Raw genomic sequence first — 50,126 nt, 5'->3', positions numbered from 1 at the left:
CAACATTGCCGCGGCAATGGGTGGCGTGCCGGGCTTCATCGTCGAACGCCAGCTCGCCCACTTCAAGCTCGTCCATCCCGACTATGAAGCCGGGGTGCGCAAGGCATTGAAGGACGCCCATGGCTATGAAGCCAACACGATTGCCACAAACGAAGAGGCGACTGCGGCCGAATAAGCTGTTTTCATCAGCTGGAAAGAAAGCCGGAGCGGCACGCTCCGGCTTTTTGTTTTGATTTGCCGATTGCCTTTTCCCTGCAAGGAAGGCTATGCCCGAGCAGGTATTCGAGAAGGAGACACAATGCGGCTTGGCGGACGCCTGCAGGCGGCTATCGAGGTTCTGGGCGAGATTGAAGCGGGCACGCGCCCGGCTTCCGATGTGTTGAAGGATTGGGGCGCGTCCCATCGTTTCGCAGGCGCGGGTGATCGCGCCGTGATCGGCAACATCGTCTATGATGCGCTGCGCCGCAAACTGTCGATCGCCTGGCGAATGGACGCCGATGACGCACGTGCTCTGGCTTTCGGCGCTCTTCTGGCTGATGGCGGTATGGATATTGCCACTATCGATACGGTGCTTGACGGTGACAAGTTTGCACCGCAACCGCTGGAAGAAATACGCCGCAACGCCTGGGAAAGCCGGAATATCGCTGACGCACCCGGTTACATTCAGGCGGATGTACCGCAGTGGTGCGTCGCATCGCTGGAAGAGCTTTTCGGTGCATGTTGGGTGGATGAGGGCAGGGCGTTGGCTACGCGGCCTCCCGTCGATCTGCGCGTGAACAGTTTGAAGGCAAAGCCTGAACAAACGCTCGCAGCTCTTGAAAAGGCCGGTGCGGCACCAGCCCCATTTTTGGCGCAGGCACTGCGCGTCCCGCCGATCGAAGCGCTGGGACGTCATCCAAATCTGCAAGGCGAGCAGGCTTTCCTTGATGGCTGGTTCGAGGTGCAGGATCTGGGCTCGCAGCTTGCTGCGCTTTTTGCTGGTGCGAAGCCCGGCCAGCAGGTGCTTGATTATTGCGCCGGAGCGGGCGGCAAGACATTGGCGCTGGCTGCTGCGATGCAGAACAGCGGCCAGATTCACGCTTATGATGCCGAGCGCGCCCGATTGTCGCCGATGCACGAGCGATTGCAGCGCGCAGGCGTGCGCAACACGCAGGTACATGGAAATCTCGATGCGCTCGCCCCTCTCACGGGGCAGATGGACCTTGTACTCACCGATGCGCCCTGTACGGGCTCCGGGACTTGGCGACGCCGCCCGGATGCAAAATGGCGGCTGAGCGAACAGCAGCTTGAGCGCCGCGTTCAGGATCAGCGGGAAGTTCTGGAGTCCGCCAAGCATTATGTGAAGCCAGGCGGGCGGCTTGCCTATGTTACCTGCTCGCTCTTTGCCGAAGAGAATACGCAGCAAGTGGCACGTTTTCTTGCGGAAAATGTTGATTTCACCGAAGTTGCGCCGCAGGCATTGTGGGATGCAGTGGTGGCGGATACCGGCGATATGAGACCGGTATTTCCTTCTCAAGGCACTGTGTTTTCGCCATTGTCCACCGGTACTGACGGGTTTTATGTAAGCACTCTACAAAGGTCGAAATAGGACGGGGGACCCGATGCCAGCCCAGCGCGTAGCGGAACCGGATTTCAAGGAGCGCGTCGAGGAAAGTTTCGGGCGGCAGGCCGCCATGAAACTGATTGGCGCCGAACTGACGCGTTGCGAGCCCGGCATCGTGGAAGTCGAAATGCCGTTTCGGGAGGAATTGACGCAACAGCACGGCATTTTGCATGCAGGGATGATTTCCGCCGCGCTCGATTCCGCCTGCGGCTATGCTGCGCTTACCTTGATGCCTCCTGACGCCGCTGTACTGACTATCGAATTCAAGGTGAACCTGTTGGCCCCCGGCAAGGGCGAGCGTTTTCTGTTTCGCGGCGAAGTCACCAAGCCGGGACGCACCATCATGGTGAGCGACGGTCAGGCCTTTGCCGTTACCGATACGGATGTGCGTCTCATCGCCACGATGACCGGCACCATGATGGTGGTGCAGGACAGAAAGGGCTTGCAGGGATGATGAAAACCGTTGCTGGCAAGCGCCTGCTCTACGTTATGGCGGCAGATGCTGAATATGGGCGCCATTTGGCGAAACTGTTCACGCCGCTGATGGTTGGTGTTGGACCGGTTGAAGCTGCGGCCAACCTTTCCTATGCCCTTGCAGATATGACGCAAAGCGGCGAAAAGCCTGACCTCGTGATTTCGCTGGGCTCGGCCGGGTCGGCCAGGTTACAGCAAGCGCAGGTGTTTCAGGTATCCTGCGTATCCTACCGTGATATGGACGCTTCGCCACTTGGTTTTGAGAAGGGGGCAACGCCGTTTCTCGACCTCCCCAAGGTCATCGATCTTCCGGTTTTCCTCCCCGGTATCCCTGGCGCATCGCTTTCAACGGGTGCGAATATCGTTTCCGGCGGGGCATATGACACTATCGACGCGGATATGGTCGATATGGAAACCTATGCGTGCCTGCGTGCATGCCAGCTTTCCGGCGTGCCGCTTTTCGGCCTTCGCGGCATTTCCGACGGGGCCAGTGAATTGCAGCATGTAGGAGACTGGACTCAATATCTGCATATTATCGATGAGAAACTGGCCGATGCGGTCGAGCGATTGGAGTCCGCAATCGCGGCGGGGCTTCTGTCTGCTCCTGACAATAGTATGTCAGTATAGGTCGCTTTTTGACAACGCACTTGTTGAGCATGCAGCCTATACCCCATATAGGCATTGCATCCCGGTCACTTTTTAAATAGATGCTGCACATGAGCACCACGGCACATCCCGATACAATCCTAATCATCGACTTTGGCAGCCAGGTCACGCAGCTGATTGCGCGGCGCGTGCGCGAGGCCAATGTCTATTGTGAAATTGTCCCCTTCCAGTCTGCGGAAGAGGCTTTCAAGCGGCTGAAGCCGAAAGGCGTTATCCTTTCGGGCAGCCCGCATTCCACGACCGATATAGGGTCGCCGCGCGCGCCGCAGGCCGTTTTTGAAGAAGGTATTCCCGTTCTCGGCATCTGCTATGGCGAGCAGACCATGTGCGCCCAGCTGGGCGGCAAGGTGGAAAGCGGCCATGATCGTGAGTTCGGGCGCGCGTTCCTGGATGTGCAGGAAGACAGCCCGCTCTTTGCCGGCATCTGGGCCAAGGGGACCCGTCATCAGGTCTGGATGAGCCATGGCGATCGTGTCACCTCGCTGCCGGATGGCTTCACCATTATCGGCACGTCGCCAAATGCGCCCTTTGCAGCGATTGCTGACGAGAAGCGCAAATATTACGGCGTGCAGTTTCATCCGGAAGTCGTGCACACGCCGGACGGTGCGAAGCTGTTGCAGAATTTTGTCCATCGCATCGTTGGCGTGCAGCCGGGCTGGACGATGGGCGCTTATCGCGAACAGGCTGTCGAAACGATCCGCAAACAGGTCGGTAGCGGCAAGGTTATCTGCGCGCTTTCGGGCGGTGTGGATTCTTCGGTGGCGGCGCTTCTGGCACATGAGGCCGTGGGCGACCAACTTACATGCATTCTTGTCGATCATGGGCTGATGCGCAAAAACGAAGCGCAGCAGGTCGTGGAAATGTTCCGTGAACATTACAACCTGCCGCTGATCCTCGTGGATGCTTCGGACCGCTTTATCGGTGCGCTCGAAGGTGAAAGCGATCCGGAAAAGAAGCGAAAGACGATTGGCCGTCTGTTCATCGAAGTATTCGAAGAAGAAGCCAAGAAGCTTGGCGGCGCCGATTTCCTCGTGCAGGGCACGCTCTATCCGGACGTCATCGAAAGTGTTTCATTTACCGGCGGTCCTTCGGTCACGATCAAGTCGCACCACAATGTCGGCGGCCTGCCGGAACGCATGAAGATGCAGCTTGTGGAACCTCTGCGGGAACTGTTCAAAGACGAAGTTCGCCTGCTCGGCAAGGAACTTGGCCTTCCGGACAGCTTTATTGGTCGTCATCCGTTCCCCGGTCCAGGACTTGCAATCCGTTGTCCGGGCGGCATTACGCGTGAAAAGCTGGAAATCCTGCGTGAGGCAGATGCGATCTATCTCGATGAAATCCGCAAGGCTGGCCTCTATGACGCGATTTGGCAGGCTTTTGCGGTTCTGCTTCCCGTCCAGACCGTGGGCGTGATGGGCGATGGTCGCACCTACGAATTTGTCTGTGCGCTGCGCGCCGTGACGTCTGTGGACGGCATGACGGCTGACTTCTACCACTACGATATGAACTTCCTTGGCAATGCGGCTACCCGCATCATCAACGAAGTCCGCGGGATCAACCGCGTCGTCTACGATGTGACCTCCAAGCCGCCCGGCACGATCGAGTGGGAATGATCCCACGTCCGGCATAGACCGGCACCAAATAGCACGAAAGCACCTCTAAGCCCGCGTAACTGCGGGCTTTTTCTATTCTGGGCCCGGCACTGTCTGGCAAATTTTCGCATCGCCAAGCACGGCGTTTGTATGGCATGGTAGGTGGTACTATCTGAACCTGATGCCATGTTTGGTGCTTGATACCATGTTGCCTCCGACAGGACTGGCATGGTATTAAATTTATATAACGCATTGATCTATAAGGAAATTTAAGGTGAAATGCGAGCGTTTCTGAGCATGGTATTTTGACGTGGAGAATCGCACACACCATGCTGACCGATACCAAGCTGCGCAACCTCAAGCCGAAGGACAAGCTCTACAAAGTGAATGACCGTGACGGCCTCTATGTGGCCGTCACCTCTGCGGGTTCAATCTCGTTCCGCTACAACTACTCAATCCACGGCAGGCAAGAGACCATCACCTTCGGTCGCTACGGTGTCGGCGGCATTACCCTCGCGGAAGCGCGCGAGCGGTTGGGCGAGGCCAAGAAGATGATCGCCGCTGGGAAGTCGCCGGCCAAGGAGAAGGCGCGAGAAAAGGCCCGTGTCAAGGACGCTGAAACGTTCGGGGCCTGGGCAGAAAAGTGGCTGCGGGGCTACCAGATGGCGGACTCCACCCGCGATATGCGCCGTTCGGTCTTCGAGCGTGAGTTGAAGCCGAAATTCGGCAATCAGAAGCTGATCGAGATTACCCACGAGGACTTGAGGGCACTGACCGATGCCATTGTCGAGCGAGGTGCACCAGCAACCGCGGTGCATTCCCGTGAGATCGTGTTGCAGGTCTATCGTTGGGCCATTGAGCGTGGCCAGAAGGTAGAGAACCCGGCAGAACTGGTTCGACCGACGACCATCGCCAAATTCGAGCCGCGTGACCGTGCGCTGACACCCGATGAAATCGGCTTGATGTACCAGTACATGGAGCGGATCGGCACGACACCATCCATCCGGGCAGCCGCCAAGCTGTTGCTTCTAACGATGGTGCGCAAAAGCGAGTTGACCAACGCGACCTGGAGCGAGCTCAATTTCAGCGAGGCGCTTTGGACAATCCCGAAGGAGCGGATGAAGCGACGCAATCCGCACTTGGTTTTCCTGTCACGGCAGGCGCTGGACATCTTCATTGCCCTCAAGACTTTCGCCGGCGGATCGGACTATGTGCTTCCGTCGCGATATGACTCGGACCTACCCATGAGCAGCGCCACACTCAACCAAGTGCTGACGTTGACATACCGACTGGCGCAGAAGGAGGGGAAATCGCTAGCCAAGTTCGGGCCGCATGACTTGCGTCGTACGGCCAGCACGCTGCTGCATGAGGCCGGCTACAACACTGACTGGATCGAGAAGTGCCTGGCGCACGAGCAGAGAGGCGTCAGGGCCGTCTACAACAAAGCCGAATACCGCGAGCAGCGGACGGCGATGCTACAGGATTGGGCGGACATGATTGACGAATGGACGCTCAGGAAGCTAGGTCGGAACGAATGAGAGCATGGAGCACTTTCCTGCCTCACGCGATTTTAGCCGCTAAAAAAAAACAAAAAACGGCATGACCTTCGGCGGACAGCCTCGGCATGACGGCCAAGTTCCACCCGCCTCGCAGAGCAGGATTCCCGTTGAGCACCGCCAGGTGCGAATAAGGGACAGTGAAGGGAGATAACCGGCTCGCCGGTTAGCTAACTTCACCTATCCTGCCCGGCTGACGCCGTTGGATACACCAAGGACAATCCACATCGATCCCTGTGTAAAGCTCTGCAATTGGCTCTGCGTACGGCGCGCATTGACGATCCTTGTGTTTTCATTGGATTTCGCCGGATTTCCCTCGAATTTTCCATGAGAAATACAGAGATTTCCTGCGCTTTCACCAATGCGAACCCAAGGGCTACCGAGCGGTGTTCACCGCCCAGAGCGCTTCGGCTGTTTCAGGTGAAAGCTATTGGGGATAGAAGCAATTGCCTTGGACACTGCTTGGCGCGTCAGTGGCCGCTGGCCCTTGCCTAGAAGCTGTTCTGCGATTTCCGACTGATTGAGGCCAGAACGCTGGAGCATCAGTATTCTCTTCTTGGTGTCTGACAGCTTGGAGTCCACCATCAGTCGCGCCAGGTTGCGCAGCTCAGCTATGTCGGCAGGCTGTAAGGTCTGACCTAGCATGTAGTGAAAAAAGTAGTCGTCAACCAGCGGGTCACCGGATGCTGCCGCACGGGGCGTGGACCGCTTTGCGCATTGCCGGTTAAGCCTTGCCAATTCGAGATCGAACTGTGCGACTGATCGCTTCGCTTGCCGGTAGGCTGGGTTCCAGGCGCCACTCGGAAATCTGGGTCGATGATCCAGGCAGTATTGGCTGCTCAGCCGAAGCTCTTCCTCTAGATCGTTGGCCTTCGGGGTGTCGCTCCCGTCAGCGTACAAAGTGAGTTCGGTAAGTGATCCGCAGAACCGGCAAAAACCCTGGCGACGCTCGCCATTCAGACGCGTGGTGCGCACTCGGGACTTTGCTGGCCGTTTGCAGGCGCAGTCCTCCACCAGCTCAATCAGCGTTTCCAGCGTCGCCACAAACCGCTGATCCCTAGCGGATTGTCTGTCCGCAGTTCTGACGAACTGGCGCAGCAACTGCCGCTGCACACGAACCATCGCGTCAAGCCCCACCAACCGAATGATTCCGCTGAGGCTCACCCCTGTTCCTGCGCCAGGGACGTGACTCAAGTAGCGTTGTGGCAGCGTCGTCGTGTACGCGGCCACGGCGGGATCGATCAGCTCCTGTATCAGCCGAACGATGGGATAGCGCTTCGAATACTTGGAGTACGGGTGCCAGCGATCCTGTAGCTGGCCGATGGCTTCCGAGACAGTGGGATCGCATCCGTCCCAAATTGTTATGGTCGACTTATTTTTCATGTCAACCATTTTAGCCAATCATTAGGTCGATGCAATTCCGCATTGCGAGGCATGATCAGGCACATATTCGAAAGTGCCTGATGGAGGTCAATGCATGCAAGCAACGACAAACAGAACGCTCATCAATAAGAAAAAGCTACTCGCCATGATCCCGCTGTGCGAGCGCACGATTTACAACTTGGAGCAGCGGGGAGAATTCCCGCGCCGCATTGCGCTAACCAGCCGAAATGTCGTGTGGGACTTGGCTGACGTTGAGGAGTGGATCGAGGCCCGCAAGTTGTCGGGTATCCAAGCTCGCCGCCCTGGATTGGGGGCTTGATCGTGGCCATTGATTTAAGGGCCGCGTTCGACAACGAGCCGCCTTTACTGGACATTGTATGGCCAGGTTTTCTCGCGGGAACCGTCGGAGCGCTAGTAGCCCCAGGAGCTACGGGCAAGAGCTTCTGGGCATTGGAAGCTGCAATGTCCATCGCGTGCGCCGTCGCCGGTGGGGACCTGGTAGGGATCACCCCTGAGCGCGCTGGACGCGTGGTCTATTTCGCAGGGGAAGACCCGGAAGTCGCGTTGGTACGGCGAATTCATGCGATAGGCCTGCACCTGAATCAGCAGGCACGCGAAGCTATCGCGCAGAACCTCACCCTTGAGCCAATCATGGGCAAGCGCCTGAACGTGATGGACGATCGGCACCTTGCCCGTGTCATTGAATTTTGCGCGGGTGCTCGGTTGATCGTACTGGATACCCTGAGCCGAATTCACGACAAGGACGAGAACAGCAACGGTGACATGGCGAGGCTTGTCGCCACGCTTGAGCACGTCGCGGCCAGCACCGGCGCATCGGTTCTGTACTTACACCATGTGAGCAAGGGCAGCGCCCGCGAAGGGCAAACCGATCAGCAGCAGGCTGCGCGAGGCGCATCCGCTCTAATCGACAATGCCCGCTGGTGTGGCTTCGTCGCCAAGATGAGTGAAGACGAGGCGAAGCGTTTGAGCGACCGCGACTATGACCGACGCCCCATCGGCAACGACCGGCGCGGCTTCTTTGTCCGGTTTGGTGTCAGCAAGCAGAACTATGACGCGACTGCACTCGACCGATGGTACCAACGCCACGATGGCGGCGTCCTTGTGCCGGTGCAACTGGTGGAGGTGAAGAAGGAGAAAGTCCTGCATGTCGTAAACGGGAGTGACGATGAGCGGTGGTAATGCCGTGACACCCACTAGTACCAGCGCGCAGGCGCGAGTAATGCTCTATCAACCTAGCCAGCGACCGCGCTTGCGCGAAGGCGACTGGATGGAAACCTCTTTTGGTCGCTGTCGCGTGACCGGCAGGTTAGGTCAGCGGCACGCCGATATTGTCGAGGCAGTTTTGTACTGCGCCGAACGTCGGCGCGATGTTTCTGATGGTGGTGTCGAGCTGCTGGTAGACCCGGCCCGCGTGCGAAAAACGCTTTCCGATAGCCGGTACAGCTTTACTCAGATAGAAAAGCTGTTGACCGAGCTAAGAGCCGCGACGATCACAATCGAGATGCCGCAGTTCGACCGCTCAATCATCGGCGGATTGATTGACCACGTTATCCCTTCTCCCATGACACGCCATGATCCTCTGACGGGCGGGGAGCGGAATTTGTGGAAGGTACGCCTTGGATTTGCGCTTGTGACGCTGCTCGAACATGACCTGAGCTTGTACTATGACCCGGCCCCCATTGCTCGCTTGCAGCATGGAATCAGCCAGGCCGTCGCAAGGCACGTCTTGAGCCACAAGATAGAGCCGACAGGAGGATGGTTCCTCGATACCGTCATTGTGGCAGTCGCCGGGCAAGCATCAAGCCAAGCCATGCGCGATGCGCGGCGAAGGCTGAAGGACGAGGCAGAAGAATTACGGCAAATTGGGCTTATGCTCGACGGCGATCGCATCAAGAAAAACGGTGTGTGCAGCCCCTAAAGCGTGGCGCAGCCGCCCGATGGCGTGGCACATGCGCCCGAAAGCGTGGCACAGCCGCCCGGAATGTGGCACACCCGCCCGGAGTTAGCAGGATATTCAGGATATTCAGATCCTGCGCGGCGCAGCCCGCGCTTGAGGCGCGACCTGGCCTTGCCAGTCGGCCGTGGGCCGACGGTTGAACACCAAGGAGAGTGCAGGTGGTCGTCAGACCGCCTACAACGACCGCTATGGCCGTCTAGGGCTTCCCCTGACCCTCTGTGAGGCGCCGAATCGCTCTTACAACGCCGCTACGGCCGCTTCAGGCCTTCTGGGGCCACTCCGCCGCAGCCGTTCCCCCATTCTTGGCGTCCAACCAGGCCGCAGGCCGATACTTGCTTTTGCAATCGCCAGAGAAAGAATGCAGGCGAATTGGGCCAACAGCCCTTTAGTCGGTAAGAATAATAATATTCTTATTATCACTGCATAGCCCTTGCTGCCAAACGTCTGCGGCTTCGTGAACATGAGCGCGGTTCGATCAGTGTGGAACCCCTAGTGGCCGCGATCAGAATTTCAGTGGCTAAATTTGCCGCCCCTCAAGTGTCAAAGAACGCAATACAAACCAGGAACATGTGACCGATAAAACCGGGGAAACCGGGCGTTCTGCGTTCGGGTCTGATCGTTCTTTGACAGATGCGGCGGCCCCGCTGTGCGCGACGGTCAAATGTTTGCAATCTCCTGTATTTGCCTGTTTTTAATCGGTGCAACGTTGGTAAATGGCGGGTCTATCGCTACGAAAACGCGGCCTTTCGCTGTGTTCAGTCGATTGCGGTCATTTCCATGCAATACACCGACTTATACAGAAGGGACTGCATGATTTTCCTCAGAGTTTGCAGGTGCGTGAGCGGGGCAGGATAGGTGAAGTAGGCCCACCCGCTAGCGGGTGTTCCTTCTTCACTGTCCCTTATTCGCACCTGGCGGTGCTCAACGGGAATCCTGCTCTGCGAGGCTAGCGGGCTACCGCCGGCTAACCAAGTTGAGCGATGGAACGAGACGAGACAGACACGACCCGCTTGCCCAACAGGTGATTTTTGTGATGTCAACCGTTTTGTACAATCATTAGGTCGATCATATTCCGCATTGCAAGGCATGATCAGGCACACATTCGAAACGTGACTGATGGAGGTAGATGCAATGCAAGCAAAGACGTACGGCGCCCTAATCAACAATCGAAAGCTGACCGTGAAGCCGAAAAATTTAGCGGCTAAAATCGCTCTTTCCATCGCCGCGACCTTTGGCGTCGCCACAATGCCAGCGCAAGCGGGCATTCCGGTCCTCGACGGTACCAACCTATCGCAAACCACTGTCACCGCGATTCAGCAGGTTGCGCAGGTCCAGAAGCAAATCGATCAATACCGGACCCAATTGCAGCAGTATGAGAACATGCTGCAAAACACGGTCGCGCCGGCGGCCTACATCTGGGATCAGGCACAGTCCACCATCAACGGGCTGATGCAGTCCATTGACACCCTGAACAACCTCACCAATCAGGCCGGTAGCCTGGATGCCTACCTGGGCAAGTTCCAGGACGTTTCCTATTACAAGTCGTCGCCGTGCTTCACCTCGGCCGGTTGCTCTGACACCGAACGCGCAGCGTTGGAGAAAACGCGCGCCCTGGCATCGCAGTCGCAAAAGGCGGCGAACGATGCGCTGTTCAAGGGCATCAAGGATCAACAGGAAAACCTCAAGTCGGACGCGCGCCAGCTCGAACGGCTGCAATCGAAGGCGCAGGGCGCACAAGGGCAGATGGAAACCCTCGGCTACGCCAACCAGCTCGCCAGCCAGCAGGCTAACCAGCTCCTGCAAATCCGGGGGCTGTTGATCGCGCAACAAAACGCGATAGCGGCGCAATCGGCCGCCGAGTTGGATGAGAAAGCGCGCGGCCAAGCTCGGGCTACACAGTTGCGTACCTGGCAATACAAGGCCAGCTCGGCCGACGACTTCTAAGAGGGGCGTATATGCGGATTTTCCCTTTGATTGTGGTGGTCACTGTCGCGGCCGGCCTTGCCGGCTGCGACGATGTACCGGAGCCGACCGCAGCTACGTGCGCCCCTGACCTACTCGAAAAATCGCTGTCGGAGATTCATAGCGAGACGAAGCGCCAAGCCTTCATGGATGGCTGCAAGTCGTTCCAGAAAGCGAAGGCAATGCGGCAGTGGGAATACAAGCCCAGCCCGGCCGACGACTTCTAATCCCAAGAGGGCAAGAACATGAAAATCACCTACTGGAAAGGGGCGACAATCGTTGCAGTGTTGACGCTCTTGCTAGTCGAGCCAGTGCTAGCCCAAAGCACCGGCGGTCAACTGAGTAGCGGCGGCATCATGAACGATGTGCTGCGCCGATTCAATGAAGCTGCGAGCACCTGGGGAACGATCATCGAGGCCGCCGCCTCGCGGCTATTTTGGGCGCTCACGACCATTAGCATGGTTTGGACCTTCGGCATGATGGTGGTCCGAAAAGCGGATATTGGTGAGTTCTTCGCCGAGCTTTCGCGCTTCATAATCGTCACAGGCTTTTTCTGGTGGCTGCTGACGAACGCCGTCACCGGCATGAACATTGCCGGCACGATCATTACCTCAATGCAGAAGCTGGGCGCAGAGGCGGGCGGCCTTAGCACGTCCAATCTTGGACCTTCGAGCATTGTCGATCTTGGGTTCGATCTCTATAACCGAACAATCCAGGCCACCTCGGAATTGAGCTGGCGCGAAATGGGCACGGCAATAGTTATGGAGCTACAAGCTCTGGCTGTTCTGTTGGTCCTGGCGCTTGTGTCGATCAATATGCTTCTGACGCTCGCATCGGCCTGGATCGTGCTTTACTCCGGCATTATTGTCCTGGGGTTCGGTGGCTCCCGATGGACAACGGATATAGCCATCAACTACTACAAGACGATCCTCGGAATTGCCTTGCAGCTCTTGGCGATGGTTCTCATCGTCTCCATCGGCAAATCGTTCCTGACACACTATTTCGCCCAGCTAAGCAACACCCTGGCTACCCAGGAACTCGCCGTCATGCTGGTTGTTGCCATCATTTTGCTTGTCCTGGTCAACAAGGTGCCACCCCTCATCGCCGGCATCATCACCGGCGCAAGTGCAGGCGGCGGTGGAATCGGAAGTTTCGGCGCGGGAACCCTGTTCGGCGCCGGCATGACGGCGGCAGGACTCGCTACTCAAGCGGGTGCGGCCATTGCATCCGGCGGTGCCTCCTTGGCCGCATCTGCCGCCGGTGGCGCTGCGGCTGTAGCAGCGGCCGCGTCGAAGGCCAACGATAACGTCTCTGCGGGGACTGACATTCTGTCGACCATGATGGGTGGCGGTGGCGGTGGTGGTGGCAGCGCCGGTACCAGCAGCACCAGCGGCGACGCCGGCGGTGGTAGTGGTGGCGTCTCTGGCAGTGGTGAAACGCCGTTGGCAGCGGCAGCAGGCCACAACAGCACCGGCGCACGCGGCGGCAATTCGGGCGGTGGCTTGGGTGGTGGCCGCTCGTCCGGCGGTATCGGGGCCACTGCGGCCAAGGGCGGCCGGATCGCGGCCGATACCGTCGCTAACCTCGCCAAAGGCATCGGCTCGATGGCATCCACGAAGGCCGGCAGCATGGCCGACGCGGCAAAGAGCCGGATTGCAGAGACGACCGGCGGCAAACTCGCCGCGACGATCAAGGCGACCCATGGAAACAAAAGCGCTGGCACATTCGACGGAAATAACCTGGCCGGCACGAACGACAGCACGGCGGCCGGGGCAAATGACGAGGTGGCCGCGTTCGTGAACCGACCGCAGCCGACCTAAGCGCGCCGGCCGGCGCATCAACGCCGGCCGACACTTCCACTAACCACCTGTGAGAGAGGTGAAAAATGGCAACTCTACATCCTAACGAATTTTCCCAGGCAGTTCAGCACGCGGCAGCGGAATTGAACGCTATCGACTGGCTGGACCAGGACGCCGCGCACGAGCTGGGGCCGCTGGCCGAGGCAACGGCTAACCTGTTCATGGTGCTGTTCTACCAGGCTGAAACGGGCCTCGCGACGCGCGAGGACTTTTCGCAGGCTAGGGCGCAGCTTCAGCATGCCCTGGCCACCCGACACGTTCGCTTTCAATAAATCGGAGGCTTTATGGACTTCTTTCCCCCTCAATCGTTTTCCGACTTCCTGCTTGTCATGGGGGTGTTGTTCCTGGTGTTCGTGCCGGGCTTCTATCTGCTCGGCCAGCTCATTTGGGCGTTGGGTTTCGGCCCCCAGGCATCGGCGATCGCGGACAAGATGGAACGCATACAGCAGACCGTCATGCGGCCGACCGGGCAACGGCTGATCGGAACGGCTGACCAGCTCTCAAAACTGCGGGTCCGGCCATTTAGCGGCCGCCAGCGCTGACCCTTCTGCCCCGCGCTACGCGGGGCAGCTTCGTTTAATCATCGCCTTTAGTGGCTCATGCTAGCCGTTTATGATGAATTGCTCCGCGTCTTCCAGTGACGGAAAGACCTTACCCCCGTCTCGAAACTCCGGGCCATAGCGGTACGCTTTCCAGGCTCCGCAGTCCAATGGATGAGCCTCACCTAAAAACTGGCCGCTATCGGACTGGATGAGACGGGCCTTGAGCGGCTTTTCACGGACCGCCTTGACCTGGTTGATGAACTTGTTCGCGTTCTTCGCCTGGCGTTCCGTGATCTCCCCGGCCGCGAGCGCCTCTGCCACCGCTCCTAAATCCAGCCCTAGTTTGAGTTCATCCATACCACGCCGATTGGCGGGCTTTCTTGTTTCGCTCATACACACTCCACTTAGCTGCTAAATAGCTGTTACTGATTTCGCCGGCGCGCCAGCTCGGCGCGCGCCCATTCGATGGCCTGGCTCATGTCCTGGCGTAGCGCCTCGATCTCCGCCGGCGTGAGCGGGCGAGGGGAGGCCGCCATTGCCAGTTGCCGGCGAACGATAGCCAGCTCGGCCGGATCGTCGTCCGCCTCGACGGCGGCCAGCACGGCGGCCGCCAGCTCCGGGTCGTTGCGGTAGACCTCGGCCATTGCGTCGTCATGGTGCCGGTCCTTCATGCCTGTTCCTCCTGGTGTCCATCGTCGGCGGCCGCCAGGGCGTCGGCTTCGCTCAAGGCGTCCTCCTGGAAGGCTCCCATATGTTCCGCCTCGGCCTGGCTGACCTCTGCCCATATCCGTTTGACCTGGGCGGGGCTGTAGCCGGCCAGCTCGGCAGTCCTGGTGATGCTATGACCGGATCGGCGCAAGGCGATGACCTGGGCGCGGCGCTTCGGATCGGCCCGCCGGCCCCGGTACTTGCCCGCATCCTTCGCCAGCTCGATGCCTTGGCGCTGCCGCTCGCGGCGGTCCTCGTAGTCGTCGCGGGCCATCTGTAGGGCCAGCTTCAAAAGCATGTCCTGGATCGATTCCAGCACGATCTTGGCGACGCCCTGCGCCTCGGCCGCCAGCTCGGACAGGTCTACAACGCCAGGGACGGCCAGGCGTGCGCCCTTGGCCCGGATCGCGGCAACCAGGCGCTCGGCTTCGGCCAGCGGCAAGCGGCTGATGCGGTCGATCTTCTCCGCAATGACCACCTCGCCGGGCTGTAGGTCCGCGACCATGCGCAGCAGCTCGGGCCGGTCGGGCCGAGCGCCGGATGCCTTCTCGCGGTAGACGCCGGCGACGTAGTAGCCGGCCGCCCGCGCGCCCTCGATGATGCTTTCCTGGCGTTCCAGGTCCTGCGCGTCGGTGCTGACGCGCAAATAGACGCGGGCGACCTTGAGGGCTGGGGCGTCGTCAAACCTCATCGGCTCGGCCGGCGTCTTGTCGCGGAGCTGGTCGATGGCCTCGGCTTCGGCTTCGGTCAGGCCGCCTGCCTCGCGTGCGATCCCGGCCAGCATCGAACCGACGCGCCGGTCCTTCCTTGTCCTCATGCTGCCTCCTTCACCTGGTCCCACTGGTCGCCGTCCTCGATGCTCACGTCCGCCGGCAGCAAAGCCCTTGCAGCCGCCAGAGCGGCATCCCGGCTATCGTGGCGGCTGCGTTCCTCTGGCACACCATCACGCCAGGTCAGAACAACCCAGCTCGTTGGCGGGTATTCAGCGTCGAAAAGGGCCATCTCTACCGCGTACGCAACGGATTCAGGTTGTCGGCCGACGCGACCCTGGGGGATTGATTTCATGCGTTCGGCTCCTTTAGGTATAGGCTAATGCGCCCATCGTAGCCGACACGGCTCAATTCTGAAATACCGATTTATATACGCCTAGCGCATTTCTCCGGCCCTAATGAGCTTTCAAGACAGTTTCAGCACGGCCTCCTCGAGGGTGGACGGCAGGGCAGGAGCGAGCTATAGTACTAAGAGGTATTACCTTTTGCTACGGAGGCCACATGGCAACGGCAACATCCATCAAGCTCGACGACGAGCTGAAAGGGCGCGTCCAGCACCTGGCCGAAGCCCGCCGGCGCACATCGCACTGGATCATGCGAGAAGCCATCGCGCAGTACGTCGAGCGCGAGGAAAAGCGGGAGGCGTTCAAACAGGATGCGCTCCGCGCCTGGGAAGAGTATCAGCGCACCGGCCTGCATCTGACACTTGAGGAAGCCGACGCTTGGCTGGCGAAGCTAGAAGCCGGCGAGGATGCGGAGCTGCCTAAGTGCCACGTCTGATCTGGACGCCGCCGGCGCTGGCTGATGTGCAGCGGCTCTATCGCTTCCTCGCGCCCAAGGATGCCGACGCCGCGCAACGCGCGGTGAAGGCGATCCGGGCCGGAGTCAAGATTCTGGCCCATCAGCCGCGCATCGGCCGCCCGGTCGAGGACATGGAACCGGAGTTTCGGGAATGGCTGATCGACTTCGGGAACAGCGGCTATGTCGCCCTCTATCGCTTCGACGGGGAGAACATCGCCATTCTTGCCGTTCGGCACCAGAAAGAAGCGGGGTATTGAATGGCACGCCTTTCGGTGACGGTTGATGCGGACTTGAAGCGGGATTTTCTCGCGGCCGCGAGTGAGTATGGGTCCAGCGGCGAGGCCTTGGTGCGCGCGTTCATGCGATCGGTCGTAGACGGCGGCCGCGATTTGGATGGCCTGCGCGACCAGGTGCGCGCGGACCTGGAACACCCTGCACCGGCGCGAACGCCGGCGGCCGCGTTGCAGCTCGTGCGCCGGATCACCCTCGACATACTGACCGCGCCGGCGAGCCACTGAAGGACCAAGCGATGAGCAATGAACCCTTTGCCAGTGTGTGGGATGCCATCGAGGACACCCCCGCAGAAGCTGAAAACATGAAGGTGCGTTCGGCGCTGATGATGGCCCTGGAAAAGCAAATCCGCGATCACGGATGGACGCAGGCAGAAGCCGCGCGCCGTCTTGGCGTGACGCAACCTCGCGTGTCTGACCTGATGCGCGGGAAGATCAACGAATTCGGGCTTGATGCGCTTGTGAGCATGGCCGTCGCTGCGGGTCTGCTCAAGGACGATGTGGCATGGGCACAGCTCAAGGCTTTGCTGGCCGAACGGATCGACGCCGGCCTGGCGGGGCAGGTGTCCGCCAAAGGCGTCGATGAAATTCTTGATGATGAGCTTGCCCAGATCGTCGCCGGCATCACCCCCAACAACCTGCACTCTGAAATCGACGCTGGCCCCGACGTCGGCCGCGAGCTGGAACGGTGGAAATAACAAGGGCGGCACACTGGCCACCTTTCTGTATTAGCGATTTCACGTGTCGCTAGCTTCTTGGATGAATGGATATTTCTAAATCGCAATAATAGTTTCAAATAGAATACTATTCGCTAACGGATAGTGCCCTGACTGTGCTCGATTGGATCACGTAATCCAAGTCGGGCTGGAAGCATGCGTGGAATCACACTACGAACGAGGCAGGGATGGTCGATTGGGGGCAGCGTGGGACTGTACGAACGGTGGTGCGAAGCCACGAAAAAGAAGGATAAGCGCAAGTACTACTGGACCTATGTTGAGAGGGAAGGCGGTCGAGACGAGATTCGCGCAGACTTCGCCGCGACTATTCGGTCGCACTACGACCGGCTCGAACGCATAGCCGAAGACGTGAAGCGCCTCGGATATAAGGCCGCAGCGCAGATTCTTAGTGAAGCGTTGCCGCAAACCGCTAAAGGCCGGTCCGGCGATCTCGGCGAAATTCTTGCCACGGAACTGGTCGAGGAAGAGGTTGGCTTACGTGTGCCGGTGCGACGTCTCCGTTATAAGGACGGCCGCAATATGGCCATGCGCGGCGATGACTTCATCGGCGCTGGATACAATGGGGTGGACGAGAAGCTCTGGCTTCTAAAGGGCGAGGCTAAGAGCAACAAGGTGCTTGGCAAGGCCACGGTTACAAGCGCTCGGAAGGTACTGAACCGCGACAACGGCCGTTGCACGCCCGATTCCCTTCTGTTTGTCGCAAACCGTCTCCTCGAAAGTAATGATCCGGACGACAACGTGCTGGGTCGTAGCCTTCGTGACGAGGTGGGTGTGAAGTCCCTCCGTGCCGACCGCATCGACCATATGCTTTTCACCGTGTCGGGTAACGGTCCTCATGCATCTTTGAAAGAGGACCTCGACGCCGCAGGGACGAATCGTGACCACTACGTAGTAAACGTCCACGTCGAAGATCACCAGGATTTCATCGCAGCCATGTACCAGGAGGCGGAAGATCTTGGAGACGATTGACGAACTAACCACGTTCTTAGCTACCGCGACCGTCGATGGCATCCTTGGACGCTTGCTCTATCGTGGCGCTGCCTGGTCGCTGATGCGCGAGGAAGGCGTGTTACCGGCGAACGCGCCGCCGCTAGGTGCGACGATCGAAACCGATCTTGCCGAACACGGCTTTGCCCTGCTTCGCGGAGCGATGGCCCTGCGCGCTCAGGCCGGTGCGTCGGATCTGACGAGCAAGGCGTTCGAGCGCGCAGCCAACTCCTTCGAAGCCCTGGTGCGCAACGGCGATCCCGAGTCCCCTGATCGCGGTTTCCGCCTCACGATCGCCGCAGCAGCCTATCATCTGGCTGGTTTCTCCGCCGTTGCCTATTCGCTCTTCAACGAGGCCATGGATGATCTCAATGCGTCGCCGGGCGAAACGGCGATTCGGCATTTGATCCTGCGCGATCTTGGCCAGCTGCGCGGATTCGTTCGCGACTGGTTGGACGATCACGCTCACGGAGATGAGGAGATCGCCAAGGCGTTGATGGGCGAAGAGACCGACATCGACGAGGCTCTATCGACAATCCTCAACACGACAATATGCCGGGCGCTGGCGCATTTCGACTTCGCACTGGAGACGGGCGAACCCGAGCCGATCGAGACCGCGCGGGCGCTGCTCGCCACCGCAGTCAGCTTGGCGGACAACGGCGGGAATGTTCCGTTGTGGTGGATATGCAACCTCTGCCGTCACTTGATCGATGACCTCTGGCAGCATTCTCTGCACGAAAACTTGCCCACTGAACCGCCGGAGGGAACGGAGGAAAAATACCCGGATTTGCGCCGGCTATTCATCTCGTCCCTCTTCGCCCGCAAGACGTCCGAGGTGGAGCTATGGCCATCTCAGCGCGAAGCGGCTCGACGCTCCACGGATGTCACCGACGATCTAGTCGTCGCCCTGCCGACCAGTGCCGGTAAGACTCGCGTGGCGGAGATCGCCGCGCTGATGACCCTGTCGTCGGCGCGCCGGGTGTTGATCGTGACGCCGCTGCGCGCACTGTCCGCCCAGACTGAGCGATCGTTCAGAAAAACATTCGCGCCGCTCGGCTTCAGCGTTTCCTCCCTTTACGGCGCTAGCGGCCTTTCGGCTGGCGATGAAGACGCGCTGCGCATGCGTGAGATCATCATCGCGACGCCCGAGAAACTTGATTTCGCGCTGAGAAGCGACCCCTCGCTGATTGACAATGTCGGCCTTATCGTTCTCGACGAAGGCCACATGATTGGCCCCAGCGAACGCGAGATCCGCTATGAAACCCTCGTGCAGCGTCTGCTTCGGCGCGCTGACGCAGGCGAACGCCGTATCGTTTGTCTATCCGCGATCCTGCCCAGCGGCGATGAGCTGGAAGACCTTACAGCGTGGATACGCTCTGACGAACCGGGCGAGCCTGTGCGTTCCGACTGGCGCCCCACGCGGCAGCGGTTCGGCGCGCTCACCTGGCGGGGCAAGGACGCGCTGCTCCGGCTGGACCTCGACGACGATGGTCCGTTTCTCGACAAATTCGTCGTGGAGAAAGCCGCGCGGGGGAAAGAGAAGAAGCCCTATCCGCGCAAGAACTCGCATCTCGCTCTGTTCGCGGCATGGGAATTCGCGGGTCAAGGCAAGCGGACACTGATCTTCTCCACTCAGGCGAATTGGGTCGAGAGCTACGGTAAACAAGTGGTGGACCTATGCAAACGCGGTTATCTGGACTCACTGTTGGAGGATGAAGCCTCGATTGCCCGCGCTCTAGAGGTCGGCAAGGAGTGGTTGGGCGAAGACCACCCCGCCGTCGCCTGCCTAAAGAGCGGCGTTGCCATCCACCACGGCCGGCTGCCGAGCCCATTCCTTCGCGAACTGGAAGCCCTTCTCTCCGAAGGTGTTCTGAAGGTCATCGTCGCGTCGCCGACATTGTCTCAGGGTCTCAACCTCAACGCCGCCGTCCTGCTGGTGCCAGCGTTGTATCGGGCATCCGAGAAGATCACAGGCGAGGAATTCGCGAACGTCGCCGGCCGCGCTGGACGCGCCTTCGTAGATGTCGAAGGCCTCATCGTGCATGTCATGTTCGATAAGGTCGACTGGCGAAAGAAGGAATGGAGGAAGTTAGTGGCCTCCGCAAAGGCCCGGACGCTGAAGAGCGGTCTCATCCAGATCGTCGCCGAGATCCTTGAGAGGCTAGCCCGCGAAGGCGTCCTGGATCGCGATGATGCCTGGGAATATTTGGCCAACGCACGTGAAGCTTGGAGATCGCCCAAGGAAGAGGCCGAAGTCGCCGAGCGACTGGCGACCGGCGCGGAGTATGACGCTGATGGCGACGATGATGAAGGCGGTGGCGATGACAAAGAGGAAACCATCGAAGAGGAGCCGCTATCACAGATCGTCGAGCGCCTCGACGCAACGGTATTTGGCCTGATCGAAGCACTCGATTCCGATCGCGCCGACCTGCCGAAGCTCTTGGACGAGGCGCTCAAGGGATCGCTCTGGGCACGCCAGATCGCGCGTGAGGACAAGGACGTCGCCCCGCTGCATAAGAAGGTGTTCGAGGCCCGCGCCGCTCTCATCTGGAAAACCACCACGGCGCAGGCGCGACGCGGGCATTTCGCCATGGGCGTTGGACTTGAGGCGGGTCTAAAAATCGACGCCATGGCTGACGAGTTGGCCGAACTCCTTGACCGGGCTGACGATGCGGCACTGAGCGGCGACGTTGAGGCACTTGTCGATGCGCTCGGCGGTCTCGGCGAACGTCTGCTGTTCATGCGACCTTTCATCCCCGATAAGGCGAACGCGCTACCGACGAATTGGAAGGCTATCCTGCGTAGTTGGGTGTCTGGCGAGAATGTGGCCGAGATCGGACCGCAGAACATGCGAGTCGTTGAAGAGGCCTTCACCTATCGCTTGGTCTGGGCCTTGGAAGCTGTTCGTACCCGCCGCATGTCACTCGGTTGGTCGCCGGAGACGGTGGCGGGCGGCGCAGCAGCAGCGGTCGAAACTGGCGTCCCGCAATTCATGATGTCGATGCTGATCCGCGCGGGCCTTCCTTCGCGGCGCGCGGCGATGGCAGCGATCGAGGATGCTATGCCGGTCTTCGTCACGCCAGCTGAGATGCGGGCCTGGCTCGAGTCCGACGAGATCACCGCCTACACCGACGCCGGTGACTGGCCCACGCCTGATACGGCCGCGCTATGGGCGCGGTTCCGGACCGACGCCCTCAGCGGAGGCATTCAGAAATGGTCAGTCGAACATTACAAGCGTCTGCTTGACACCGCGATAGCCCCGCCGGCTGGCCTCTATCGCATAGTCACCGACGAGGGTGATGGGCGAACTTGGCTGACAACACCCGACTATCAACGTGTCGGTGCGTTCAAGAAACCGGCGGTTGATCCCAAGCCCAGCCTCTTTTCCGGCCGGTTGCCCGGCGGCACTAGGCTGGTAGAGGCGTTACGTGTGGGGCGCGGCAAGCTGAGATGGCCTCCAGCCGATGCATAGGGGCACAATTTCTGGCGGATGGAACTCATAACGAAATATTCGCTGGGGCGAGCGCCTCGCTCTCAAAGTCAAAAACGCCGTCATCGGCCAAAGCAGTGCCGCGCCGGTGCCGGTGGCATTGGTGTAGGTGTCAACTAATAGCACCCGAGGGAAACCATGAAACTTCGCCGCCTGCGCATCCACAATTTCCGGTCTATTGTCGATGCTGACATCGAGGTTCACGACTACACAATGATCGTGGGTGCCAATAACGCGGGCAAGAGCAACATTGTTGCCGCGCTCCGGGCGTTCTATGAGGACTTCAAGCATTCAGGCGACGATCTTCCCAAGATGAAGGGCGTACAGACTGACGAATCCTGGGTTGAACTGACTTTCGATTTGTCCGAAATTGAATGGGAGGGGTTGGCGGACAAATACAAGGCAGGTGTGGCTGGTTATAGCCTCACCGTCCGTCGCTACTTCGCGTCCCCCGAAAAGGAAAGATTTAAGCCAAGCCAAAGCAACATTTACGCCATCATCAATGGTGAGCCCGAGAAAGAATTGTTCTATGGAGCGAAGAACGTCGGTACCGCTAAGGTCGGCAGCGTCATATACATTCCGGCACTCACTACCGCTGCGGAGCAGATGAAAACCAGCGGCCCGTCGCCCTTGCGGGATATGCTTAATCTGATGCTAAAGCGTGTGATCGCGGACAGCCCCGCATTCAAGGAAATGGAAGGCGCATTCGGAAAGTTGAACGACGAGGCATGTGGAGAACAGGGCTTCTTGACTCAGATTTCTAAGCCTATCAACCAATCCATCGAGCAATGGGGCATTCGATTCGACATGGGAGTGAACCCTGTCGCACCGGAGGACATCACTAAGAACCTAATCCGGCATGGCTTCGTGGACGCCATGCTTGGAGAAACATCGTTTGCACTCGATCGTTATGGGCATGGGTTCCAGCGATCATTCCTGTATGAACTTATCAAGCTCGCGCCCAGCTTTACCGAAAGCAAGGTGGCGGGGAAAAAGGAATTCGACCCTGATTTTACCCTCATCCTGTTTGAGGAACCGGAAGCATTTTTGCATCCAGCTCAACAAGAGAATATGGCTTACCACCTGCGCAGGTTGGGAGCGGGAGATGCTCAGCAGGTCATTGTGACCAGCCATTCGCCAATCTTCGTAGGCAAGGTGGCGGACGATCTGTGCCAGATTGTTCGTGTCCGCCGCAATAATGGTGTGAGTAGCATTGGCCAGGTCAAGAAGACCGACCTTGGTAAGGTACTTGGTCAAGGATACGAGTTCAAGAATTGGTTGGAAAATTATGTTAACGACGCAGCGGTGGCGGAGAGTGCAAAGGGAAACGCCAGGAAACTGCTAAAAGGCGCAACCGAAGACGCGGTGATTGCGGAACAGGAGGAGAGATTCCGCTATCAGCTCTGGTTAGATTCCGAGCGGGCCTCCATGTTCTTCGCCGACCGCGTGCTGCTTGTGGAGGGGGCCACCGAAAAAGCCTTGTTCGCGTGGCTGTTCGCACGGGACTGGCATGACTTGAGCCGCCATCGTGTGGCGATTGTCGATGCGATGGGGAAATACAATCTTCATCGCTATATTGCTCTACTTGAAGGATTCGGCATCCCGTATGGTTTGATGCTTGATGACGATCAGGATAAGGACCACCACAAGGTGGTGAATGAAATGCTGAGGAGTAAGGCTGGCCCAAGTCGCCTTGCGGAGCCTTGTTTCGTCGATAGCTGTATGGAGAAGTTCCTCGGATTGAACTTACCTGTTCGGGACGACCAGAAGCCAGTTCACACTCTGAAGGCTATTGAGGATGGGGGCATAGCTAAAGAAAAGCTCGACGAGCTTCGCAAATTGTTCCTTAAGTCTTTGGCGCTCGAAGCGGAGCCGCTCGTCGCTTAGTAAATGACCATGCCGCTAATCATCATCGAAACCCAAGGCTACTGTGAGCGGTGCATGAACGATCGCATTCGTAGATGAGGCAGATTCTCTAGATTGCTCTTGGTATTTTTCATGGTATCAAAACCATTCTTCGAGTTAAATTGCTGAATTTCCTACAGAAAACTTGGTTGTTGAGTATGGAGTGGGAATGATTCAGGTCCTTGAGGAATCGACATGCAATAATTTTTGCGACGATGCCCATCGATTTTTATCGGTGGGCATCGTCATATCTGTCATAACGAATTTTTGCCCATCCCCCTATTTTTAGGGTATAATTGATAGGGCGCCGGATAAGGTATATCGCCTATTTTATGCTCCCAGACTGGTCACGTCGCGCTTTATTATAGAGTCTTTGTTCTCCTGTGTCGCTCGCGGCGCTCTTGATCTGTTTTCCCAGCAATTGTGACAGCACTCGCCTTGCATTGGCAGCGCAATCGATATCGTCCGGCTTGGCCGTGATCTCTTCGATTAGCCCGACAAGTTGCGCCTTGCTGTGAGCGAGACGTGCTTCCAATGCGGAAATATCCGCCACTTTACGCTCAAGGGTTTCGATCAGCGCATCGTGCTGCCAATCTTCCAGATTCGATGGAAGGAGTGTGCGGATTTCGTCGAGGCTGAAGCCGGCATTTTGAGCTGTCGTTATCAGTTCGAGCACGAGCACTGCTTCCGGCGGATAGGTTCTATAGCCGTTCGGTCGGCGGTCCACCGTCTTCAGGAGGCCGGCGCTTTCATAGAAGCGTATGCGCGAGCTGGTGAGGCCAGTCCTTTTCGCTAATTCTCCGATATTCATGGTCGCGATTCTCTCAGAAAGCCTATTGACCTTAAAGTTAACTAAAAGGTTATAGTCTGTCCATATCCTCATTAGGAGAGACATATATGCTGCTTTTTTCCCCATTGACCTTGTCAAATGGCGCCATCATTCCAAACCGCATTGCCAAGGCGGCCATGGAAGAGAACATGGCCGACCATGATCATGCACCTTCTGCCGAACTCATCAAACTCTATCGCTCCTGGGCTGAAGGTGAAGTGGGGTTGATCATCACCGGCAATGTGATGGTCGACGCCAGGGCCATGACCGGCCCGGCGGGCGTTGTATTGGAAGATGATCGTCATCTCGACCGCTTCAGGAACTGGGCTGATGCTGCACGGGCGGGTGGTGCTCAGGTATGGATGCAGATCAATCATCCCGGACGTCAGATGCCGGCAGGGCTGGGCCAGGAAACGCTGGCACCTTCCGCTGTAGCCCTTGATCTCGGTGGGCAGTCGAAGCAATTCCCCGTGCCGCGGGAGATGACCGTAGCCGACATCGCCGAGGTCGAGCGGCGCTTTGTGGCAACCGCAGTCCTTGCAGAACGTGCGGGCTTCAACGGCATCGAGATACATGCAGCACACGGCTATTTGTTGAGCCAGTTCCTGTCGCCGCTGGCTAACCACCGCAAGGATCGGTGGGGTGGCAACGTGGAAAACCGTGCTCGTCTCCTTCTCGACATCGTGCGCGGTGTGCGGGCTGCTGTCTCTCCGGGCTTTGCGGTTTCTGTCAAGCTGAACTCGGCAGATTTCCAGCGAGGCGGTTTTTCGCCAGTGGATGCAAGGGCGGTCGTCGAAATGCTCGGCAAGCTCAACGTCCATCTCGTGGAGCTTTCAGGCGGGAGTTATGAAGCACCGGCGATGATGGGGCACGCAAGGGATGAGCGAACCCTGGCGCGCGAGGCATATTTCCTTGAATTCGCGCGCGAGATTGCCGAGGTCGCAACCATGCCGCTGATGGTTACGGGTGGCATCAGGCGGCGTGAAGTGGCGGAGCAGGTTATCGAAAGCGGCGTCGCCATGGCGGGGATTGCCACCGCGCTTGCGATCGAACCGAATCTGCCGCGCTATTGGAGGCTAGGCAGAACGGATGCTCCTGCACTCAAACCCATTACGTGGAAGAACAAACCTGTCGCTTCGATTGCGCATATGGCTGCCGTTCGATATCAGATGGTGCGATTGAGCCGCGGTCGTCGCACAGTACCCAATGTGTCCCCAATATGGGCGCTTCTTACCTCCCAATTGTCTCAGAAACGTAGTGCCCGGCAATATCGTCTCTGGATGGAGAACCGAAAGGCGACTGTTCCGTCAAGCGGTTCGGAAGGCAGTTGCGCGCGCGTATGTTAATGTTTGACCTTCAAGCTTATTCAAGCGTCGTGGTGTCTGGGCGACCGATACATCGCCAATCCCGTTAGGAGTGAACCGGTTATCGAAGGGAGTCATCGTTTATAGCTCAACTCTTTACAGAGGTCGAGTTTGGCGAATAGTTGGTCGCGGTTCTCAAGGACGGCTATGATGATCGTTTTCGGCTGAACCTGGACTTTGATGAGTTGGCCCCGGATCCGGCCACAGGCAATTGAAGCGCGCCTTGTTTGGTTTTACTATTCTTCCGGGCCATGCATTTTTACGTCAGCCTGCACCGATTGGAGGATATGGTCGGCGTTTGGTTGCGCGTTTACTTTCACCGTGAAATGCCGCTCACGCAAATTTCTTTCAACCTATCCTGTTGACGACGGCTTTGCATTCATTCATGTCGTAATTCGACTATTTGCTGTTACAGCCCGGAAATCCCCAAAATGACCGAACGTCTCTCCCTCGCACGCGACCGTATCAATGTCCTTCTGCTGGAGGGCATCAATCAAACTGCTGTCGATTATTTCAGAGCCTCAGGCTACACCAATGTCACCCATTTGCCGAAAGCGCTGGACAAGGCCGATCTGATTGACGCCATTGCTTCCGCGCATATCGTCGGCATTCGTTCCCGGACGCAATTGACCGAAGAGATTTTTGCCGCCGCAAACCGCCTGATCGCGGTCGGTTGCTTCTCGGTCGGAACCAATCAGGTTGAACTGAAAGCCGCACGCAAGCGCGGCATCCCGGTTTTCAATGCCCCGTTTTCGAATACCCGCTCCGTCGCAGAACTGGTGATCGGCGAAATCATCATGCTGATGCGCCGTATTTTTCCGCGTTCGGTTTCCGCGCATGCCGGTGGCTGGGACAAAACGGCGACCGGCAGCCGTGAAGTGCGCGGCAAGACGCTGGGTATCGTCGGTTATGGCAATATCGGTTCGCAGGTCGGCAATCTTGCCGAGAGCCTTGGTATGACCGTGCGCTATTTCGACACTTCCGATAAACTGCAATATGGCAATGTCAAACCGGCTGCGAGCCTTGATGAACTGCTCAAGACTTCGGACGTCGTCAGCCTGCATGTGCCGTCCAACAAGTCGACTTCCAAACTGATTACCGAAGCAAAGCTGCGCAAGATGAAGAAAGGCGCCTTTCTCATCAACAATGCACGCGGCACGGTTGTCGATCTGGAAGCTCTGGCAAAGGTCTTGCAGGAAGGCCATCTCGCAGGTGCCGCCATCGATGTGTTCCCGGTTGAGCCAGCGTCCAACAACGACAAGTTTGTCTCGCCGATTCAGGGGCTGGAGAATGTCATTCTCACGCCGCATATCGGCGGTTCGACGGAAGAAGCGCAGGAACGGATTGGCACGGAAGTCACCCGAAAACTGGTCGAGTATTCCGATGTCGGCTCCACGCTGGGGGCTGTCAATTTCCCGCAAGTGCAATTGCCGCCACGCCCGACGGGTACGCGCTTCATGCATGTGCATGAAAACCGCCCCGGCATTCTCAACAGCCTCGTGAATGTTTTCTCGACGCACAATATCAACATCGCCAGTCAGTTTCTGCAGACCGATGGCGAAGTGGGCTATCTTGTCATGGAAGCCGATGGTGTAGGCGAGGCCAGCGAAACGGTGTTGCAGGCCATTCGCGAAATTCCCGGCACCATCCGCGCCCGCCTGCTTTATTGAGCGATTGTCGCAGCGCCAATTATCTCTGGCGCTGCGATTTCTCATAGCGTTTGATGAGGCGATCCCGGCGCAGCCGTGAAAGGCGCTGAATCCAGAAAATGCCGTCAAGCTGGTCTATTTCGTGCTGATGGCAGACCGCGAGCAAGCCTTCCGATTCCTCGGTTTGCTCCTGGCCATTGAGGTCTTGATAGCGAATTTTGATACGGGCATGACGCTCGACATCGTCGACCAGGCCCGGCATCGAGACGCTGCCCTCCTGATGACGAAGCTTGTCTTCGGAGGCGGAAACAATCTCTGGATTTACATAAAATTTCGGCCCCGTTTCCGCAGATAATTCAAGCACGACCAAACGCTTCGATACACCTATATGAGGCGCGGTGATGCCGATTCCGGGCGCTGCACGCATCGTATCGAGAAGATCGTTTGCCAGTTCCAGCAAGGCGTTATCAAACAGCGTGACACGCTCCGCAACGGCATGCAGTCGTTTATCCGGATAGGTTACGATCGGGCGAATGGTCATTTGGCCTCACAATGTGCACGCGATTCAACCAGAGCATTTCCGAGCCAAAAGTGCGAATCGGTTTTGCGTGAGGATAATGCGACAAAACAGATAGTTGGAGCGGTTCCAGTGATTCCATTTTAACCGGAGCCGCTCTAAAACCGTGCGCAATCTTTTGGCCGATTTTCACCGTGACTTGCAAACACTATCGTAGGTGACTGTCACAATCCTCGCGCTATGACGAGACGCTGCACGTCGCTGGTGCCTTCGTAAATCTGGCAGACGCGAACATCGCGGTAAATGCGCTCGACGGGATAATCCGCCAGATATCCATAGCCGCCATGAATCTGGATTGCCGCCGAGCAGACCTGTTCAGCCATTTCGGAAGCGACGAGTTTGGCCATCGAGGCTTCTGTCAGGCAAGGCTTGCCTGCCTCACGCAAGGCGGCTGCATGAAGCACCATCTGGCGGGCCGTCTCGATCTTCGTTGCCATGTCGGCAAGCCTGAATGCGACCGCCTGATGTTCGATGATGGGCTTGCCGAAAGTAATGCGCTCTTTGGCGTAAGCACATGCAGCTTCAAATGCCGCGCGCGCCATGCCGACCGATTGTGCGGCAATGCCGATCCGCCCGCCTTCCAGATTGGCAAGGGCGATCTTGTAGCCTTCCCCCTCTTCGCCCAGCCGGTTTTCCGCTGGAATGCGCATTTCGGTAAAGGCGAGCGCACAGGTATCCGACGCATGTTGTCCGAGCTTGTGTTCGACCGACACAACCTCGTAACCCGGCGTATCGGTTGGCACGATGAAAGCCGAAATCCCCTTTTTGCCCGCCGACGGATCGGTAATGGCAAACACAATCACGACGCTGCCGTTCTTGCCCGATGTGATGAACTGCTTGGAACCGTCGATTACATAATGGTCGCCATCGCGACGGGCGCGGGTTTTGAGAGCGGAAGCATCCGAGCCCGCCTGCGGCTCCGTCAAAGCAAACCCGCCGATCCACTCGCCGGAAGCCATCTTGGGCAGGAAACGCTGCTTCTGCTCTTCAGTGCCGAAACGCAGGATCGGAGCGCAGCCCACGGATGAATGGACCGAGACGATGGTGGAACATGCACCATCGCCAGCGGCAATTTCTTCCAGTGCGAGCGCGTAGGCAACCGTGCCGAGATCGGAACCGCCCCATTCTTCCGGCACCAGCATTCCGAGAAAGCCAAGCCCACCCATTTCGGCAAGCTCTGCCCGTGGGAAAGCATGTTCCCTGTCACGTGCGGCAGCTCCCGGCGCGAGCCGCTCCTGCGCAAACTGCCGGGCGGCGTCGCGAATCTGCTCCTGCGTATCGGTCAGGATCATCAGACGATCCTCTCGATGCCGACAGCGGTTGCTTCGCCGCCACCAAGGCAGATTCCAGCCACGCCGCGCTTCAAGCCATGGGTCTCGAGGGCCGAAAGCAGGGTGACGAGGATACGCGCTCCCGATGCGCCGATAGGATGGCCAAGGGCACAGGCGCCACCGTGAATATTGACCTTGTCGTGCGGCAGATCGAGATCGCGCATGGCGGCCATGGTTACGACTGCAAAAGCCTCGTTGATCTCGAAGAGATCGACGCTCTTCAGGTCCCAGCCGATTTTCGCCGACAGCTTGCTTATGGCGCCGATCGGGGCGGTCGGGTAGAGATTCGGCTTGTCGGCATGGGTGGCATGGCCGACCAGAACCGCACGCGGCGTAAGCCCGCGTTTTTCTGCTTCGGATGAACGCATGAGGACAAGGGCCGCCGCGCCATCGGAGATAGAGGAAGAGTTGGCTGCCGTCACGGTGCCGCCATCGCGAAATGCCGGGCGCAGTGTTGGTATCTTGTCCAGCTTTGCCTTGCCGGGCTGTTCATCGATGGAAATTTCAACCTCGTTACGCCCGTTCTTCACGGTAACGGGGGTGATTTCGGCAGCAAAAAGACCGTTCTTGATGGCATTCTGCGCACGCGTCAGGGAGGCTATGGCGAATTCATCCTGGGCTTCGCGGGTGAACTGATAGGTTTCCGCGCAATCTTCGGCAAAGGTGCCCATCAGGCGGCCTTTATCATAGGCATCTTCAAGTCCGTCGAGGAACATATGGTCGATAATCTGGCCATGTCCCATACGATACCCGCCACGTGCCTTTGGCAGCAGATAGGGGGAATTGGTCATGCTTTCCATGCCGCCCGAAACGATGACATCGGCAGAACCTGCCAGCAGCAGATCATGCGCAAGCATGGTTGCCTTCATGCCCGAGCCGCACATCTTGTTGACGGTCGTGGCACCCGTCGAGACCGGCAATCCCGCCTTTATGGAAGCCTGACGTGCCGGTGCCTGCCCCTGACCGGCGGGCAGGACGCAGCCCATATAGACATCCTCGACCGCTTCCGGGGCGAGGCCCGCGCCGGCCAGCGCTCCGCGAATGGCGGCAGCACCGAGATCGGTTGCCTGTGCATTGGCGAAATCGCCCTGAAAGCCGCCCATGGGCGTGCGGGATGCGCCGACAATGACAATAGGATAGCTGTTGGACATTGTGGTTCCTCGTTGGTTCTTTCTCTACGCAATTCCGGACGGAAAACCCGTTTCCACTTTTCCTGGAATTGCTTTATTTCGCTGCCATGCGCAGTGCGCCGTCCAGACGGATGACTTCACCGTTCAGCATCTGGTTTTCCACGATATGACGCGCCAGCGCCGCATATTCTTCCGGGCGTCCGAGGCGAGGCGGGAACGGCACGGAGGCGCCAAGCGCATCCTGCACTTCCCGCGGCATGCCCGCCATCATCGGCGTGGCGAAAATTCCGGGCGCGATCGTCATGACACGAATGCCGTGACGCGCCAGTTCGCGCGCCACGGGCAAGGTCATGGCAGCGACGCCGCCCTTGGAAGCGGAATAGGCCGCCTGACCGATCTGGCCGTCAAAGGCTGCAACCGACGCCGTATTGATAATGACGCCGCGCTCTCCGCCTTCGCCAGATTCGTTCTTTGCCATGGCTTCGGCGGCCAGGCGCAGCATGTTGAAAGTGCCGATCAGATTGATCGAGATCGTACGTGCGAAGCTTTCGAGCTTGTGCGCACCGTCGCGGCCGAGAACCTTTTCACCCGGCGCAACACCGGCACAGTTGACGAGCACATCAATATGCCCGAAAGCTTCCAGTGCGGCATCGATGGCAGCCTTGCCGTCCGTATCGCTGGTGACGTCGGTGCGGTGAAACTTTGCCGCCGCGCCAAGTGCCTTGGCCTGCGCTTCACCCGCTTCCGCATTCACATCGATCAGCAAAACTTTGCCGCCGGTTTCGACGGCCATTTTCGCAACCGCGGCACCGAGGCCGGAACCTGCGCCGGTAATCAGAAATACCCGATCCTTAATCTGCATATTCTTGTCCTCAGGCCTTCGTTTGTTGCTGTTTGTCGATTTCCGCCTTGCGCAGAAGAAACCGTTGGATTTTTCCACTTGGCGTCTTGGGAAGTTCGCTCAGGAAGTCAATTTCACGCGGGTAGGAATGGGCGGAGAGCCGTTTCTTCACATGCAGTGCCAGCTCGTCCTTCAGTTCCTGCGTACCTTCGAAACCGGGCGCAAGAATAACGAATGCCTTCACAATTTCCGTCCGCTGCGGATCGGGAACGCCGACGACCGCCGCTTCATTGACGGCTGCGTGTTCAAGAAGGGCACTCTCGACATCGAAAGGTCCGATGCGATAGCCGGAAGATGTTATAACGTCATCGGCGCGGCCAATGAAGCTGATCGAACCATCCGGCTCAAACTCCACTGTATCGCCGGTGCGATAATAACCATCAGCGATAGCCGGGGTTTCTTGGCGGTAATAGCCGGAAAACCAGAGAAGCGGTGACTTCGCAATGTCGACCGCGAGAATGCCCGGCTGGTTTGGGCCCAGCTCATTGCTTTGGTCATCCAGAACGGCGACGCGATAACCGGGCATTGCATAGCCAGCCGAACCGTGCCGAACGACATGTTCGAGGCCATGATGATTGTTCACGACCATGCCGAGTTCGGTCTGGCCATAATGATCATGGATAGGTGTGCCAAGATGCGCATCGAACCAGCGAATGACTTCCGGGTTAAGCGGCTCCCCGGCACTCGAAACGACGCGCAGCCGGCCTTTGACACGCCTTGCTGCCTCTGGTCCCTCCGCCATCAGCAGACGGAAGGCGGTTGGTGAACCGGCCAGGCTGGTGACGCCGAGGCGCTCGATGATGTCGTAGGTGCTTTCAGCGGTGAAGCCGCCTTCATAAAGCGTTGTTGCCATGCCAAGCTGCAATGGACCGGTCACGGCATAATAAAGACCATATGCCCAGCCCGGATCGGCAATATTCCAGAAAACATCGTCTGAACGCAGCCCGATGGCTTCGCGCATATAGGCGCCGAATGCCAGAAGGGCGTAAAGAGGAACCGGAACACCTTTGGGCAGGCCCGCCGTGCCGGACGTCGACATCATCATGAACAGGTCGCTGTCCTTGCGAAGCACCGGTGGGCAATCAACCGACGCAGCAGCAGTCGCTGCGCGATAATCGATGTCACCGGCCGGCAGGCTTTCGCCGGATGCCAGAACGATCGCCACCCGTGGGCAATTTTCAACTTCTGTCAGTTTGGAGCGGTTGGCCGTGTTCGTGACGACCAGTTTTGCGCCGCTTGTCTTCAGGCGGTGCTCGATTGCTTTCGGACCAAAGGCGGTGAAAAGCGGCTGATAGATCGCGCCGATACGCCATGCGCCGAGAATGGTTGCGATGAGTTCCGGCGTGCGCGGCAACAGGCCCGCGACCACATCGCCAGAGCCGACGCCTGCATCTTTCAGCATATTGCCGACACGGGCGGCCATATCGCGCAGGTTCTCGAAGGTGAATTCGGAAAGTTCGCCATTGGCCGCTATTGCGCGCAGGGCCACGCGATTATCGCCGGTGTGCCGGTCGCAGCATTCAACACAGGCATTGAGGCCGGTTTCAGGATTGCCCTCAAGCTTAGCAATGGCATCTTCGATGCGAAATTGCGCAACGGCGTCATCATAACGTGCCAGCCGCGCTGAAACGGGTGTTTCAGTCATTCCAGTATAACCTCCCAGGCCGCCACCTCCTCGTGGCCGACATGGTCAAAGGTTAATCATTCGCGCATTGCAAACAATGACATGAGATGCATAAATGTGTGATCGATTTTACAATAAGGACTTGCATGGAACGCCATAATATAGCGCCTGGCTTTGTTGAGGATGCGCTGGAAAGCGTGCGCAGCCGGGGGATGGACACGGCTCCCCTCATGGCAATGATCGGCCTGCCGGAACATGTGACCGAACCAGTCACCAATGTCGAATATGGCCGCCTATGGTGGCTGATCGCCGAAACGATTGATGATGAATTCTTCGGGCTTGCGGCGCGGCCGATGCGTCCCGGCAGCTTCAACCTGCTTTGTCATGCCGTGCTGCATGCGGGCACGCTGGAACGCGCCTTGCGACGCGCCTTGCAGTTTCTCAATGTGGTGCTGGATGATCCGCACGGCGAATTGCGCGTTCGCGATGGCATGGCCCATATTGTGCTGACCGATGCCGGATCTCCGCGACCGGCTTTTGCCTACCGTGCCTATTGGCTGATCCTGATGGGGGTCGCGTGCTGGCTCGTCGGCCGGCGCATTCCGTTGCGCACGCTCGACTTTGCATGTCCCGCTCCGGTGCACCGGCAGGATTATCACAAGTTTTTCGGTGCACCCGTCCTGTTCGATCAGCCAGTGACACGACTGGTCTTCTCTTCATCCTACCTGTCGCTGCCGATCGTTCGCAGCGATGTGGCACTGGAAAGTTTTCTGCGCGAAGCTCCCGCCAATATTCTGATCCGCTATCGCCATGATGACGATCTTTCCGCGAGGGTGCGCGCGCAGCTCAGCGCCTTACCAACCGCCGACTGGCCATCTTTCGACGAACTGGCAGGCAGGCTTGGCATGTCCGCACCAACCTTGCGTCGCAGGCTGCGTGGGGAAGGGCAGAGTTTCGGGACAATCAAGGACGAACTGCGTTTCGTGATTGCCGAAAGGCTATTGCAGGAAAACAGGCTCAGTGTGGCCGAAGTGGCTGCCGAACTTGGCTATAGTGAGCCGAGCGCCTTTTATCGCGCATTTCATAAATGGATGGGACAAAGCCCGGGACGGTTTCGGACCATGCAGCAGGAGGAATAAAAATGCCGGGCGTCCCTAACGGACGCTAAACGGCCTTCCTGGCTATAGAATCCACGCATCGGCCCGAAAATCAGTTCCGATTTTCGGGCCGATGCCAGCCCGGCATTTTGCTGCTTGGGAGGCAGGATCAGTCTTCCTTGATCATGCTGTCCTTGCTCGTATCCCGCATGCGCAGATAAACGATCAGGGAAATGCCGATCATGATGGTGACATACCAGTAGAAGCCGCGTTCCCAGCCGCCATTCTTGAAGCTCAGCGCCACATATTCGGCAGTGCCGCCAAAGAGCGTATTGGCAAGCGCATAGGGCAGGGCCACGCCGAGTGCACGAATGTGCGCCGGGAAAAGTTCCGCTTTCACCACAGCATTGATCGAGGTGTAACCGGTGACGATGATGAGCGCACCCATGACCAGAAGCCCGGCGGTTATGGGGTCGCGGGTCTGTTCCAGTGTCGTGAAGATAGGATAGGTGAAAAGAACACCTGCGACGCCAAACGCGATCATCAATGGCTTGCGGCCGATCTTGTCCGACAAGGCACCGGCGACGGGTTGCAGGCACATGAAGACGAACAATGTCACGGCGTTGATCTGGCTTGCCACTTCCCGGCTGAAACCGGACGTGTTCACCAGAAACTTCTGCATGTAAATCGAATAAGCATAGAATGCGAGCGTGCCGCCGGCGGTCAAGAGCATGACCAGAGCGGTTTCCTTCGGATGATACTTGATAAGCGTCCAGAAACCGGATTTGGGAGCATCATTGGCCTTTGCATTCTTGAAGCTTTCGGTTTCCGCAAGGCCGCGGCGCAGCCAGAACACGACAACGGCAAGCAGGGCGCCGATGAAGAAGGGAATACGCCAACCCCAGGATTCCAGTGCGGGAGTTTCCATGGTCGACTGAAGCACGATCAGAAGCAGGATCGCGAGAAGCTGTCCTGAAATCAGCGTGACATACTGGAAGGAGGAGAAGAAGCCGCGACGATCCTTGCCTGCCATTTCGGACAGGTATGTGGCGCTGGCACCGTATTCACCGCCAACCGACAGGCCCTGCATCAAGCGGGCGATCACGAGGAGGGCGGGGGCTGCCAGCCCGATGGTCTGATAGTCCGGCGTAAGCGCAATGATGAGCGAACCGGCGCACATCAGCGTCACGGACAGCGCCAGACCTGCCTTGCGACCCTTGCGGTCGGCATAAATCCCCATGATCCAGGCGCCGATGGGGCGCATGACGAAGCCGACAGCAAAGACTGCGGCAGCACTCATGAGCTGCGCGGTCTGGCTTTCGGACGGGAAGAAGTGCGGTGCGAAATAGAGCGCAAATGCTGCGTAGACATACCAGTCGAACCATTCGACCAGATTGCCGGTCGAGCCGCCGATAATGGATTTCAGGCGGCTGTTGGTGCTTCGCACGTCACTCCGTTCGTTTGTAATTGAGACCATGGGTTGCTCCTTCCAATCTCTCGATTCTTGAATTTCACCCCTTGTTGTGGAACCAAATCGTCGGATCGGTTTCGGGGTGTTTTCATCTGCCAGCCCCCTGTCTTTTCGCGCTTCCAGCCAGGGTCGCGGGAAAAGCCTTGTTGGCGGTGGTGAATGATGTCAGTCCGCGCTCCACTTCAGCTTCCAGCATGCAATAGCGGTAATCCGGCTGACGCGGGTGGCCGCGGAAAATGGTTGCAATGCCGATGCTATGTTGATGGGTTTCACGGTCAGGCTCCTCCCTTCGAAACTCCCCATTTCGAAGTGGCGCTAACATGCTGTAGCAGGGACATGATCGCCAGAGAGCAAGCTTAAAAAGTTGAAGATGTTGAAATAAATGGACTATTTGTAAAATTCCTCATATTTCCCGATGAGGCCTGTGCAAGATTCTGCGTGACTCTTTGTTTGACTTTGCATAAATCGGCACAAATGAAGACGCCCTCGAAGATTGCAAAACTCTGTCTGGTCGTCCTTGCTTTTTCCCTGGCGATCGGCGTTTGGTTTTCCGCGCGATTGTGGGCTGAAAGCGAGGCGCTTGGCGGGCTCCGTCAGAATGCGACGCTTATAGCGCGCCAGCAGACCCGCCTCATCGACAGTGAACTGGCGAAGTTCCGGTTATTGCCTGTCGTCTTGAAGGAATATAGCGATCTGCGCGATGTACTGGCCGGCGGTTCGCAGGACGCAACAGCACGGCTCAATCAGAAACTGGAACTTCTTGCGCACCAGATCGGTTCGCCGATCATTTATGTGATCGCGCGTGACGGTACCGTTATCGCATCATCGAACGCCAATACGCCGGAGAGCTTTGTCGGGCGCAATTACGATTTTCGTCCCTATTTCAAAGGCGCGATGGCAACGGGCTCGGCGGAATATTATGCCATCGGCGATCTGAGCGGCCGCTTTGGTCTGTTCCTGGCACGGCGCATCGGCGACCAGGCCAATCCGGTCGGTGTGGTCGTCATAAAATTCGAGTTTCACCGGCTGGTACAGGCGTGGTCGAATGATCCAGGCCAAACTTTCGTGGTCGATCCGCGCGGGATCATACTTGCCTCCACGGATAGGGTCGAAGACCTTCGGTCCTTTCAGCCCCTATCAACCACGGAACGCGCACGGATTATCGAGAGCGGGCAGTTCAATGCTGCGGATATGAAGCCGAGCAATTATCATTTTGCCGCGGACGGGATGATGATCGGGCCTTCCGGCCAATATTCGGTTGCAGTTGATGAACCGATTGCTGAAACGGCCTTGAAACTGGTTCACATAGAACCGACAGGGCAAGCCTTGCGTGCTGCAAACGATCTTGCGCGCTTGATGACGGTGGCGGCTATTCTTGTTTTCGTGGTGATTGCGGGGGCCTTTTATTGGCGGGCGAGCCGTGCGGCGCATGCTGCGGCCTATCGGGCCGAACTTGAGACTGCCGTTGAAGAACGAACGGCGGCATTGAGTGCGGAAATGACGCAGCGCGAGCGGGCCGACAAGCGTTTTCGCGAAGCGCGGGAGGAACTTGCCCAGGCAAACAGGCTGGCCTCCCTTGGGTCGATTACCGCCGGCTTGGTGCATGAGATCAACCAGCCGGTTGCGACCATTCGGACCCTCGCCGAAAACGCACAGCACCATCTTGCCCATGGAAAGCTCGACAAGGTTGCCGATAATCTCAAAACCTCCGTGGAACTGACGGCGCGCATAGGTTCCATCACGCAAGAAATGCGCCGCTTTGCGCGGCGTCGCAGCGGTGTGGCTCGTCCGCTTTCGCTGAATGAGCTTGTGGATGGCACGATGCTGCTGATGGGAGACCGGTTCCGCAACGCCAAGGTCCGGCTGGATATACCGGAGCGGTCCGACATTGCGATATTTGCCTGCCGTGTCCGGTCCGAGCAGGTGCTGGTGAACTTGCTGCAAAACGCATTGGATGCAGTGGCAAACCGCGAGAATCCCCATGTTTCGTTCAGCGTTCGCGAGGACGGCGATCGGATTTCGCTTGTCGTGGACGATAACGGGCCGGGCATCGACCCGGAACTGGCCGATGAGATTTTCAGCCCGTTTGTCACAGGCAAGGCAGATGGCCTCGGTCTGGGGCTCGGCATCGCAAGGGACCTCATGACCGAACTGGAAGGAACGCTGCGCGTCGTACCATCGCAGCTTGGCGGCGCGGCTTTTGCTGCCACTTTGAAGCGGGCAAAGGAGGAAAACGGCCATGACGGAAAGTGAGCCCCTGCGGGTGATGCTGATCGATGACGACGCCGCCTTTCGAACGGCTTTGGCTGACTCATTCGAAATCGCCGGTCTTGATATCGAGGTGCATGGCGACGGGCAGTCCGCCTTGACCAGCCTGACGCCGGATTATCCGGGCATCGTTGTGACCGATATTCGCATGCCGCGTGTCGATGGGGATGCAATGATGGAAGCATTGCTGGCGCGCGATCCCGAACTGCCCGTCATCTTGATGACGGGACATGGCGATATTGGAATGGCTGTGTCGTCGCTCAAAAAAGGCGCGTTCGACTTCATCGCCAAGCCGTTTGCTGCCGACCATCTGATATCGAGTGTTCGCCGCGCGCTGGAAATGCGTCGCCTGGTATTGGAAAATCGCCGTCTTCGCCGTGCGGCGGCAGATGCCGAACAGGACTATCCTTTGCTGGGCGAAACGCCGGTCATGGTGCGTCTGCGCGACACGATCCGTCAGCTTGCCAGCGTCGATGTCGATGTGTTGATCGAAGGCGAAACCGGAACAGGCAAGGAACTGGTGGCCCGCCTCCTGCATCGCAGGAGCGCGCGTCACGCCCGCGGTTTCGTCGCCATCGACTGCGCCGCCTTGCCCGATGCCATTGCCGATGAGGTTCTGTTCGGAAGCCGCATTCAGCGCGGAAGAATTGCAGATGCGGATCGCGGCACATTGTTTCTCGATGAGATAGACAGCATGTCGCCTTCTGTTCAGGGCAAGCTGCTGCGTGTCGTCGAAGAACGTGAACTGCCTTCGCTTTCCGGAGAGCCGCGTGCAGTCAATCTAAGGATTGTCGCCGCCGCGAAAGGCAATCTGGAAGAAGCCGTGGCTTCCGGACGTTTTCGCTCCGATCTGCTCTATCGTCTTGAAACGGTCAGGCTCCGCGTGCCTCCCTTGCGTGAGCGGCGGAAGGATATAGGTTTGCTTTTCTCCTATTTTCTGGATGAAGCAGCCGCCCAGTTCGGCCAGCCGCGACCTCCAATCAATGCCGCGATGGAAGCACGGCTCAATTCCGATGAATGGTCAGGGAATGTGCGCGAACTGCGCAATTATGCCAAGCAAGTGGTGCTGGGACTGCGTCAGGACACCCTGATGGAGGCCAGCCCGCTTTCCCTTTCGGAGCAGATGGACCGTTTCGAGGAGAGTGTCATTCGCGCGACGCTGGATCGGTGTAACGGCGATGTGGGCGCGGCGGCGGCGACATTGCAATTGCCACGCCGCAGCCTCTATGCCCGCCTGCAAAGGCTCTCTATCGACGCATCGACTTTCAGAAAACGTGATTGATGTTTTCGACCCAATGAGGGCATTGACAGCCAATCCGGCTTACTGAAAACGCATCCGTTCCTTGCGGGTTTTACCAGAATGGACGTGCGGGTTCATATCCGTTTCCTGGGCAAGCGTCCGGGCATCGCTCTCACGGCAGCTGCCATCTGCGCTGAAAGCAACGTGGTGGTTCCCCCTCTGCGGAAACGGTTCCCGTTTTTGGGAGACATGCATTAGTTTGCAGCCAGGGAACGCTGGCGGCTGATCCATGCCGCACCAATCCCCCCGTGCAGGAACCCATTTGAAAGCGGCGCGTCCGGATAGACCTTTTTCAGGCGCGCAATCCCTTCGTCAGGATCGATAAGCCGGTTCAGCACCGCGTCATGAATATGAGCCACTTCCACCATGTCGCAATCCTGCGGCGACAATCTGAAACGCCTGATCCCTGCATCCAGCATGTCGGGCAGATCCTCGATAAGGGACTGACAGGTATATGAAAGCGTCTGTACACCGTTCAACGCCAAAAAGGGCTGGCTATCCAGTGTCTTGACAGGCAATCCGTCCGGTTCTTCACCGCAGACGAACTGGCAGTTGTCCTTTATATGGCCTTTGGACCGCGCATGCGCGCATCGGGCCGAAATGGCCAACGGCACGCGCCCGAACGCAAAAACTTCAAACGCAATATCCGGTGCGGCTTTGACGATCTCCCGGATGGAGCTGATGGGCAATTCCGGCGGGAGGCAGATCGACTGCGCGCCGCGTGCCGCTAGAACTTTCGCCGTTGCCGCGTTATAAACATTGACCAGCGGCCCGACATTATGGGGCACACCCGACAGGAGCCCCAATGCCGAGAGGTCGTTTGCTTCCACCGGCAGCGTGGCTTCCCCGATCGTTTGACGGACCTGTTTTGCTTCCCGCTCAAGCATGACGAGCGCCAGGGAGCCGAGGCTCACTGTCTTTCCCGCACGCTTCAACCGCTCGATCACGGCGTCCATATAGGGAGCCATGAAATGAAGCCGCTTGGAACAGACGATTTCACCGACTGTGACGTGGGGTACCGGGGCTTCATCGGCGATACGGAAATAAAAATCGCGCCATTTCGGGCCGTCCCACAAAAAGAGAACGGGACCGAGGCTGAGGCTGGCTGCTGACATATCTATCTCCAGCGTTTGTCGTAGGCGCCTGAAGTCGTCTGCTGGCCTTCACTCAGCAGACGGAGGCGGGACAAAAGGGCTGCACGGTTTTCCGGGGTTGCGGCAAGTGTCTGGCGAAGCGTGGAGACGACTTCGCCGACATAGGCCTTGCCACGCTGCCGGCCTTCGATCTTGAGCGCCGAAACGCCCGCTGCCCGCAATTCGTCTATATGGTTCATGACGTCGAGCGAAACCGGATCTTCGAATGCATAACCCTGATCGTCGGCAATATTGAACCGGCCTTTGCAGAGCGTGGGATAGCCGGTTGGTTCGCCCAGGGGGAAACGGTTGATCGTATAGTCTCCGAGTTCTGACACGAGCTCCTGCCCGTCCTGGCGGTAGCGGACATGGCTTGCGGGCGAGCAGACACCGTTCATGTTGGGCGATCTGCCCGTCGCATAGGAGGACAGGGAGCAACGCCCTTCCGCCATGACGCATAATCCGCCGAAGACGAACACTTCCATTTCGCAATCGATCTTGCGCCCGAGTTTCGCAATATCGGCAATCGTCAAAACGCGCGGCAACACGACACGTTTTGCCTTGAACGCATCGACGAGAAACTGAATTGCGTCCGCATTGGAGGCGGAAGCCTGCACGGATACGTGAAGGCGCTGCGATGGATGTTTCGTGGCCGTGTAGGCCATCAAACCGAAATCGGCCAGAATGACCGCATCTGCGCCAAGGGCGCAAGCATCATCCACGGCCTGATACCAGATGTGTTCATCGCCTGCGCGCATGAACGTGTTGATGGCGACGAAAACCTGCGTTTTGCGGGCATGGGCAAACTGGATTGCGTCGCGCAGCTCATCGCGGCTGAAATTGAGACCGGGAAAGTTGCGCGCATTCGTTTCATCGCGAAAACCGCAGTAAACGGCGTCTGCGCCAGCGCTTACCGCTTCGCGCAGGGCTGACGGGGTGCCGGCAGGACAAATCAGTTCCATCAGGCCGCCTCCTTGCCCAAGGCTTTGCCGCGCACGTAATTTGCGATACCGCGTACCATCGGGGCAAACGGCCCGGCGCTTGTGCCGAGATCGGATGGAAGGTCGATATTGCAATCATCCAGCGCATTGCGAAGCGCCAGCATGGCCTCCATGTCACCGGTTACCGTGATATCCCTGGAGAAGAACAGCGCATCCCCGTCAAGCTTGCCCTCAAGAAGTGCCAGCAACATAACCAGCGGCCCTTCGATGCCGGCATCGACTTCCGGGGTTTCATCTTCACGTATGATTGTTATCCGCGGCTTGTCCGGCTCGATCACGAAAGCGAACGGTATGTCGGAGGGGCGAAAACGGAAACGTTTCGTCGCATAATCTCCAAGACGCTCGAAAAGACCCGGATGCGCGCGCATGACCTGAAAGAAAATGCGCGAGACAAAGGGGGCGAGCAGAAATGGCGGCACAAGCCGGGCTGGGACAGCCACGACTGGGGGTATCTTCATCATCACTCAGCTCCGATGAGCTTTTTAAGGTGCATCTGGAATTAAACGATTCAATAGGCGGACAGTTTGATTCAGATCAAAGACGGCGAAAGAATTCGATATTCAAAGGTCGAACATGAAAACGGCCGCTTCCTGTCCCCCGCATTATGATTGTCTCCAAAGCTTCCTGTCCGAGCTTGAACGGCGCAAGGATCTTGTTCGGATCAGGCGTCCCGTATCGCTGGTCCAGGAGATAACGGAAATCCACAAGCGTGTGCTGGAGACCGACGGTCCGGCTTTGCTCTTCGAACAGCCGGTCGATGCCGACGGGCGCCATCATTCAATGCCGCTGGTGGCCAATCTTTTCGGATCGCAACGGCGGATTGCGTTGGGATTTGGTCGTTCCACGGACGAAATTGCGGACCTTGCCGGAATGCTGGCGGAACTGCGTGCGCCAAGCGCACCGCGTTCGGCGGGCGAGATATGGAGCAAGCTGCCTTTGGCGAAGGCCGCGTTGAATATGCGTCTGCGCCATGTTCGGCGCGCATCGGCCCAGGCAAGGATACTGGAAGGCGAAACTATCGATCTCGATTTGTTGCCGATCCAGTGGTGCTGGCCGGGAGAACCGGCGCCGCTTGTGACCTGGCCGCTCGTCATCACACGGGCACCGGATGATCCGTCGGATATCAATGTTGGAATTTACCGGATGCAGAAGCTTGGCCGGGACAGGCTGATCATGCGCTGGCTCGCCCATCGCGGTGGCGCGCGCCATCATCGCATGTGGCAAAAGCGCGGGGAGGATATGCCGGTAGCGGTGATCATCGGCGCTGATCCCGCGACAATTCTTTCGGCCGTCATGCCTTTGCCCGAGGGAATGAGCGAGCTTGCCTTTTCGGGCCTGCTTGCCGGACGCAGGTTGTCTGTTGTCGATGCCCGCACGGTGCCGCTTTGCGTGCCTGCAAATGCTGAAATTATTCTGGAAGGGCGCGTTTCCACATCGATCACCGCGCCCGAAGGGCCGTATGGCGATCACACCGGCTATTACAACAGCGTCGAGGAATTCCCGGTCATGCAGTTGACGGCGATGACCATGCGGAAGAACCCGGTCTATCTTTCCACCTATACCGGCCGCCCGCCGGACGAACCATCCAGACTGGGCGAGGTGATGAACGATCTGTTCGTGCCGATTGTCCGAAAACAGTTCCCCGAAATTACCGATTTATGGTTGCCGCCTGCGGCGTGCTCCTATCGTGCAATGGTGGTTTCAATCGACAAGCGCTATCCCGGCCAGGCGCGGCGGGTGATGATGGGGCTTTGGTCGATGTTGCCGCAGTTCAGTTATACCAAGCTCATAATCGCGGTCGACCCGGACATCAATGTTCGCAATTGGGATGATGTCATGTGGGCGCTCGCCACCCGCTTCGATGCGAGCCGCGACGTCGTCACGCTCACCGATACGCCGGTGGATTATCTTGATTTCGCTTCGCCGCGGTCGGGTTTGGGCGGGAAGCTCGGTCTTGACGCGACCAACAAGACAGGCGCCGAAACCGATCGGGAATGGGGCACGGTTCTGAAGATGAGCGATGATGTGATCGCAAATGTCGATGCGATGTGGGGCGAACTCGGGCTGGACAAGGAAAAAATGCGATGAAAAGGGTTGTGGTCGGCATTTCCGGTGCATCAGGCGCTCTGATACCGCTCAAACTGCTGGAACAGCTTGCCTCCTTGAGCGAGGTTGAAACCCATCTTGTCGTATCGGATGCCGCGCAGCAGACTTTGCGTCATGAGCTGGGCCCTGACGGCTATGCGCTTTTGCATCGGCTCGCACACAGGAGCTATTCCGTCAGCGATATCGGCGCGCTGATTGCGAGCGGATCTGTCGCGACAGCGGGCATGATTGTGGCGCCCTGCTCGATGCGGACGCTCGCGGCGATCGCAACGGGACACAGCGACAGCCTGCTCACCCGCGCCGCCGACGTTCATTTGAAGGAACGGCGCAGACTGGTCCTGATAGCGCGAGAAACGCCGCTGCATCTGGTGCATCTGCGCAATATGTGCACGGTGACTGAAATGGGCGCTATTGTGATGCCGCCGGTTCCGGCTTTCTATTTCAAACCGCAATCGGTCGATGAAGTGGCCGATCAGATCGCGGCGCGTGCCATCGATCTGATCGGGATTGATGCAAAGCTGTCGGAAAGCTGGACTGGGATACCCGGCGACCGATAGCGATCCGCAACTTCATGCGAAAGGTTCTGTCGGGCCTTTTGCCGGCTGGGTGAACCATTTCGGCCCGGTTGCCGTCATATGAATATGATCTTCCAGACGAATGCCGAATTGATCCGGAACCACGATCATCGGCTCGTTGGAAAAGCACATGCCTTCAGCAAGCGGACGTGAATTGCCGCGCACAATGTAAGGAGCCTCGTGAATCTCAAGGCCAAGGCCGTGACCGGCGCGATGCGGAAGGCCCGGCAACGCATAATCCGGCCCCAATCCGTGTTTCACCAATGTCGCGCGAGCGGCATCGTCGAGGGTTGAACAGGCCGCACCCGGCTTCGCCGCGTCGAAAACGGCTTGCTGCGCTTCGCGTTCGATTGCCCATATGCGCGAAAACTCGGGTGTCGGCTCCTCCAGCATGTAGGTGCGTGTGAGATCGGAATGATAGCCGTCGATACGGCATCCGGTATCCACCAGGATGACATCACCCGGCTGATAGAACTGTTCTCCATCTGCGCCGTGCGGCAGCGATGTCGCGGTTCCAAAGGAAACGATGCAGAAGGTCGAACCGCCGGCAGCCCCCAGCGCACGGTGCTGCTCGTCGATGAAGCGCACCACTTCGCTTGCGGCAATGCCGGGTTTGATGAGCGCATGGACCCGACGATGAACCTCAAGCGTCAGATCCATCGCATATTGAATGATCGCGATTTCGCTGGCCGACTTGCGGATGCGTTGTTCGCGAATCAATTCTCCGCCATCAAGCAGGCGCTCTGGAGAAATTTCATGTTTGAGAGCGTTATAGACGAACAGCGGGATGGCCTCGTCCACGGCAAGTGCGGCACCTGCCGGAATGATCGATGCGATCAGTGCGGCGGGACTCTCTTCTTCCTGCCAGACACGGATTTCTCCCGCCAGATGCGGCAGGCTCTCGACACGGCTCTGTTCAAAACCGGGAACGATATAGATGATCTCCGACGGTGTGACGAGCGCACCCAGGAAACGTTCGCTGATGTGCCAGACGAGCCCGGTATAATAACGCAAGCTTGCCGTTGGGCCGAGCAGCAGGCCGCCAATGCCGCGCTCCTTCAGCTTGCCTTGCAACAATGCCAATCGCTCAAGGCGCTCTTCTTGTTCAATTCGCGGAGGAGAGGACGGTGAAGCCATTATAGGTGCCTTTGCGATCTTGTATCATGCGGAGCCTGTATCTGATCCGGCTCGCTTCCATGCAGATATATCACGGCTTTCGCTAGCGGATAGTCATCTATCCGGCCTTGCATTCAAAAGCTCGTGCAGTAGACAGTTTCGGGAACTGTTATTTGCATGACGCGGTAATGTTATTCTGTGACGCGCGCAAGCCGGAGCGGAGCGACGTCATTTCGCAGGGATAGGAGAGGCTTATGCAGCCAATATGGGCCGTCGGCCTGATGACGGGGACTGTTCTCGATGGGAACATCGACGTTGCCCTTTTGAAAACGGATGGTGAAACCATCGCAGAATTTGGCGCCTATGCGTTGAAACCTTATCCAAGCTGGATTCGAAACCTTCTGGAACAGGCGCAGGCCGAAGCGCGCATCTGGAATTTCGATGGGCCGGAACCTGCCGTTTTCGCCGAGGCCGAAGAAGCGCTGACACGCGCGCAATCTGCGGCCGTGCGCGAACTGGTGGAAGAAAGCGGCATGTCGATGGGGGAAATCGGCGTGGTTGGCTTTCACGGCCAGACGGTTTTGCATCGTGCGCCACAGGCGGGCCGATCCGGAGACACAAGGCAACTTGGCGATGGAAAGCTCATGAGCGAATTGCTGGGCACCAGGGTCGCCTATGATTTCCGGACTGCGGACATCCGCGCAGGCGGGCAGGGCGCTCCGCTTGCCGCAATATATCATGCCGCCTTGTTGCGCAGCACGGATGCAAGCGGCGATACAGCCATTCTCAATTTGGGCGGTGTCGGCAATATAACATGGTGGGATGGCGACAAAGCCCTTGTGGCATTCGACACCGGTCCTGCCAATGCACCGATAAACGACTTCATGAAGAAGCGCGGACTGGGCGAGATGGATCGCGACGGGGCTCTGGCCGCAAGGGGCAGGGTGGACGAGGACCGGCTTGCCGAATTGCTCAGGCATCCCTATTTCACCGCGCCTTATCCCAAATCGCTAGACCGGTTCGATTTCACCGAAGCGATGGCCGATGGTCTCGATGAAGCGGACGGGGCGGCGACGCTGACCGCGTTTACAACCTCCGCCGTGGGCAAGGCCCTGGATATTCTGCCGCGTCGGCCAAAGCGCCTGGCGGTGAGTGGCGGCGGGCGCCGCAATCCAACCATGATGCGCATGCTGATCGAGCGCGCCAAAGTGGAACTTGTCCCCGTTGAAACACTTGGCTGGCGGGGTGATGCCGTCGAGGCTGAATGTTTTGCCTTCCTCGCGGTGCGTGTCTTGAGCGGCCTGCCCATCAGTTTTCCAAGCACGACCGGCGTGCCGACGCCCATGAGGGGTGGAAAACTGGCTGCTTGAAAAGACGAAAACGACCGATTGTCTCCAACGGGCAGCGTCAGCGACGTTGCCCGTTTGCTCTTTTGGACCATGTCAATCGTTATTTCATTTCTATTACACTCGACCATCAAAAATTACAGAATCCGTGCGATCTTCACATTGATTTAGGCAATTTTCTTTAATGATCTGATTTATCATGGAGAAATGCAATGAAACCCATCCGCCTCTTTATCTGTCTGCTCCTGCCCTTTGTCTGGCTATCGGGGGCGGCGGCTGAGCCGCTGGTCAAACCGGCAGGGAAACCGATCCTTGTCATATCCGGCAATATCTCGAATACAAATATTGGCGATACGGCCCAGTTCGACCGGGACATGCTGGAGGCGATCGGTCTTGTAACCGTGGAAACGGCCAATCCATGGTATGATGGCCGTGTGCGCTTCGAAGGCGTGTCGATGGACAAGCTGATGACGGTCGTGGGGGCAAAGGGAACGAAGGTGACGGCGGTAGCGTTGAACGACTATGTAACCTCGTTGCCGATGGAGGATTTCAAGAAGTTCAATGTTATTCTTGCCATGAAGCGGGATGGCAATTACATGGCGGTTCGCGATAAAGGCCCATTGTTTATAGTCTACCCGTATGACAGCGATCCGCAGCTCCAAAGCCAGACTTATTACACACGTTCCGCGTGGCAGGTTGCCAGGCTGATAGTTGAGTAGAGGCAAAGTGTGAGACGAATTCTAGGCGTTATTATCTGTTGTTTCGTCGTGGCAACGGCTTATATCGCCTATGTCATTACGGAGCGACAGTCGGCGCTTCAGAAGTTTTCCCGTTACAACGACTCCTGGGCCATTGGCCAAACGGTTTCGGAATATATGCGGCTTGAACACGTTCTGGCCGGATACGCCTTGAACCTGAACCAGGATGCTCGGGACGAAGTCCGTCTCCGTCTCGATATCATGCTTGGCCGTCTGGAACTGTTGCAGCAAGGCAATCTGCGTTCCTTCATTCAAAATGATCCGCAACGGCGCGAACTCTTTGTGAATCTCACCGATATCCTGCAGATGCTGGACGTGCGATTGGACAAACTTGACGCGGAAAGCATCAAGCCTGTCCTGCAATCGATGGGCACCCTTGATGCACCGATGACAGCACTTGCATCGTCAGCCGTTGAGTATGATGTCGGGCTTATCGATGCCGCACAGGCCGAAGTCCGTCAATTGCATCTGATCTATACCGGCCTGGCAGCGGGGCTTATTCTGTGCGGTGTAGTGCTGGTCATCCTTCTGCTCCGCCACAACAAGCTGCTCGATCGGGCACACGGCAGCATGCAGCGCCTGACACATGATCTGCGGCAGGCGACAGGCGAACTTCAGTCGCAAAATTTCAGGCTTGAGCACGATGCACATCACGATGCGCTGACTGGATTGCCCAATCGTGTCCTGTTTCGCCAGGATCTGGAAAAGCGGCTCCAGACTGCCCAGTCCGGAGGACAGTCGGCCGTCGTTCTTCTTCTGGATCTCGACGGGTTCAAGGACGTCAACGATACATTGGGGCACGATGTCGGCGATGCTCTGCTACAGGCGGTTGCGGGGCGCCTTACCAAGCTCGGCGAACGCGGCGATATGGTGTGCCGGCTTGGCGGAGATGAATTTGCGCTGCTGTCGACAGGGCTGTCGGAAGAAGAAGCGCTCGGGCTGGCGGACCGTCTTATGGAAACTATCAGCCAGCCATATCACGTCGGCGAGCTGGAAATAAAAATCGGAACCTGCGTCGGTGTTGCGATTTCCGAGGGTGAACCGGATACAGAAGAACTTTTCAAGCATGCTGATCTGGCGCTCTATGAAGCAAAGGCGCTGGGCCCCGGACATGCAAGCGTCTTCAAATCCCAGATGCAGACACGCTTGCGTGAGAAGAAATCATTCGAAGCCGATCTCCAGAATGCATTGGAGAACGGCGAAATGGAAGTCTACTATCAACCGCAGGCCTGTACGATCACGCGTGAAATATGCGGTTATGAAGCGCTGCTTCGCTGGACGCATCCCATCAGGGGGGCTGTTTCCCCCGTTGAATTCATTCCTGTTGCCGAAAAGATAGGCGTTATTCACGCGCTTGGAGACTGGGTGCTGAAGACAGCCTGTCTGGAGGCGGCCCGTTGGAACAAGCCGCTCAAAATTGCGGTTAATCTATCCCCGGTTCAGTTTCGCAGCTTGAACCTCATTCAAAGTGTAATCGATGCGCTTGAAGAGAGCGGGCTTCAGGCAAAGCGCCTGGAACTGGAGATTACAGAATCGGTGCTGCTCGACAAAAACGAGCAGACCTTGAGTTCGCTGCGGCAATTGAAAGCATTGGGTATCCAGATTGCGATGGATGATTTCGGAACGGGCTATTCTTCGCTCGGCAGTTTGAGCGGGTTTCCATTCGACAAGATCAAGATTGATCGGTCTTTTGTGCGCGATGTCACGACGCGGCCTGATGCTCTTGCGATTGTTGAGCTCGTAACCGGAGTGGGGCGCAGCCTCAAAATGGTGACTATTGCCGAAGGCATTGAAACCGAAGAGCAGTTCGAATGTTTGAAACGACTGGGTTGCGACCAGGTCCAGGGCTATCTCATAGGTAAGCCGATGCCCGCTTCGAAACTCAAACACCTTCACGGTCAAAATGGCCAGGATGCAAAGGCTGTTGGTGGTGCCCCAGGCCAGTGACGATAACACGTCGTGACAACTGGCAAAGACCCCATAAATCAGTTTATGTTCATGCACTGAATACATCGCAAATTCATCGTGCGGTGTGACAAGGTCGAAAGGAGGGCACCTTTGCATCGTCTTGAGGGTGATGTTCTGGTGCCGGGGAATTGGGGCACACGGTTTTGCTGAAAGTACATGGAATCAACGTACCGATCTCGTCGGACGAGGTCTCGCCCGTTATCTGGCAGGCTTTGACGGGCGGGAGCTATGAAGCCAAGGAAGCACGCTCCATCTTCAAGGCGGTAAAGCCGGGGGATCGCGTTCTGGAACTTGGTTCGGGAATAGGCATCATCACATCCATCATCGCCAAGATTCCCGACATGAGGGTTTGGGCCTTTGAGGCAAATCCATCGACAGCAGCGTTGGCTCGACGCGTTATCGATGCCAACGACCTCGACAATGTTGTGCTTTCACAAGGTATCCTGACTGCGGGCGAGCCATGTTCTTTCCGTTTCTATGTGCGGCGGGATCTCTGGATGTCATCGATGGATGAGAATCAAGGGCCATACGAACACGCTATCGAGTTGTCCTCGGCCAATATTGACGCGTTTATCCTGCGCAACGGTATCAATGTTCTGGTCATGGATATTGAAGGTGCCGAACGCGATCTGCTTCAGAACGCTGATTTGACAGGGATAGAGCGCATATTTCTCGAACTGCATGATCACCTGTATGGTCTGGCCGGAATCCGGGACATCACACATGCGCTCGCGGCAAAGGGATATGCCTATGATCCGCGCGGATCTCAGGGCCCCTGTGTGCTGTTTTCCAAGGATGACGGCCAGCGTGAATATGAACCCGAATAGAACTAGGCGCTTTGGCGCTCGCTTTTTTCTAACATTACAGTTGCATTCTTCGTGATGCCGGGCTGCAAAGAGCGATTTGTCCGCGTTCCGGTGCTCACGTACCTTTCTCAGACGCATAGTCTTATCCGAAAAGTCTGCAACTTTTCGGGACTATGCTTGGAAGTACGCTCCGCTCCGGTACTCGAAAATCATTCTTTTCGCCACGGCCTGACGAATTTGCAACTGTAATGCTAAAAGGGCTGCGTTGGTCGGTCTTTTTTGAGTGTTTGTCTGTGGAAAGAATTTTTGGAAAAAGTTCTGATTGGTCGTTGACAGTTTGGAATGATGGGGTCTATATGGCGCCACAACGAGGGCGGCGGCGCCGCAAGCGGCAGGCTGATGCGTCCTTGGGGTTGGTTGAGCGAGTTGAGCTTTAAGGGTTTTGACTGGTTTGGCTGACGGCCTTGACGGGG

Annotated in this window: 49 protein-coding genes; 32 read left to right on the top strand and 17 right to left on the bottom strand. The window is 57.8% G+C overall.

The annotated features are described in order from the left end of the window. The 6 genes from AVM02_RS11890 to AVM02_RS11865 form a co-directional block, all read left to right on the top strand. On the top strand, positions 1 to 175 hold a 175-nt coding region (locus tag AVM02_RS11890), incomplete at its 5' end, for a catalase-related domain-containing protein (protein ID WP_411507162.1). A gap of 123 nt (positions 176 to 298) precedes the next feature. Further along, positions 299 to 1,588 carry an RsmB/NOP family class I SAM-dependent RNA methyltransferase gene (locus AVM02_RS11885; protein ID WP_411507160.1) on the top strand — a complete coding sequence of 430 codons (1,290 nt, stop codon included), beginning with the start codon at positions 299 to 301 and terminating at the stop codon, positions 1,586 to 1,588. A 13-nt stretch (positions 1,589 to 1,601) separates the two neighbouring features. Beyond that, positions 1,602 to 2,057: a PaaI family thioesterase gene (locus AVM02_RS11880; RefSeq protein WP_411507159.1), complete on the top strand. Its 456-nt coding sequence runs from the start codon at positions 1,602 to 1,604 to the stop codon at positions 2,055 to 2,057. Further along, positions 2,054 to 2,704 (top strand): 5'-methylthioadenosine/S-adenosylhomocysteine nucleosidase, encoded by a 651-nt coding sequence (locus AVM02_RS11875; RefSeq protein ID WP_411507158.1) that lies wholly within the window; start codon positions 2,054 to 2,056, stop codon positions 2,702 to 2,704. Before AVM02_RS11880 ends, AVM02_RS11875 begins: the two co-directional genes overlap by 4 nt. A gap of 89 nt (positions 2,705 to 2,793) precedes the next feature. Continuing rightward, on the top strand, positions 2,794 to 4,356 hold the full coding sequence (gene guaA, locus AVM02_RS11870) for a glutamine-hydrolyzing GMP synthase (RefSeq protein WP_411507157.1): 1,563 nt from the start codon (positions 2,794 to 2,796) through the stop codon (positions 4,354 to 4,356). Positions 4,357 to 4,664: 308 nt separating this feature from the next. After that, positions 4,665 to 5,873 carry a tyrosine-type recombinase/integrase gene (locus AVM02_RS11865; protein WP_132569240.1) on the top strand — a complete coding sequence of 403 codons (1,209 nt, stop codon included), beginning with the start codon at positions 4,665 to 4,667 and terminating at the stop codon, positions 5,871 to 5,873. Positions 5,874 to 6,281: 408 nt separating this feature from the next. Here the strand turns inward: AVM02_RS11865 and AVM02_RS11860 are convergent, their stop codons facing one another. Next, positions 6,282 to 7,283 carry a LuxR family transcriptional regulator gene (locus AVM02_RS11860; protein ID WP_411507156.1) on the bottom strand — a complete coding sequence of 334 codons (1,002 nt, stop codon included), beginning with the start codon at positions 7,281 to 7,283 and terminating at the stop codon, positions 6,282 to 6,284. Positions 7,284 to 7,368: 85 nt separating this feature from the next. On the opposite strand from AVM02_RS11860, the gene AVM02_RS11855 reads away from it, so the two are divergent. The 8 genes from AVM02_RS11855 to AVM02_RS11820 all read left to right on the top strand — a co-directional run bounded on the left by AVM02_RS11855 (position 7,369) and on the right by AVM02_RS11820 (position 13,615). Beyond that, positions 7,369 to 7,593 carry a helix-turn-helix transcriptional regulator gene (locus AVM02_RS11855; protein ID WP_009363662.1) on the top strand — a complete coding sequence of 75 codons (225 nt, stop codon included), beginning with the start codon at positions 7,369 to 7,371 and terminating at the stop codon, positions 7,591 to 7,593. Positions 7,594 to 7,595: 2 nt separating this feature from the next. Beyond that, entirely contained in the window at positions 7,596 to 8,474 is an 879-nt protein-coding gene (locus AVM02_RS11850) for a helicase RepA family protein (RefSeq protein WP_411507161.1), read from the top strand. 40 nt (positions 8,475 to 8,514) lie between these two features. Then, positions 8,515 to 9,213, top strand: a complete 699-nt coding sequence (locus AVM02_RS11845; protein ID WP_243702775.1) for an ABC transporter ATPase — start codon at positions 8,515 to 8,517, stop codon at positions 9,211 to 9,213. Between the two features lie 1,218 nt (positions 9,214 to 10,431). Further along, positions 10,432 to 11,196: a P-type conjugative transfer protein TrbJ gene (gene trbJ, locus AVM02_RS11840; RefSeq protein WP_350320762.1), complete on the top strand. Its 765-nt coding sequence runs from the start codon at positions 10,432 to 10,434 to the stop codon at positions 11,194 to 11,196. Between the two features lie 11 nt (positions 11,197 to 11,207). After that, positions 11,208 to 11,441 carry an entry exclusion lipoprotein TrbK gene (gene trbK / locus AVM02_RS11835; RefSeq protein WP_151024282.1) on the top strand — a complete coding sequence of 78 codons (234 nt, stop codon included), beginning with the start codon at positions 11,208 to 11,210 and terminating at the stop codon, positions 11,439 to 11,441. A gap of 18 nt (positions 11,442 to 11,459) precedes the next feature. Next, positions 11,460 to 13,034, top strand: coding sequence for a P-type conjugative transfer protein TrbL (gene trbL, locus AVM02_RS11830; protein WP_411507155.1), 1,575 nt, complete (start codon positions 11,460 to 11,462; stop codon positions 13,032 to 13,034). Between the two features lie 65 nt (positions 13,035 to 13,099). Then, positions 13,100 to 13,345 (top strand): type I toxin-antitoxin system ptaRNA1 family toxin, encoded by a 246-nt coding sequence (locus AVM02_RS11825; RefSeq protein ID WP_237173136.1) that lies wholly within the window; start codon positions 13,100 to 13,102, stop codon positions 13,343 to 13,345. Positions 13,346 to 13,357: 12 nt separating this feature from the next. After that, positions 13,358 to 13,615, top strand: a complete 258-nt coding sequence (locus tag AVM02_RS11820) for a hypothetical protein (RefSeq protein ID WP_237173135.1) — start codon at positions 13,358 to 13,360, stop codon at positions 13,613 to 13,615. 60 nt (positions 13,616 to 13,675) lie between these two features. On the opposite strand, the gene AVM02_RS11815 is transcribed toward AVM02_RS11820, so the two are convergent. The 4 genes from AVM02_RS11815 to AVM02_RS11800 all read right to left on the bottom strand — a co-directional run bounded on the left by AVM02_RS11815 (position 13,676) and on the right by AVM02_RS11800 (position 15,388). Next, the gene (locus AVM02_RS11815) at positions 13,676 to 14,008 is read right to left on the bottom strand and encodes a hypothetical protein (RefSeq protein ID WP_350320752.1); all 333 of its coding nucleotides are present in this window, start codon (positions 14,006 to 14,008) and stop codon (positions 13,676 to 13,678) included. Positions 14,009 to 14,037: 29 nt separating this feature from the next. Beyond that, positions 14,038 to 14,286 carry a hypothetical protein gene (locus AVM02_RS11810; protein WP_053244043.1) on the bottom strand — a complete coding sequence of 83 codons (249 nt, stop codon included), beginning with the start codon at positions 14,284 to 14,286 and terminating at the stop codon, positions 14,038 to 14,040. Next, complete coding sequence (locus tag AVM02_RS11805) at positions 14,283 to 15,014, bottom strand: recombinase family protein (protein ID WP_350320761.1); 732 nt, start codon at positions 15,012 to 15,014, stop codon at positions 14,283 to 14,285. Before AVM02_RS11805 ends, AVM02_RS11810 begins: the two co-directional genes overlap by 4 nt. Before the next feature lie 122 nt (positions 15,015 to 15,136). Continuing rightward, positions 15,137 to 15,388, bottom strand: coding sequence for a hypothetical protein (locus AVM02_RS11800; protein ID WP_411507154.1), 252 nt, complete (start codon positions 15,386 to 15,388; stop codon positions 15,137 to 15,139). Positions 15,389 to 15,594: 206 nt separating this feature from the next. Between AVM02_RS11800 and AVM02_RS11795 the strand changes: the two genes are divergently transcribed. The 7 genes from AVM02_RS11795 (at position 15,595) to AVM02_RS11765 (ending at position 23,285) form a co-directional block, all read left to right on the top strand. Beyond that, positions 15,595 to 15,873 (top strand): CopG family ribbon-helix-helix protein, encoded by a 279-nt coding sequence (locus AVM02_RS11795; protein WP_350320750.1) that lies wholly within the window; start codon positions 15,595 to 15,597, stop codon positions 15,871 to 15,873. Then, positions 15,861 to 16,151: a type II toxin-antitoxin system RelE/ParE family toxin gene (locus AVM02_RS11790; protein WP_032957513.1), complete on the top strand. Its 291-nt coding sequence runs from the start codon at positions 15,861 to 15,863 to the stop codon at positions 16,149 to 16,151. Before AVM02_RS11795 ends, AVM02_RS11790 begins: the two co-directional genes overlap by 13 nt. Then, positions 16,152 to 16,412, top strand: a complete 261-nt coding sequence (locus AVM02_RS11785; RefSeq protein WP_411507153.1) for a hypothetical protein — start codon at positions 16,152 to 16,154, stop codon at positions 16,410 to 16,412. A gap of 11 nt (positions 16,413 to 16,423) precedes the next feature. Further along, positions 16,424 to 16,882, top strand: a complete 459-nt coding sequence (locus AVM02_RS11780; protein WP_411507152.1) for an XRE family transcriptional regulator — start codon at positions 16,424 to 16,426, stop codon at positions 16,880 to 16,882. A 225-nt stretch (positions 16,883 to 17,107) separates the two neighbouring features. After that, a complete protein-coding gene (locus AVM02_RS11775; RefSeq protein WP_350320747.1) occupies positions 17,108 to 17,890 on the top strand; it encodes a DUF1837 domain-containing protein in 783 nt (260 codons plus the stop codon). Beyond that, positions 17,877 to 21,380 carry a DEAD/DEAH box helicase gene (locus tag AVM02_RS11770; RefSeq protein ID WP_411507151.1) on the top strand — a complete coding sequence of 1,168 codons (3,504 nt, stop codon included), beginning with the start codon at positions 17,877 to 17,879 and terminating at the stop codon, positions 21,378 to 21,380. The genes AVM02_RS11775 and AVM02_RS11770 overlap by 14 nt, the downstream gene beginning before the upstream one ends. Before the next feature lie 156 nt (positions 21,381 to 21,536). Continuing rightward, on the top strand, positions 21,537 to 23,285 hold the full coding sequence (locus AVM02_RS11765; protein WP_032957520.1) for an ATP-dependent nuclease: 1,749 nt from the start codon (positions 21,537 to 21,539) through the stop codon (positions 23,283 to 23,285). 343 nt (positions 23,286 to 23,628) lie between these two features. On the opposite strand, the gene AVM02_RS11760 is transcribed toward AVM02_RS11765, so the two are convergent. Next, a complete protein-coding gene (locus tag AVM02_RS11760; protein WP_411507150.1) occupies positions 23,629 to 24,114 on the bottom strand; it encodes a MerR family transcriptional regulator in 486 nt (161 codons plus the stop codon). An 86-nt stretch (positions 24,115 to 24,200) separates the two neighbouring features. Here AVM02_RS11760 and AVM02_RS11755 point away from each other — a divergent pair, with 86 nt between their 5' ends. Both AVM02_RS11755 and serA read left to right on the top strand, forming a co-directional pair. Further along, positions 24,201 to 25,478: an NADH:flavin oxidoreductase/NADH oxidase family protein gene (locus AVM02_RS11755; RefSeq protein WP_411507149.1), complete on the top strand. Its 1,278-nt coding sequence runs from the start codon at positions 24,201 to 24,203 to the stop codon at positions 25,476 to 25,478. 449 nt (positions 25,479 to 25,927) lie between these two features. After that, positions 25,928 to 27,166, top strand: a complete 1,239-nt coding sequence (serA, locus tag AVM02_RS11750) for a phosphoglycerate dehydrogenase (RefSeq protein WP_411507148.1) — start codon at positions 25,928 to 25,930, stop codon at positions 27,164 to 27,166. 19 nt (positions 27,167 to 27,185) lie between these two features. On the opposite strand, the gene AVM02_RS11745 is transcribed toward serA, so the two are convergent. From AVM02_RS11745 to AVM02_RS11725, 5 genes are all read right to left on the bottom strand, one after another. Continuing rightward, complete coding sequence (locus AVM02_RS11745) at positions 27,186 to 27,686, bottom strand: peptide deformylase (RefSeq protein ID WP_411507147.1); 501 nt, start codon at positions 27,684 to 27,686, stop codon at positions 27,186 to 27,188. Positions 27,687 to 27,886: 200 nt separating this feature from the next. After that, positions 27,887 to 29,014 carry an acyl-CoA dehydrogenase family protein gene (locus AVM02_RS11740; protein WP_411507146.1) on the bottom strand — a complete coding sequence of 376 codons (1,128 nt, stop codon included), beginning with the start codon at positions 29,012 to 29,014 and terminating at the stop codon, positions 27,887 to 27,889. Next, on the bottom strand, positions 29,014 to 30,204 hold the full coding sequence (locus AVM02_RS11735) for an acetyl-CoA C-acyltransferase (RefSeq protein ID WP_411507145.1): 1,191 nt from the start codon (positions 30,202 to 30,204) through the stop codon (positions 29,014 to 29,016). The genes AVM02_RS11740 and AVM02_RS11735 overlap by 1 nt, the downstream gene beginning before the upstream one ends. Before the next feature lie 73 nt (positions 30,205 to 30,277). Next, positions 30,278 to 31,045, bottom strand: a complete 768-nt coding sequence (locus AVM02_RS11730) for a 3-hydroxyacyl-CoA dehydrogenase (protein ID WP_411507144.1) — start codon at positions 31,043 to 31,045, stop codon at positions 30,278 to 30,280. A 10-nt stretch (positions 31,046 to 31,055) separates the two neighbouring features. Next, positions 31,056 to 32,729 carry an acyl-CoA synthetase gene (locus AVM02_RS11725; RefSeq protein WP_411507143.1) on the bottom strand — a complete coding sequence of 558 codons (1,674 nt, stop codon included), beginning with the start codon at positions 32,727 to 32,729 and terminating at the stop codon, positions 31,056 to 31,058. Between the two features lie 125 nt (positions 32,730 to 32,854). Here AVM02_RS11725 and AVM02_RS11720 point away from each other — a divergent pair, with 125 nt between their 5' ends. After that, on the top strand, positions 32,855 to 33,847 hold the full coding sequence (locus AVM02_RS11720) for an AraC family transcriptional regulator (protein ID WP_411507142.1): 993 nt from the start codon (positions 32,855 to 32,857) through the stop codon (positions 33,845 to 33,847). A gap of 127 nt (positions 33,848 to 33,974) precedes the next feature. Here the strand turns inward: AVM02_RS11720 and AVM02_RS11715 are convergent, their stop codons facing one another. Next, positions 33,975 to 35,282 carry an MFS transporter gene (locus tag AVM02_RS11715; protein WP_411507141.1) on the bottom strand — a complete coding sequence of 436 codons (1,308 nt, stop codon included), beginning with the start codon at positions 35,280 to 35,282 and terminating at the stop codon, positions 33,975 to 33,977. Between the two features lie 468 nt (positions 35,283 to 35,750). Between AVM02_RS11715 and AVM02_RS11710 the strand changes: the two genes are divergently transcribed. After that, positions 35,751 to 37,529 (top strand): ATP-binding protein, encoded by a 1,779-nt coding sequence (locus AVM02_RS11710; protein WP_411507140.1) that lies wholly within the window; start codon positions 35,751 to 35,753, stop codon positions 37,527 to 37,529. Further along, positions 37,516 to 38,826: a sigma-54-dependent transcriptional regulator gene (locus tag AVM02_RS11705; RefSeq protein ID WP_411507139.1), complete on the top strand. Its 1,311-nt coding sequence runs from the start codon at positions 37,516 to 37,518 to the stop codon at positions 38,824 to 38,826. The genes AVM02_RS11710 and AVM02_RS11705 overlap by 14 nt, the downstream gene beginning before the upstream one ends. A gap of 212 nt (positions 38,827 to 39,038) precedes the next feature. Here AVM02_RS11705 and AVM02_RS11700 read toward each other — a convergent pair whose 3' ends face one another. From AVM02_RS11700 to AVM02_RS11690, 3 genes are read right to left on the bottom strand one after another with little or no spacing between them, the layout of a single operon-like run. Next, positions 39,039 to 39,959, bottom strand: a complete 921-nt coding sequence (locus AVM02_RS11700) for a U32 family peptidase (RefSeq protein WP_411507138.1) — start codon at positions 39,957 to 39,959, stop codon at positions 39,039 to 39,041. A gap of 2 nt (positions 39,960 to 39,961) precedes the next feature. After that, a complete protein-coding gene (locus tag AVM02_RS11695; protein ID WP_411507137.1) occupies positions 39,962 to 40,939 on the bottom strand; it encodes a peptidase U32 family protein in 978 nt (325 codons plus the stop codon). Further along, the gene (locus AVM02_RS11690; RefSeq protein WP_411507136.1) at positions 40,939 to 41,439 is read right to left on the bottom strand and encodes an SCP2 domain-containing protein; all 501 of its coding nucleotides are present in this window, start codon (positions 41,437 to 41,439) and stop codon (positions 40,939 to 40,941) included. The genes AVM02_RS11695 and AVM02_RS11690 overlap by 1 nt, the downstream gene beginning before the upstream one ends. A 112-nt stretch (positions 41,440 to 41,551) precedes the next feature. On the opposite strand from AVM02_RS11690, the gene AVM02_RS11685 reads away from it, so the two are divergent. Together AVM02_RS11685 and AVM02_RS11680 are read left to right on the top strand one after the other, a co-directional pair. Then, complete coding sequence (locus AVM02_RS11685) at positions 41,552 to 43,066, top strand: UbiD family decarboxylase (protein ID WP_411507135.1); 1,515 nt, start codon at positions 41,552 to 41,554, stop codon at positions 43,064 to 43,066. Beyond that, entirely contained in the window at positions 43,063 to 43,641 is a 579-nt protein-coding gene (locus AVM02_RS11680; RefSeq protein ID WP_411507134.1) for a UbiX family flavin prenyltransferase, read from the top strand. The genes AVM02_RS11685 and AVM02_RS11680 overlap by 4 nt, the downstream gene beginning before the upstream one ends. 12 nt (positions 43,642 to 43,653) lie before the next feature. Here AVM02_RS11680 and AVM02_RS11675 read toward each other — a convergent pair whose 3' ends face one another. Further along, complete coding sequence (locus AVM02_RS11675) at positions 43,654 to 44,796, bottom strand: M24 family metallopeptidase (protein WP_411507133.1); 1,143 nt, start codon at positions 44,794 to 44,796, stop codon at positions 43,654 to 43,656. Between the two features lie 233 nt (positions 44,797 to 45,029). Between AVM02_RS11675 and AVM02_RS11670 the strand changes: the two genes are divergently transcribed. The 4 genes from AVM02_RS11670 (at position 45,030) to AVM02_RS11655 (ending at position 49,674) form a co-directional block, all read left to right on the top strand. Beyond that, entirely contained in the window at positions 45,030 to 46,145 is a 1,116-nt protein-coding gene (locus AVM02_RS11670) for an anhydro-N-acetylmuramic acid kinase (protein WP_411507132.1), read from the top strand. 188 nt (positions 46,146 to 46,333) lie between these two features. After that, the gene (locus AVM02_RS11665) at positions 46,334 to 46,840 is read left to right on the top strand and encodes an oxidoreductase (protein WP_411507131.1); all 507 of its coding nucleotides are present in this window, start codon (positions 46,334 to 46,336) and stop codon (positions 46,838 to 46,840) included. Between the two features lie 9 nt (positions 46,841 to 46,849). Next, positions 46,850 to 48,826, top strand: coding sequence for a putative bifunctional diguanylate cyclase/phosphodiesterase (locus tag AVM02_RS11660; RefSeq protein WP_411507130.1), 1,977 nt, complete (start codon positions 46,850 to 46,852; stop codon positions 48,824 to 48,826). Positions 48,827 to 48,975: 149 nt separating this feature from the next. Further along, on the top strand, positions 48,976 to 49,674 hold the full coding sequence (locus AVM02_RS11655; RefSeq protein ID WP_411507129.1) for an FkbM family methyltransferase: 699 nt from the start codon (positions 48,976 to 48,978) through the stop codon (positions 49,672 to 49,674). Positions 49,675 to 49,824: 150 nt separating this feature from the next. On the opposite strand, the gene AVM02_RS11650 is transcribed toward AVM02_RS11655, so the two are convergent. Beyond that, on the bottom strand, positions 49,825 to 50,126 hold a 302-nt coding region (locus AVM02_RS11650; protein WP_411507128.1), incomplete at its 5' end, for a hypothetical protein.

This window comes from Brucella anthropi (genome assembly GCF_046630315.1).
GTDB lineage: Bacteria > Pseudomonadota > Alphaproteobacteria > Rhizobiales > Rhizobiaceae > Brucella > Brucella anthropi_A.
This window is presented reverse-complemented; position numbering and strand designations above follow the sequence as displayed.

What these genes read in the sequence shown, in the direction of transcription:
- AVM02_RS11720 (WP_411507142.1), top strand. Translation starts at nt 32,855, where the DNA reads ATGGAACGCCATAATATAGCGCCTGGCTTTGTTGAGGATGCGCTGGAA.
- AVM02_RS11665 (WP_411507131.1), top strand. Translation starts at nt 46,334, where the DNA reads ATGAAACCCATCCGCCTCTTTATCTGTCTGCTCCTGCCCTTTGTCTGG.
- AVM02_RS11705 (WP_411507139.1), top strand. Translation starts at nt 37,516, where the DNA reads ATGACGGAAAGTGAGCCCCTGCGGGTGATGCTGATCGATGACGACGCC.
- AVM02_RS11810 (WP_053244043.1), bottom strand. Translation starts at nt 14,286, where the DNA reads ATGAAGGACCGGCACCATGACGACGCAATGGCCGAGGTCTACCGCAAC.
- AVM02_RS11865 (WP_132569240.1), top strand. Translation starts at nt 4,665, where the DNA reads ATGCTGACCGATACCAAGCTGCGCAACCTCAAGCCGAAGGACAAGCTC.
- AVM02_RS11880 (WP_411507159.1), top strand. Translation starts at nt 1,602, where the DNA reads ATGCCAGCCCAGCGCGTAGCGGAACCGGATTTCAAGGAGCGCGTCGAG.
- AVM02_RS11685 (WP_411507135.1), top strand. Translation starts at nt 41,552, where the DNA reads ATGAAAACGGCCGCTTCCTGTCCCCCGCATTATGATTGTCTCCAAAGC.
- AVM02_RS11820 (WP_237173135.1), top strand. Translation starts at nt 13,358, where the DNA reads ATGGACTTCTTTCCCCCTCAATCGTTTTCCGACTTCCTGCTTGTCATG.
- AVM02_RS11805 (WP_350320761.1), bottom strand. Translation starts at nt 15,014, where the DNA reads ATGAGGTTTGACGACGCCCCAGCCCTCAAGGTCGCCCGCGTCTATTTG.
- AVM02_RS11675 (WP_411507133.1), bottom strand. Translation starts at nt 44,796, where the DNA reads ATGGCTTCACCGTCCTCTCCTCCGCGAATTGAACAAGAAGAGCGCCTT.
- AVM02_RS11845 (WP_243702775.1), top strand. Translation starts at nt 8,515, where the DNA reads ATGCTCTATCAACCTAGCCAGCGACCGCGCTTGCGCGAAGGCGACTGG.
- AVM02_RS11815 (WP_350320752.1), bottom strand. Translation starts at nt 14,008, where the DNA reads ATGAGCGAAACAAGAAAGCCCGCCAATCGGCGTGGTATGGATGAACTC.
- AVM02_RS11885 (WP_411507160.1), top strand. Translation starts at nt 299, where the DNA reads ATGCGGCTTGGCGGACGCCTGCAGGCGGCTATCGAGGTTCTGGGCGAG.
- AVM02_RS11785 (WP_411507153.1), top strand. Translation starts at nt 16,152, where the DNA reads ATGGCACGCCTTTCGGTGACGGTTGATGCGGACTTGAAGCGGGATTTT.
- AVM02_RS11715 (WP_411507141.1), bottom strand. Translation starts at nt 35,282, where the DNA reads ATGGTCTCAATTACAAACGAACGGAGTGACGTGCGAAGCACCAACAGC.
- AVM02_RS11755 (WP_411507149.1), top strand. Translation starts at nt 24,201, where the DNA reads ATGCTGCTTTTTTCCCCATTGACCTTGTCAAATGGCGCCATCATTCCA.
- AVM02_RS11740 (WP_411507146.1), bottom strand. Translation starts at nt 29,014, where the DNA reads ATGATCCTGACCGATACGCAGGAGCAGATTCGCGACGCCGCCCGGCAG.
- AVM02_RS11710 (WP_411507140.1), top strand. Translation starts at nt 35,751, where the DNA reads ATGAAGACGCCCTCGAAGATTGCAAAACTCTGTCTGGTCGTCCTTGCT.
- AVM02_RS11765 (WP_032957520.1), top strand. Translation starts at nt 21,537, where the DNA reads ATGAAACTTCGCCGCCTGCGCATCCACAATTTCCGGTCTATTGTCGAT.
- AVM02_RS11760 (WP_411507150.1), bottom strand. Translation starts at nt 24,114, where the DNA reads ATGAATATCGGAGAATTAGCGAAAAGGACTGGCCTCACCAGCTCGCGC.
- trbK (WP_151024282.1), top strand. Translation starts at nt 11,208, where the DNA reads ATGCGGATTTTCCCTTTGATTGTGGTGGTCACTGTCGCGGCCGGCCTT.
- trbL (WP_411507155.1), top strand. Translation starts at nt 11,460, where the DNA reads ATGAAAATCACCTACTGGAAAGGGGCGACAATCGTTGCAGTGTTGACG.
- AVM02_RS11695 (WP_411507137.1), bottom strand. Translation starts at nt 40,939, where the DNA reads ATGGAACTGATTTGTCCTGCCGGCACCCCGTCAGCCCTGCGCGAAGCG.
- AVM02_RS11690 (WP_411507136.1), bottom strand. Translation starts at nt 41,439, where the DNA reads ATGATGAAGATACCCCCAGTCGTGGCTGTCCCAGCCCGGCTTGTGCCG.
- AVM02_RS11825 (WP_237173136.1), top strand. Translation starts at nt 13,100, where the DNA reads ATGGCAACTCTACATCCTAACGAATTTTCCCAGGCAGTTCAGCACGCG.
- AVM02_RS11875 (WP_411507158.1), top strand. Translation starts at nt 2,054, where the DNA reads ATGATGAAAACCGTTGCTGGCAAGCGCCTGCTCTACGTTATGGCGGCA.
- AVM02_RS11795 (WP_350320750.1), top strand. Translation starts at nt 15,595, where the DNA reads ATGGCAACGGCAACATCCATCAAGCTCGACGACGAGCTGAAAGGGCGC.
- AVM02_RS11725 (WP_411507143.1), bottom strand. Translation starts at nt 32,729, where the DNA reads ATGACTGAAACACCCGTTTCAGCGCGGCTGGCACGTTATGATGACGCC.
- AVM02_RS11860 (WP_411507156.1), bottom strand. Translation starts at nt 7,283, where the DNA reads ATGGTTGACATGAAAAATAAGTCGACCATAACAATTTGGGACGGATGC.
- AVM02_RS11700 (WP_411507138.1), bottom strand. Translation starts at nt 39,959, where the DNA reads ATGTCAGCAGCCAGCCTCAGCCTCGGTCCCGTTCTCTTTTTGTGGGAC.
- AVM02_RS11855 (WP_009363662.1), top strand. Translation starts at nt 7,369, where the DNA reads ATGCAAGCAACGACAAACAGAACGCTCATCAATAAGAAAAAGCTACTC.
- AVM02_RS11780 (WP_411507152.1), top strand. Translation starts at nt 16,424, where the DNA reads ATGAGCAATGAACCCTTTGCCAGTGTGTGGGATGCCATCGAGGACACC.
- AVM02_RS11670 (WP_411507132.1), top strand. Translation starts at nt 45,030, where the DNA reads ATGCAGCCAATATGGGCCGTCGGCCTGATGACGGGGACTGTTCTCGAT.
- AVM02_RS11800 (WP_411507154.1), bottom strand. Translation starts at nt 15,388, where the DNA reads ATGAAATCAATCCCCCAGGGTCGCGTCGGCCGACAACCTGAATCCGTT.
- AVM02_RS11745 (WP_411507147.1), bottom strand. Translation starts at nt 27,686, where the DNA reads ATGACCATTCGCCCGATCGTAACCTATCCGGATAAACGACTGCATGCC.
- AVM02_RS11735 (WP_411507145.1), bottom strand. Translation starts at nt 30,204, where the DNA reads ATGTCCAACAGCTATCCTATTGTCATTGTCGGCGCATCCCGCACGCCC.
- serA (WP_411507148.1), top strand. Translation starts at nt 25,928, where the DNA reads ATGACCGAACGTCTCTCCCTCGCACGCGACCGTATCAATGTCCTTCTG.
- AVM02_RS11680 (WP_411507134.1), top strand. Translation starts at nt 43,063, where the DNA reads ATGAAAAGGGTTGTGGTCGGCATTTCCGGTGCATCAGGCGCTCTGATA.
- AVM02_RS11730 (WP_411507144.1), bottom strand. Translation starts at nt 31,045, where the DNA reads ATGCAGATTAAGGATCGGGTATTTCTGATTACCGGCGCAGGTTCCGGC.
- guaA (WP_411507157.1), top strand. Translation starts at nt 2,794, where the DNA reads ATGAGCACCACGGCACATCCCGATACAATCCTAATCATCGACTTTGGC.